Source organism: Nitratireductor mangrovi, assembly GCF_007922615.2.
Lineage (GTDB): Bacteria > Pseudomonadota > Alphaproteobacteria > Rhizobiales > Rhizobiaceae > Mangrovimarina > Mangrovimarina mangrovi.
Genome location: NZ_CP042301.2, coordinates 1,295,363 through 1,349,341, shown reverse-complemented (window position 1 = coordinate 1,349,341; position 53,979 = coordinate 1,295,363). Strand labels below are relative to the sequence as shown.

General features: G+C 65.9%; 60 protein-coding genes (2 of these 60 only partly in view). 33 read left to right on the top strand and 27 right to left on the bottom strand.

What is annotated here, in order from left to right; translation table 11 throughout:
• The 3 genes in view from FQ775_RS06595 to coaD are tightly spaced (at most 35 nt apart) and all read right to left on the bottom strand, a layout consistent with a single transcriptional unit that may run on beyond the window.
• Positions 1-371: the 5' portion of a peptidylprolyl isomerase gene (locus FQ775_RS06595; RefSeq protein ID WP_146301169.1), read on the bottom strand. The gene continues 142 nt to the left of window position 1, outside the view; only the first 371 of its 513 coding nucleotides appear in the window; the start codon lies at positions 369-371; the stop codon falls past the left edge of the window.
• 35 nt (positions 372-406) lie between these two features.
• Positions 407-994: a peptidylprolyl isomerase gene (locus FQ775_RS06590; RefSeq protein ID WP_146301170.1), complete on the bottom strand. Its 588-nt coding sequence runs from the start codon at positions 992-994 to the stop codon at positions 407-409.
• Entirely contained in the window at positions 991-1,506 is a 516-nt protein-coding gene (coaD, locus tag FQ775_RS06585; protein WP_146301171.1) for a pantetheine-phosphate adenylyltransferase, read from the bottom strand. Before coaD ends, FQ775_RS06590 begins: the two co-directional genes overlap by 4 nt.
• A gap of 299 nt (positions 1,507-1,805) precedes the next feature.
• On the opposite strand from coaD, the gene FQ775_RS06580 reads away from it, so the two are divergent.
• A complete protein-coding gene (locus tag FQ775_RS06580) occupies positions 1,806-1,946 on the top strand; it encodes a hypothetical protein (RefSeq protein WP_167812792.1) in 141 nt (46 codons plus the stop codon).
• 84 nt (positions 1,947-2,030) lie between these two features.
• Here the strand turns inward: FQ775_RS06580 and gyrA are convergent, their stop codons facing one another.
• Complete coding sequence (gene gyrA, locus FQ775_RS06575) at positions 2,031-4,823, bottom strand: DNA gyrase subunit A (RefSeq protein WP_167812791.1); 2,793 nt, start codon at positions 4,821-4,823, stop codon at positions 2,031-2,033.
• 220 nt (positions 4,824-5,043) lie between these two features.
• The gene (locus tag FQ775_RS06570) at positions 5,044-5,865 is read right to left on the bottom strand and encodes a helix-turn-helix transcriptional regulator (protein WP_146301172.1); all 822 of its coding nucleotides are present in this window, start codon (positions 5,863-5,865) and stop codon (positions 5,044-5,046) included.
• Positions 5,866-5,949: 84 nt separating this feature from the next.
• Between FQ775_RS06570 and FQ775_RS06565 the strand changes: the two genes are divergently transcribed.
• From FQ775_RS06565 to FQ775_RS06550, 4 genes are all read left to right on the top strand, one after another.
• The gene (locus FQ775_RS06565; protein ID WP_146301173.1) at positions 5,950-6,486 is read left to right on the top strand and encodes a hypothetical protein; all 537 of its coding nucleotides are present in this window, start codon (positions 5,950-5,952) and stop codon (positions 6,484-6,486) included.
• Positions 6,487-6,510: 24 nt separating this feature from the next.
• Positions 6,511-6,885: a VOC family protein gene (locus tag FQ775_RS06560; protein WP_146301174.1), complete on the top strand. Its 375-nt coding sequence runs from the start codon at positions 6,511-6,513 to the stop codon at positions 6,883-6,885.
• A gap of 103 nt (positions 6,886-6,988) precedes the next feature.
• Positions 6,989-7,618 (top strand): MarC family protein, encoded by a 630-nt coding sequence (locus FQ775_RS06555; protein WP_146301175.1) that lies wholly within the window; start codon positions 6,989-6,991, stop codon positions 7,616-7,618.
• A gap of 10 nt (positions 7,619-7,628) precedes the next feature.
• Positions 7,629-7,808, top strand: a complete 180-nt coding sequence (locus FQ775_RS06550; protein ID WP_146301176.1) for a hypothetical protein — start codon at positions 7,629-7,631, stop codon at positions 7,806-7,808.
• 60 nt (positions 7,809-7,868) lie between these two features.
• On the opposite strand, the gene FQ775_RS06545 is transcribed toward FQ775_RS06550, so the two are convergent.
• From FQ775_RS06545 to FQ775_RS06530, 4 genes are all read right to left on the bottom strand, one after another.
• On the bottom strand, positions 7,869-8,570 hold the full coding sequence (locus FQ775_RS06545; RefSeq protein WP_146301177.1) for a glutathione S-transferase family protein: 702 nt from the start codon (positions 8,568-8,570) through the stop codon (positions 7,869-7,871).
• Between the two features lie 123 nt (positions 8,571-8,693).
• Complete coding sequence (locus tag FQ775_RS06540) at positions 8,694-9,074, bottom strand: hypothetical protein (RefSeq protein ID WP_206064836.1); 381 nt, start codon at positions 9,072-9,074, stop codon at positions 8,694-8,696.
• A gap of 48 nt (positions 9,075-9,122) precedes the next feature.
• Positions 9,123-9,545 (bottom strand): VOC family protein, encoded by a 423-nt coding sequence (locus FQ775_RS06535; protein ID WP_146301178.1) that lies wholly within the window; start codon positions 9,543-9,545, stop codon positions 9,123-9,125.
• 7 nt (positions 9,546-9,552) lie between these two features.
• Complete coding sequence (locus FQ775_RS06530; protein ID WP_146301179.1) at positions 9,553-10,041, bottom strand: single-stranded DNA-binding protein; 489 nt, start codon at positions 10,039-10,041, stop codon at positions 9,553-9,555.
• Positions 10,042-10,282: 241 nt separating this feature from the next.
• Here FQ775_RS06530 and FQ775_RS06525 point away from each other — a divergent pair, with 241 nt between their 5' ends.
• The 6 genes from FQ775_RS06525 to FQ775_RS06500 all read left to right on the top strand — a co-directional run bounded on the left by FQ775_RS06525 (position 10,283) and on the right by FQ775_RS06500 (position 17,368).
• The gene (locus FQ775_RS06525) at positions 10,283-10,600 is read left to right on the top strand and encodes a hypothetical protein (protein ID WP_146301180.1); all 318 of its coding nucleotides are present in this window, start codon (positions 10,283-10,285) and stop codon (positions 10,598-10,600) included.
• Positions 10,601-11,356: 756 nt separating this feature from the next.
• Positions 11,357-14,281 carry an excinuclease ABC subunit UvrA gene (uvrA, locus tag FQ775_RS06520; RefSeq protein WP_146302075.1) on the top strand — a complete coding sequence of 975 codons (2,925 nt, stop codon included), beginning with the start codon at positions 11,357-11,359 and terminating at the stop codon, positions 14,279-14,281.
• A 107-nt stretch (positions 14,282-14,388) separates the two neighbouring features.
• Entirely contained in the window at positions 14,389-14,760 is a 372-nt protein-coding gene (locus tag FQ775_RS06515; RefSeq protein WP_146301181.1) for a hypothetical protein, read from the top strand.
• Positions 14,761-14,811: 51 nt separating this feature from the next.
• The gene (locus FQ775_RS06510; protein ID WP_167812790.1) at positions 14,812-16,089 is read left to right on the top strand and encodes a nucleoside 2-deoxyribosyltransferase; all 1,278 of its coding nucleotides are present in this window, start codon (positions 14,812-14,814) and stop codon (positions 16,087-16,089) included.
• Positions 16,086-16,712: a 7-cyano-7-deazaguanine synthase gene (locus tag FQ775_RS06505; protein ID WP_146301183.1), complete on the top strand. Its 627-nt coding sequence runs from the start codon at positions 16,086-16,088 to the stop codon at positions 16,710-16,712. The genes FQ775_RS06510 and FQ775_RS06505 overlap by 4 nt, the downstream gene beginning before the upstream one ends.
• Before the next feature lie 11 nt (positions 16,713-16,723).
• Positions 16,724-17,368 carry a hypothetical protein gene (locus FQ775_RS06500; RefSeq protein ID WP_206064833.1) on the top strand — a complete coding sequence of 215 codons (645 nt, stop codon included), beginning with the start codon at positions 16,724-16,726 and terminating at the stop codon, positions 17,366-17,368.
• Between the two features lie 251 nt (positions 17,369-17,619).
• Here FQ775_RS06500 and FQ775_RS06495 read toward each other — a convergent pair whose 3' ends face one another.
• A complete protein-coding gene (locus FQ775_RS06495; protein WP_146301185.1) occupies positions 17,620-18,054 on the bottom strand; it encodes a hypothetical protein in 435 nt (144 codons plus the stop codon).
• A gap of 338 nt (positions 18,055-18,392) precedes the next feature.
• On the bottom strand, positions 18,393-18,776 hold the full coding sequence (locus FQ775_RS06490) for a PRC-barrel domain-containing protein (RefSeq protein ID WP_146301186.1): 384 nt from the start codon (positions 18,774-18,776) through the stop codon (positions 18,393-18,395).
• A gap of 386 nt (positions 18,777-19,162) precedes the next feature.
• On the opposite strand from FQ775_RS06490, the gene FQ775_RS06485 reads away from it, so the two are divergent.
• The gene (locus FQ775_RS06485; RefSeq protein WP_146301187.1) at positions 19,163-19,972 is read left to right on the top strand and encodes a DUF72 domain-containing protein; all 810 of its coding nucleotides are present in this window, start codon (positions 19,163-19,165) and stop codon (positions 19,970-19,972) included.
• A 24-nt stretch (positions 19,973-19,996) separates the two neighbouring features.
• Here FQ775_RS06485 and FQ775_RS06480 read toward each other — a convergent pair whose 3' ends face one another.
• From FQ775_RS06480 to FQ775_RS06465, 4 genes are all read right to left on the bottom strand, one after another.
• Positions 19,997-20,134, bottom strand: a complete 138-nt coding sequence (locus FQ775_RS06480) for a hypothetical protein (RefSeq protein WP_167812789.1) — start codon at positions 20,132-20,134, stop codon at positions 19,997-19,999.
• Positions 20,135-20,373: 239 nt separating this feature from the next.
• Positions 20,374-20,709 carry a hypothetical protein gene (locus tag FQ775_RS06475; protein WP_146301188.1) on the bottom strand — a complete coding sequence of 112 codons (336 nt, stop codon included), beginning with the start codon at positions 20,707-20,709 and terminating at the stop codon, positions 20,374-20,376.
• A gap of 121 nt (positions 20,710-20,830) precedes the next feature.
• Positions 20,831-21,661, bottom strand: coding sequence for an aldo/keto reductase (locus tag FQ775_RS06470; protein ID WP_146302076.1), 831 nt, complete (start codon positions 21,659-21,661; stop codon positions 20,831-20,833).
• Between the two features lie 110 nt (positions 21,662-21,771).
• On the bottom strand, positions 21,772-22,722 hold the full coding sequence (locus FQ775_RS06465; protein ID WP_146301189.1) for an acyl-CoA desaturase: 951 nt from the start codon (positions 22,720-22,722) through the stop codon (positions 21,772-21,774).
• A gap of 129 nt (positions 22,723-22,851) precedes the next feature.
• Here FQ775_RS06465 and FQ775_RS06460 point away from each other — a divergent pair, with 129 nt between their 5' ends.
• Both FQ775_RS06460 and FQ775_RS06455 read left to right on the top strand, forming a co-directional pair.
• Complete coding sequence (locus FQ775_RS06460; protein ID WP_146301190.1) at positions 22,852-23,847, top strand: heparan-alpha-glucosaminide N-acetyltransferase; 996 nt, start codon at positions 22,852-22,854, stop codon at positions 23,845-23,847.
• Complete coding sequence (locus FQ775_RS06455; protein WP_146301191.1) at positions 23,844-24,320, top strand: methyltransferase family protein; 477 nt, start codon at positions 23,844-23,846, stop codon at positions 24,318-24,320. Before FQ775_RS06460 ends, FQ775_RS06455 begins: the two co-directional genes overlap by 4 nt.
• A 9-nt stretch (positions 24,321-24,329) precedes the next feature.
• Here the strand turns inward: FQ775_RS06455 and FQ775_RS06450 are convergent, their stop codons facing one another.
• From FQ775_RS06450 to hemP, 6 genes are all read right to left on the bottom strand, one after another.
• Positions 24,330-24,716, bottom strand: coding sequence for a MerR family transcriptional regulator (locus tag FQ775_RS06450; protein WP_146301192.1), 387 nt, complete (start codon positions 24,714-24,716; stop codon positions 24,330-24,332).
• 130 nt (positions 24,717-24,846) lie between these two features.
• Complete coding sequence (locus FQ775_RS06445; protein ID WP_146301193.1) at positions 24,847-25,635, bottom strand: heme ABC transporter ATP-binding protein; 789 nt, start codon at positions 25,633-25,635, stop codon at positions 24,847-24,849.
• A gap of 15 nt (positions 25,636-25,650) precedes the next feature.
• Positions 25,651-26,757 carry a FecCD family ABC transporter permease gene (locus FQ775_RS06440; protein ID WP_146301194.1) on the bottom strand — a complete coding sequence of 369 codons (1,107 nt, stop codon included), beginning with the start codon at positions 26,755-26,757 and terminating at the stop codon, positions 25,651-25,653.
• Between the two features lie 10 nt (positions 26,758-26,767).
• On the bottom strand, positions 26,768-27,691 hold the full coding sequence (locus tag FQ775_RS06435; RefSeq protein WP_146301195.1) for a heme/hemin ABC transporter substrate-binding protein: 924 nt from the start codon (positions 27,689-27,691) through the stop codon (positions 26,768-26,770).
• Positions 27,692-27,703: 12 nt separating this feature from the next.
• Positions 27,704-28,756 carry a hemin-degrading factor gene (locus FQ775_RS06430; protein ID WP_146301196.1) on the bottom strand — a complete coding sequence of 351 codons (1,053 nt, stop codon included), beginning with the start codon at positions 28,754-28,756 and terminating at the stop codon, positions 27,704-27,706.
• A gap of 16 nt (positions 28,757-28,772) precedes the next feature.
• Positions 28,773-28,982 carry a hemin uptake protein HemP gene (gene hemP, locus FQ775_RS06425; protein WP_246730283.1) on the bottom strand — a complete coding sequence of 70 codons (210 nt, stop codon included), beginning with the start codon at positions 28,980-28,982 and terminating at the stop codon, positions 28,773-28,775.
• A 206-nt stretch (positions 28,983-29,188) separates the two neighbouring features.
• On the opposite strand from hemP, the gene FQ775_RS06420 reads away from it, so the two are divergent.
• From FQ775_RS06420 to hmuQ, 8 genes are read left to right on the top strand one after another with little or no spacing between them, the layout of a single operon-like run.
• The gene (locus tag FQ775_RS06420; protein WP_146301198.1) at positions 29,189-31,345 is read left to right on the top strand and encodes a TonB-dependent hemoglobin/transferrin/lactoferrin family receptor; all 2,157 of its coding nucleotides are present in this window, start codon (positions 29,189-29,191) and stop codon (positions 31,343-31,345) included.
• Positions 31,345-31,794 (top strand): hypothetical protein, encoded by a 450-nt coding sequence (locus FQ775_RS06415; RefSeq protein ID WP_146301199.1) that lies wholly within the window; start codon positions 31,345-31,347, stop codon positions 31,792-31,794. Before FQ775_RS06420 ends, FQ775_RS06415 begins: the two co-directional genes overlap by 1 nt.
• A gap of 4 nt (positions 31,795-31,798) precedes the next feature.
• On the top strand, positions 31,799-32,512 hold the full coding sequence (locus FQ775_RS06410) for a MotA/TolQ/ExbB proton channel family protein (protein ID WP_146301200.1): 714 nt from the start codon (positions 31,799-31,801) through the stop codon (positions 32,510-32,512).
• Positions 32,502-32,885 (top strand): biopolymer transporter ExbD, encoded by a 384-nt coding sequence (locus FQ775_RS06405; RefSeq protein WP_146301201.1) that lies wholly within the window; start codon positions 32,502-32,504, stop codon positions 32,883-32,885. The genes FQ775_RS06410 and FQ775_RS06405 overlap by 11 nt, the downstream gene beginning before the upstream one ends.
• A gap of 4 nt (positions 32,886-32,889) precedes the next feature.
• Entirely contained in the window at positions 32,890-33,288 is a 399-nt protein-coding gene (locus FQ775_RS06400) for an ExbD/TolR family protein (RefSeq protein WP_146301202.1), read from the top strand.
• On the top strand, positions 33,285-34,526 hold the full coding sequence (locus FQ775_RS06395) for an energy transducer TonB (RefSeq protein ID WP_146301203.1): 1,242 nt from the start codon (positions 33,285-33,287) through the stop codon (positions 34,524-34,526). Before FQ775_RS06400 ends, FQ775_RS06395 begins: the two co-directional genes overlap by 4 nt.
• Positions 34,527-34,549: 23 nt before the next feature.
• Positions 34,550-34,819, top strand: a complete 270-nt coding sequence (locus FQ775_RS06390) for a hypothetical protein (RefSeq protein ID WP_146301204.1) — start codon at positions 34,550-34,552, stop codon at positions 34,817-34,819.
• Positions 34,820-34,833: 14 nt separating this feature from the next.
• Positions 34,834-35,148: a heme-degrading protein HmuQ gene (gene hmuQ / locus FQ775_RS06385; RefSeq protein ID WP_146301205.1), complete on the top strand. Its 315-nt coding sequence runs from the start codon at positions 34,834-34,836 to the stop codon at positions 35,146-35,148.
• A gap of 16 nt (positions 35,149-35,164) precedes the next feature.
• Here the strand turns inward: hmuQ and putA are convergent, their stop codons facing one another.
• A complete protein-coding gene (putA, locus tag FQ775_RS06380) occupies positions 35,165-38,776 on the bottom strand; it encodes a bifunctional proline dehydrogenase/L-glutamate gamma-semialdehyde dehydrogenase PutA (protein ID WP_146301206.1) in 3,612 nt (1,203 codons plus the stop codon).
• 174 nt (positions 38,777-38,950) lie between these two features.
• Between putA and FQ775_RS06375 the strand changes: the two genes are divergently transcribed.
• Positions 38,951-39,400: an Lrp/AsnC family transcriptional regulator gene (locus FQ775_RS06375; RefSeq protein ID WP_146301207.1), complete on the top strand. Its 450-nt coding sequence runs from the start codon at positions 38,951-38,953 to the stop codon at positions 39,398-39,400.
• 27 nt (positions 39,401-39,427) lie between these two features.
• Here FQ775_RS06375 and FQ775_RS06370 read toward each other — a convergent pair whose 3' ends face one another.
• The gene (locus FQ775_RS06370) at positions 39,428-39,838 is read right to left on the bottom strand and encodes a DUF6481 family protein (protein WP_167812788.1); all 411 of its coding nucleotides are present in this window, start codon (positions 39,836-39,838) and stop codon (positions 39,428-39,430) included.
• A gap of 176 nt (positions 39,839-40,014) precedes the next feature.
• Positions 40,015-40,236 carry a hypothetical protein gene (locus FQ775_RS06365; protein ID WP_146301208.1) on the bottom strand — a complete coding sequence of 74 codons (222 nt, stop codon included), beginning with the start codon at positions 40,234-40,236 and terminating at the stop codon, positions 40,015-40,017.
• Positions 40,237-40,526: 290 nt separating this feature from the next.
• On the opposite strand from FQ775_RS06365, the gene topA reads away from it, so the two are divergent.
• The 6 genes from topA to rpmG all read left to right on the top strand — a co-directional run bounded on the left by topA (position 40,527) and on the right by rpmG (position 48,136).
• Positions 40,527-43,136 (top strand): type I DNA topoisomerase, encoded by a 2,610-nt coding sequence (topA, locus tag FQ775_RS06360; protein ID WP_146301209.1) that lies wholly within the window; start codon positions 40,527-40,529, stop codon positions 43,134-43,136.
• Positions 43,133-45,418: a ribonuclease R gene (rnr, locus tag FQ775_RS06355; RefSeq protein ID WP_146301210.1), complete on the top strand. Its 2,286-nt coding sequence runs from the start codon at positions 43,133-43,135 to the stop codon at positions 45,416-45,418. The genes topA and rnr overlap by 4 nt, the downstream gene beginning before the upstream one ends.
• Positions 45,418-45,852 carry a DUF983 domain-containing protein gene (locus FQ775_RS06350; RefSeq protein ID WP_146301211.1) on the top strand — a complete coding sequence of 145 codons (435 nt, stop codon included), beginning with the start codon at positions 45,418-45,420 and terminating at the stop codon, positions 45,850-45,852. Before rnr ends, FQ775_RS06350 begins: the two co-directional genes overlap by 1 nt.
• A gap of 29 nt (positions 45,853-45,881) precedes the next feature.
• Positions 45,882-46,622 (top strand): NUDIX hydrolase, encoded by a 741-nt coding sequence (locus FQ775_RS06345; RefSeq protein WP_146302078.1) that lies wholly within the window; start codon positions 45,882-45,884, stop codon positions 46,620-46,622.
• Between the two features lie 21 nt (positions 46,623-46,643).
• Positions 46,644-47,834: an MFS transporter gene (locus FQ775_RS06340; RefSeq protein ID WP_146301212.1), complete on the top strand. Its 1,191-nt coding sequence runs from the start codon at positions 46,644-46,646 to the stop codon at positions 47,832-47,834.
• Between the two features lie 134 nt (positions 47,835-47,968).
• Complete coding sequence (rpmG, locus tag FQ775_RS06335) at positions 47,969-48,136, top strand: 50S ribosomal protein L33 (RefSeq protein WP_018428147.1); 168 nt, start codon at positions 47,969-47,971, stop codon at positions 48,134-48,136.
• Positions 48,137-48,511: 375 nt separating this feature from the next.
• Here rpmG and FQ775_RS06330 read toward each other — a convergent pair whose 3' ends face one another.
• Both FQ775_RS06330 and FQ775_RS06325 read right to left on the bottom strand, forming a co-directional pair.
• Positions 48,512-49,885, bottom strand: a complete 1,374-nt coding sequence (locus FQ775_RS06330; RefSeq protein ID WP_146301213.1) for a PleD family two-component system response regulator — start codon at positions 49,883-49,885, stop codon at positions 48,512-48,514.
• 36 nt (positions 49,886-49,921) lie between these two features.
• Positions 49,922-50,293: a response regulator gene (locus FQ775_RS06325; protein ID WP_146301214.1), complete on the bottom strand. Its 372-nt coding sequence runs from the start codon at positions 50,291-50,293 to the stop codon at positions 49,922-49,924.
• 188 nt (positions 50,294-50,481) lie between these two features.
• Here FQ775_RS06325 and FQ775_RS06320 point away from each other — a divergent pair, with 188 nt between their 5' ends.
• Together FQ775_RS06320 and FQ775_RS06315 are read left to right on the top strand one after the other, a co-directional pair.
• Complete coding sequence (locus FQ775_RS06320) at positions 50,482-50,784, top strand: DUF3572 domain-containing protein (protein WP_146301215.1); 303 nt, start codon at positions 50,482-50,484, stop codon at positions 50,782-50,784.
• Positions 50,781-51,434 carry a hypothetical protein gene (locus FQ775_RS06315; RefSeq protein ID WP_146301216.1) on the top strand — a complete coding sequence of 218 codons (654 nt, stop codon included), beginning with the start codon at positions 50,781-50,783 and terminating at the stop codon, positions 51,432-51,434. The genes FQ775_RS06320 and FQ775_RS06315 overlap by 4 nt, the downstream gene beginning before the upstream one ends.
• 40 nt (positions 51,435-51,474) lie before the next feature.
• Here the strand turns inward: FQ775_RS06315 and FQ775_RS06310 are convergent, their stop codons facing one another.
• On the bottom strand, positions 51,475-52,050 hold the full coding sequence (locus FQ775_RS06310; protein ID WP_146301217.1) for a GNAT family N-acetyltransferase: 576 nt from the start codon (positions 52,048-52,050) through the stop codon (positions 51,475-51,477).
• Positions 52,051-52,115: 65 nt separating this feature from the next.
• Between FQ775_RS06310 and FQ775_RS06305 the strand changes: the two genes are divergently transcribed.
• The gene (locus tag FQ775_RS06305) at positions 52,116-53,441 is read left to right on the top strand and encodes a DNA polymerase IV (protein ID WP_146301218.1); all 1,326 of its coding nucleotides are present in this window, start codon (positions 52,116-52,118) and stop codon (positions 53,439-53,441) included.
• 149 nt (positions 53,442-53,590) lie between these two features.
• On the top strand, positions 53,591-53,979 hold the 5' portion of the coding sequence (dnaE, locus tag FQ775_RS06300; protein WP_146301219.1) for a DNA polymerase III subunit alpha. The gene runs 3,139 nt beyond the window's last position; 389 of the gene's 3,528 nt are visible here — the first part of the coding sequence; the start codon lies at positions 53,591-53,593; its stop codon lies beyond the right edge, outside the window.

Below are 53,979 nucleotides of genomic sequence, written 5' to 3'. Positions count from 1 at the left end.
TCGTCGAAGCAGATGAAGAACTGCGAATTGGCCGAGTTCGGGTTCTGGGCCCGCGCCATCGAGCAGGTGCCGCGGCCGTGATTGGCGTTGGAGAACTCGGCCTTCAGGTCGGGCTTGTCGGAACCGCCCATGCCGGCGCGCGACGGGTCGAAGGCCTTCCCGTCCGACTTGCCGTAGCGCACGTCGCCGGTCTGGGCCATGAAGCCGTCGATGACGCGGTGGAAGACCACGCCGTCATAGGCGCCTTCGCGGGTCAGTTCCTTGATGCGGCCGACATGCCCGGGCGCCAGGTCCGGCAGGAGCTCGATTACCACCTTGCCCTTGGTGGTCTCCATGAGGAGGGTGTTTTCCGGATCCTTGATCTCGGCCATGAAAAGTCCTTTCGCTTGGTTGCCCGTCTCGCGGGTCAGTTGCCGTCGGCGGCGATCTTCACGTCGAGCATGCGGTCGGGATCGCTGACGACACCGTTCTGCGCCGGGTCGCCGCGCTTGATCCGGTCGACCAGTTCCATGCCGTCCTCGACCTCGCCAATGATCGTGTAGGCGCCGTCGAGATTGGGCGCCGGCGCGAACATGATGAAGAATTGCGAATTGGCCGAGTTCGGGTTCTGTGCCCGCGCCATGCCGACCGTGCCGCGCACGAAATGCTCGTCGGAAAACTCCGCCGGCAGGTTGCTGCGCGACGATCCGCCGGTGCCCACGCGCCGCGCGTTGAAACCGTCGGCCATATCGCCGAACTGGACGTCGCCGGTCTGCGCCATGAACCCTTCGATGACGCGGTGGAACGCGACATTGTCATAGGCGCCTTCGCGCACCAGCGCCTTGATCTGCTCGACATGTTGCGGTGCAAGGTCGGGCCTGAGCGCGATGGTCACGTCGCCGTCCTTGAGCGTGATCACCATGGTGTTTTCGGGCTCTGCGGCGATGGCGTTGCCGGTGAGCCCCGCGGCTACCACAAGGGCGGCGGTGAAATGATGCAAACGGTCGAAAATCATGAACCTGTCCTTCCGCGGGGAAACTTCCTGTCGAGGGCGGCCTTGACCACGTCGGGCACGAAAGCCCCGATCTCACCGCCCATCGCGGCTATCTGGCGCACGAGTGTGGCGGTAATGGTGCGGACTTGCGGGCTCGCCGGAATGAAGACGGTCTGCAGTTCCGGCGCCATGGTCTCGTTCATGCCGGCCATCTGCATCTCGTAGTCGAGGTCGGTGCCGTCCCGCAGGCCGCGGATCATGATGGTGGCGCCGTGCTTGCGTGCGGCATCGACCAGGAGCCCGTCGAAGGACACGACCTTGAGCCGGCTGCCCTGGCCGTCGAACTCGTTCGCGGCCACCGCCTCGATCAGCTTCAGCCGCTCCTCGAAGGAGAAGACCGGCGTCTTGCCGGGCTGGATGCCGATGGCGACGATTACCGTGTCGACGATGGCGAGCGCGCCCTTGAGAACATCGAGGTGGCCGTTGGTGAGCGGGTCGAACGACCCGGCATAGATGGCAACGTGCTGTTTCATGCCCTCGGCTTCTAGCCATGCTTGGGGTCAAACGCAATCGGCGGCAAACCGAGGGGCCGGACCGCGCTCTTAAGCAATTCCAGGAAAAGTGGAAACCGGTTTTCCGTCCGGAATTGCGCAGAAACAAGCGGTTGGAGCCAGTCGACGATTCTGTGAAACGATGAACGGTTCTGGCGAAGATGAACGGTGGATGAACGGGTCGATCAGCAGGCGTTCAAGGCGCGCAAAGTAAGACTTCTCACAGACGCATGAAACCAAACGCGCTTCAATGCGTTCTCGAAGCAAAGGAGACCAATGCCATGCTGATCACCTTGCTCGCCGCGGCCATGACCATCGCCATGCTGATTGCCACCGCGTTCGGTTTCTATGAAGAGGCGCAGCGCCAGAAGCTTGAGGTGCGCGCCACGCGCGGCCGCCGCTTCGGTCCGCCGCACCGCTGATTTCTGACCATCCTCCCAGGGCTTGCGGTTGTTCCGGAAGCCTGAAACTTGGGGCCGCCCGCCGGGCGGCCCTTTTTCTTTGGCTTATTGCGATGTGTCGGGTGCGGCGGGCGGAGCCTCACCGCCGGCCTCGGCTTCCGCCGCGCCGGGATCGGCCTCGGCCTCCTCTTCCTCCTGCGCCTCGGAAATGCGCTCCACCGACACCACGCGCTCGCCCTCGGCGGTGTTGAAGATCGTCACCCCTTTGGTGGCGCGGCTGGCGATGCGGATGCCGGTCACCGGCACGCGGATCACCTGGCCGCCATTGGAGACCAGCATGATCTGGTCGTCGGGATCGACCGGGAAGGTCGCCACCAGCCGGCCGATCTCGGCCACCTTGGAAACGTCGGTGGCGCGGATGCCCTTGCCGCCGCGGCCGGTCAGCCTGAAATCGTAGGATGACGAGCGCTTGCCGTAGCCGAATTCGGTAACCGTCAGAACGAACTGCTCGTGTTCCTTCATGAACTCGTAGAACTCGTCCGTCAGCTCCTCGACCTCGCTGACCTCCTCGTTGGTGAGCACGATCTCCTCGTCCTCGCCCGTCGCCAGCCGCCTTTCGGCGGTGGCGCGGCGCAGATAGGCAGCGCGTTGTGCGGGATTGGCGTCGACATGCTCGAGGATGGTCATCGAGATGGCCCGTTCGCTGTCGGCCATGGCGATGCCGCGCACGCCGACCGAGTTGCGGCCGACGAAGACACGCACGTCGGTGACCGGGAAGCGGATGCACTGGCCGCTGTCGGCGGTCAGGAGCACGTCGTCGTTCTCGGTGCAGGTCGCGACATTGAGGATGGCGTCGTCGGCATCGAGCTTCATCGCGATCTTGCCGTTGCGGTTCACTTGCACGAAATCCGACAGCTTGTTGCGCCGCACCGTACCGCGCGTGGTCGCGAACATGACGTCGAGTTCGCCCCAGCGCGTTTCGTCTTCCGGCAGCGGCATGATCGCGGTGATGCGGTCGCCTTCCTCCAGCGGCAGCATGTTGCGCAGGAACTTGCCGCGCGATTGCGGCGTGCCGACCGGCAGGCGCCAGACCTTCTCCTTGTAGACGATGCCGCGCGAGGAGAAGAACAGGATCGGCGTGTGGGTCGAGGCGACGAACAGCCGGGTGACGAAGTCGTCGTCCTTGGTCGACATGCCGGAGCGGCCCTTGCCGCCGCGCGCCTGGGCCCGGTAGATCGAGAGCGGCACCCGCTTGATGTAGCCCTCATGGGTGACGGTGACGACCATCTCCTCGCGCTGGATAAGGTCCTCGTCCTCCATGTCGGGACCGCCCTCGGCGATCTCGGTGCGCCGCGGCGTGCCGAACTCGTCGCGCACCGCGGCCAGTTCGTCCTTGACGATCTGCTGGATGCGGGCGCGCGAACCCAGGATTTCGAGATAGTCCTTGATCTCCTCGCCGATCGTGTTGAGCTCGTCGCCGATCTCGTCGCGGCCGAGCGCCGTCAGGCGCTGCAGGCGCAGGTCGAGGATGGCGCGTGCCTGCTCCTCGGAGAGGAAATAGGTGCCATCCTCGTTGATGCGGTGGCGCGGATCGTCGATCAGCCGGATCAGTGCCTCGACCTGCTCGGCCGGCCAGCGCCGTTCCATCAATTGGCTGCGCGCCGTCTGCGGGTCGGGCGCATGCCTGATCAGCTTGATCACCTCGTCGATATTGGCAACCGCGATCGCCAGTCCGACCAGCACGTGGGCGCGGTCGCGCGCCTTCCTGAGCAGGTATTTGGTGCGCCGGCTGACGACATCCTCGCGGAAGAAGACAAATGCCTTCAGGATGTCGTGCAGGTTCATCAGTTCCGGCTTGCCGCCGTTGAGCGCCACGAGGTTGGCGCCGAACGAGGTCTGCAGCGGCGTGTAGCGGTAGAGCTGGTTGAGAACCACGTCGGCGACGGCGTCGCGCTTCAGCTCGATCACCACCCGGTAGCCCTGGCGGTCGCTCTCGTCGCGGATGTCGGAGATGCCCTCGATGCGCTTGTCGCGCACCAGTTCGGCCATCTTCTCGATCATGCTGGCCTTGTTGACCTGAAACGGCACCTCGGTGACGATGATCGCCTCGCGGTCGTTGCGGATCTCCTCGAAATGCACCTTGCCGCGCATCTGGATCGAGCCGCGGCCTGAATCATAGGCCGAATAGATGCCGCCGCGGCCGAGGATGATGCCGCCGGTCGGGAAGTCCGGCCCGGGGATGATCTCCATCAGCGAGGGCAGGTCGATCGCCGGATTGTCGATGACGGCGATCGCCGCGTCGCAGACCTCGGACAGATTGTGCGGCGGCACGTTGGTCGCCATGCCGACGGCGATACCGCCCGAGCCGTTGACAAGCAGGTTCGGAAACCGCGCCGGCAGCACCTTGGGCTCGCTCGACGAGCCGTCGTAATTGTCCTGGAAGTCGACCGTGTCCTTGTCGATGTCTTCCAGCAGTTCGTGCGCGGCCTTGGTCAGCCGCGCCTCGGTGTAACGCATCGCCGCCGGCGGATCGCCGTCGATGGAGCCGAAATTGCCCTGCCCGTCGATCAGCGGCAGCCGCATCGACCAGTCCTGCGCCATGCGCACCAGAGCATCGTAGATCGAGGCGTCGCCGTGCGGGTGGTATTTGCCCATCACGTCGGCGACGGGGCGCGCCGACTTCACATATTTGCGGTTCCAGTGATAGCCGTTCTCGTGCGAGGCGTAGAGGATGCGCCGGTGCACCGGCTTCAGCCCGTCGCGCACGTCCGGCAGCGCCCGGCTGACGATCACGCTCATCGCGTAATCGAGATAGGAACGCTGCATCTCCTCGATGATGGAAACCGGCTCGATGCCGTCGGGCTCGTCCGGCGGACGCGTTGTCGTCTTGTCGGTCAAATCAGGTCACGATCGAAATGAGGAATCATCGGCCTCCTTATATAGGATGCCGGCGAAATTCTCCAACCTCGACGCCTGATTTTCGGCGCTCAAAAGTGCTTTGAAAACAACGCATTACGCGCGCATTCTTTTTCAGTTCCGATTGCCTTCCGGGGAGTGCCGGAAAACTGCCCGAATCGGTCGCCGTGCGCCACGGGGAACCTGCGTCGCCAGCGTCCGGTCAGGCGGCCGGCTTCGCGCGTCGCAACGTGCTCGGCGACACGCCGAAGACACGGCGGAACCGGCGGTTGAAGGTCGACAGGTCGCCAAAACCGGCGTCGTAGGCGATCGCCGCGACACCGTCGCGTCCGTGGCGCAGCGCGGCGGCGGCGCGGTGCAGGCGCCGCAACAGCAGGTACTGGTAAGGAGTCGTCCCGGTCACCTGGCGAAATACGCGCAAGAAGTGGAACCGGCTCAGCCTTGCCTCCTCGGCCAAAGCGGCCAGCGACACCTCCATCGCGACATCGGCCTCGATCCTTTGCAACGCCGCACTCACCGCGCGTTCCTCGCGTGCCGTCGGTGCCTTCATCCTGTCCGCCGCCGCACCGGCGAGCGCGGCCGACGCCACGCGCAGCGCGAGTTCGGCGAAGGCCGGCCGGTCATCGTCTTCCGCGGCCACCGCGAGATCGCTGGCCAGTCGCGCCGTTGCGGTGCCGGGCGGCAATGCGGCGCGGGCGAAACCGCTGCCGCGTGCGCCGGCTACCTCGCGTGCCGTTTCCTCGATGTAATCGCCGGAAAAGTGGAAGGAGATGCAGCGGTCGCCCACCGAGTGATCATGCCCGCATTCGAAGCAGGCGCCCTGCCGGCCGAACAACATCGCGCCGGGCGCCAGCAGCGCCTCGCCGGTCGAGGAGCGGTAGCGGAAGCTGCCGCCGCTCACCAAGGCGACGCAGAAATTCGCGTGCTGCTCCTCGAACGGCCGGTCGTTCGGCCCGGGATCGCAGACGATGTCCTTCACGTACCAGCCGTCGCCGGTCGCCAGTTCGCGCCCGAGGATTCCCATGCATGCAGAATAGCAATTTCTCCCAAGCCGGACCATCGGCCGCGCGGCTAACAGGGCGATCATCATGACAGAAAGGTCAGGAGCATGAACACGATCGCAACCCGCAGCCTGCCCCGCTTGCTGCATGCCGACGGGCCGGCCGCGGAGATCGCCGCCAAGGCGGAACTCTATGGCTGGCTGGTCGGCGACTGGGAGATGGACGTCGTCCGGCACCTGCCCGACGGCACGACCGCAACTGGCCACGGCAGCGCCCATTTCGGCTGGGTGCTGCAAGGCCGCGTAATGCAGGACATCTGGCGCATCCCCGGTTTCCGCGACCCCGGCGCCGACGATCCCGCCGCGGCCCTGATGCATGGCACCACGCTGCGCATCTTCGATCCGAAGCTCGACGCCTGGCGCATCATCTATGCCGATCCGGTCCGCCACGTCTATTCGCGCCAGATCGGCCGTGCGGCGGGAAAGGACATCGTCCAGGAAGGCGTCGACGAGGACGGCGTGCAAAACCGCTGGCGCTTCACCGAAATCACTGCGGACAGTTTTCACTGGATCGGTGAGGTCCGCGACGCGGAAGGCGGCGACTGGCGCCGCATCGTCGAATTCTTCGCCCGCCGCGTCGCCTGAGCTTCAAAAAAGGAGAAACGAACGATGTTCGATCATGTCTCGATCGGCGTGGCCGATCTCGCCCGCAGCCGCAAATTTTATGATACGGCGCTCGCCGCGCTCGGTCTGTCTCTGCTGCATCAGGACCAAACCTCGCTCGGCTACGGCACGGATCGCATCGGCCTGTGGGTGCTGGCCGCGAAGACACCTGTCGTCGCCGATCCGGGCTCCGGCCTGCACCTCTGCCTGACCGCCCCGGATCGGGGCGCCGTCGACCGCTTTCACGCCGCCGCGCTTGCCGGCGGCGGTTCCGACAACGGTCGGCCGGGGCTACGCGCCGACTATGGCAACGGCTATTACGCCGCCTTCGTCGTCGATCCCGACGGCTACCGGCTGGAGGCTTACCGGCAGGAGAGTTGAGCACGCGACGGTCGGCCGCCCGTCGGCCCCTCCCCCGCCGCTGCGACCGGCTGGCCAAGCGGCGCTGCCGGCGGTACATCTGGCCGGACGCGGGGGGAACTTGATGCCGAGCCTCGACCAGATCTTCAACGCATTCGTTACCATCCTGGTGACGATCGACCCGCCCGGGCTGGCGCCGCTGTTCCTGGCGCTGACCCGCGGCATGAACCGGGCCGAGCGCCAGCAGGTCGCACTGCGCGCCTCGGTCATCGGCTTCCTGCTGCTTGCCCTGTTCGCGCTCGCCGGCGCCGCGATCCTGTCGGTCTTCGGCATCACCTTGCCCGCCTTCCGGGTCGCCGGCGGCCTGCTCCTGTTCTTCATCGCCTTCGAGATGGTTTTCGAGCGCCGTCAGGAGCGCAAGGAAAAGAGCGCCGACGTCGCCATCACCAAGGACATGATCCACAACATCGCCGCCTTCCCGCTCGCGATCCCGCTGATTGCCGGCCCCGGTGCGATCTCGGCCACGGTGCTGCTGTCAGGCTCGTTCGAAGGCGCCGTCGGCCAGGCCGCCCTGGTGGCGGTCATCCTCGCCGGCATTTTGCTCACCTATCTGGTGTTCCTGCTCGCCGAACGGGTCGATGGTTTTCTTGGCCAGACCGGGCGCTCGATCCTCACCCGCCTGCTCGGCGTCATCCTTGCCGCCCTCGCCGTCCAGTTCGTCGCCGACGGCATCAAGGCGCTGATGGCGGCGTGAGGCCGCCGGCATGGTCTCGGAACTCACCGCCCACCGGCGCGCCTTCTGGGCCTTCTTCGCCGACGAATTGCCGGACCTTGCCGTGCGCACCGTGCCGCGCAGAACGCGCGGCAACGAGACGACTCAGTCCGCCTGTCGTTCGCGGCTGGCTGAGCGGGCGCCGGCGATAATCACGGTTATTGCGGTTTGACCCCCAGCTTCGCGTCGCCGTATCCGCACTGATGCAGTGACTACGCGACCCCGTTTTTGTTTATCTCGAGCCGGCATCCTTCTTGTAGATCGGGGTGCCATCCGGCTCATACGCCACTACCCCCGGCTCCCACCACCAGATCGGGTTCGCCTTGAAGCTCTCCCGCTCGTCAAGTCGCTCAAGCAACGTCGAAACCCTGGCAAAGCTCTCGAGACCAAGCTCGATGCCGAGGGGACGCGCCTGCACGAAACGGACGTGTGATGCCAGAAAGATATCCTGCATAGACACGTAGCCTGGCACGAAACCGTCGCCATCACCTAGCTGACCCTCAAGCCAGTTCAAGATGCGAAACAGCTTCTCTGCCGATCTCTGCAGATGTGCGTTCTGCTGTAGGGCAATTCCCGACCATCTCATCTGAGAAATGGTCGTTGCCGCATTTCCGAACGTCTGGATCGTCGCGAATACCAACTTGTCATGCCATTCGAACTCCGGCCGGAAGGCGTGGGTTGCCAGTGGCAATCCAGCTGCTCCGTTCTGCCGATAGGTCGACAGCAGGTACTCAACGATCAAGCCACTTTCCCAAAGTGTCAGGTCTCCGTCCCAGAAAGTAGGTACCTGCAGAGTTGGTGTCGCTGCGACTCGTTCTTCGACGCTCGGCGTTGTGATCTCCTCACGCCTCTCATAGTCGAGCGCGAGTTCGTCGAGAACAATACGGACGGCTCTCGCAAATGGCGAGCCAGTAGTGAACAAGAGTGCGCGCATAGTCCGACCACCTCCATTTCACAGGCAGGCATCAGGAACCGGCCAACAATCCGCGGCACAAATGTGGGCAGACATCTACCGTTGGGCCCGCCAATGGGAATAGAACATTCTCGCAATGGCTTGTCACCGCCCAGGCAAGGCCACCGTCATCTCGCGCCCGCCGAAGCCGTGCACCTTGTCATTCGCGCGGATGGTCACCTCACGCACATCATCGGGAATTGCGATGCCGCTCTGGCTTCGCGTGAAGGGCTGCTCGTCGACATGCGGATGCAACAGCACGCGCTCGCCCAGCACCTTGCCGTCCGGTCCGAGCACCTCCCAGCGGTCGGCGTAATGGTCCCAGCCCTCGTCGGCGTGACGCACGGTGACATCGAAGCGATAGGTGCCGTCCTGCGCCCGCTCGGCGCGCGCATCCACGACATCGGCGTCGCCGGCATGGGCCGCGCCTCCGGCCGCCAGCAAGGCAACGCAGAACGCGGCGGTTAAATGTCTGATCAGAGCCATGCCTGCCGTTCTGCGGCAGGACGCGCTCAAGCGCCAATCACGAACCCGTCAGGGTTTTGCCGCGAACGCGAGCGGATGGCCGGCAGCGAATTCGATCAGGTCCCACTGGTTGCCGTAGAGGTCCCGGAACACGGCGACCGTGCCGTAATCCATGACCTTCGGGTCACGCACGAACTCGACGCCTTCGCCAAGATAGCGCTTGTGGTCGCGCTCGAAATCGTCGGTCTGCAGGAACAGGAAGACGCGGCCGCCGGTCTGGTTGCCGACCGCCGCCGCCTGCCCGTCGTCCGATGCCCGGCCGAGCACCAGCGAGGTGCCGCCACCCGGTGGCGCGACGACCACCCAGCGCTTGTCCTGTTCGGGCTGGTAGCTGTCTTCCAGCAGTTCGAAGCCGAGCTTGCCGCAATAAAACGCGATGGCCTCGTCATAGTCGCGCACCACGACCATGACGTGCGCGATGCGCTGCATCACTGACCGCTCAGAACGGGATTTCGTCGTCGAGGTCGCGCGAGAAACCGCCGCCCCCGCCGCCACGCTGGGCATCGCCGGGGCCGGAGGAACCGAAATCCGAACCGCGATTGGCCGGCGCGCTGTACTGGCCGCCCTCGCCCTGGTTGCGCGAATCCAGCATCTGCAGCTCGCCGCGGAATTTCTGCAGCACGACCTCGGTGGTGTAGCGGTCCTGGCCCTGCTGGTCCTGCCATTTGCGGGTCTGCAACTGGCCCTCGATATAAACCTTGGCGCCCTTCTTCAGATATTGCTCGGCCACCTTGGCGAGATTGTCGTTGAAGATCACGACATTGTGCCATTCGGTGCGCTCGCGCCGTTCGCCGGACTGGCGGTCGCGCCACGTCTCGGAGGTCGCGATCCGCATGTTGACGACCGGGTCGCCGGAATTGAGGCGGCGAATTTCCGGGTCCGCGCCCAGATTGCCCACCAGAATGACCTTGTTCACGCTACCCGCCATCACTCGCCTCCACGCTCGTCCGAAACGGAAAATTGCTGATCGGCGCGCATCCTATCCGATCGCCGCCGCCGCCGCGCGGTGCTTCCGCGTTATCGCGGCTCTGTCCACAAGCAGTTTGTTCTTTTTTTGTTCTATATGGGCCGGGCCACGATTGCAAGCGCTGCGCGGATCGTGATCGCGCCCCGATTGGCAAACGGCGCGGTTGATATTATCTCTACGCCTCGATCCCCGGAGCCCGGTCATGCCCAGATTTTTCGCAACCGCCATCGTCGTCGCCGCCGCGTCGCTTGCCGCCATGCCGCTGGCCTCGGCCGATGACAGCCTGCCGGGCGTGAAGCACGGCGCCGGCACGGTCACGACCGACATCCTGATCGGCGAGCCCGAGGACGGCGTGCCGGTCGGCTCGACGCCGGGCTCGTACAAGGTCGGCAATTGGGACGTGACCATTTCGGGCAGCGTCTCCTACCAGATCGGCTTCGGCGGCTATCGCCATGACGGCCGCTCGAGCCCGGTCGTGAACCCGCAACAGCCCGGTCCCAACGCCTCCATCTCCCGATAGGGACGTCCCGCTCCGTCTGAAGCACGGCCCCAGGCGGCACGCGAAGACTATCGCTCGCCGCGCGGCTGCTCGACGGCTGACGCATGACGGCTGGAAGTCGCCCACGCGAAACATCGCGCCCAGACGACATAGCCCCCGAAAAAAGTGAGGCCTCGCCGCTGCCTGTTCCGAGCGCGCGAGGCCTTCCTGGGTTTTTCCCGATCTCCGGGTGTATCAGGTGATCTTCCCGGAGGAGCCGGTCAGGGTCTCGCTCCGGTGCATTCTTCAACGATGTGGTTTGATTTCGACGTGCGGCCCCGTCGGGCGCTCAGGCGTCCGTCAGGTCCGACGTGGTCCCGCCGTGAAACGGGACCTGCAGGGACTGTCCGGCGGATTCATGCCTCTCTCCTCTGCTGTTGGTACCGACACCGTTCCGCGCTCATTCCTCGCACCCGCGTCGTCTCACGGGCGGTCCCGGCTTGCGGTTGACCCGAGGCGGCTGCGGAACTTCCGGGACTCTGCGCCCTCGCCGGCCGGCCTGTCAACAAAAGCGCGCCCGGGCGGGGCAAAATGTGATCGCACGCGGCGGTCAATTGTCCACAAGCGGGTTGTCAGGAGCCCGTTCGGCCTTTGTTCTTTTGACTTGCCCTGCCCGCTCAAAGGAGTCTAACTCGGCTGGCGGGAAGCCCTCGACGCGACGGCGGGGCGACCTATGTAAAGGCGGGCCTGGTCGCGCAGCGCCCATCCCAACCGACACCCGACATGGCATCAGGCGGCATGGCCGAGCACAAGTTCATCTCCATTCGCGGCGCACGCGAGCACAATCTCAAGAATGTCGATCTCGACATTCCCCGCAACAGCCTCACCGTGATGACCGGGCTCTCCGGCTCCGGCAAGTCGTCGCTCGCCTTCGACACCATCTATGCCGAGGGCCAGCGCCGCTATGTCGAGAGCCTGTCGGCCTATGCGCGCCAGTTCCTGGAGATGATGCAGAAGCCCGACGTCGACCAGATCGACGGGCTCTCGCCGGCGATCTCGATCGAGCAGAAGACGACGTCGAAGAACCCGCGCTCCACCGTGGGCACGGTGACCGAGATCTACGACTATATGCGGCTGCTCTTTGCTCGCGTCGGCGTGCCCTATTCGCCGGCCACCGGCCTGCCGATCGAGAGCCAGACCGTCTCCCAGATGGTCGACCGGGTGCTGGCGCTCGAGGAAGGCACGCGGCTTTACGTGCTGGCGCCGATCGTGCGCGGCCGCAAGGGCGAATACCGCAAGGAACTCGCCGAACTTCAGAAGAAGGGCTTTCAGCGCGTCAAGATCGACGGCCAGTTCCACGAGATCGGCGACGCGCCGGCGCTCGACAAGAAATTCAAGCACGACATCGACGTCGTCGTCGACCGCGTCGTGGTGCGCGAGGACCTCGGCGCGCGGCTCGCCGACAGCATCGAGACCTGCCTGAAGCTCGCCGACGGGCTCGCCGTGGCCGAATTCGCCGACCGCCCGCTGCCGCCGGAAGCGCTGTCGGGCGAGGCCGCCAACAAGTCGAAGAACGACACCCACGAGCGGCTGCTGTTTTCCGAAAAGTTCGCCTGCCCGGTGTCGGGCTTCACCATTCCCGAGATCGAGCCGCGTCTTTTTTCCTTCAACAACCCGTTCGGCGCCTGCCCGTCCTGCGACGGTCTCGGCAGCCAGCGCACCATCGACGCCGAGTTGGTCGTGCCCGACGAGGCGCTGTCGCTCCGCGACGGTGCCGTGGCGCCGTGGTCGCGATCGACCTCGCCCTATTACACCCAGACGCTGGAGGCGCTCGGCAAGGCCTACGGCTTCAAGCTCGGCGACCGCTGGCGCGACCTGCCCGACGAGGCCCGCAACGCCATCCTCCACGGCACCGGCGAGCGCCAGATCACCTTTTCCTATGATGACGGCCTGCGCTCCTACCAGACCAGGAAGACCTTCGAGGGCGTGGTGCCCAATCTCGAACGGCGCTGGAAGGAGACCGAATCGGCCTGGAGCCGCGAGGAGATCGAGCGTTACATGTCCTCGGTCCCCTGCCCGGCCTGCGCCGGCTACCGGCTCAAGCCCGAGGCGCTCGCCGTCAAGATCGACGGCCTGCATATCGGCGAGGTCACGGCGAAATCGATCCGCAAGGCCGGCCAATGGTTCGAGGCCCTGCCCGAGCGGCTGACCGCCAAGCAGAACGAGATCGCGGTGCGCATCCTCAAGGAGATCCGCGAGCGCCTCACCTTCCTGAACGATGTCGGCCTCGACTATCTCACCCTGTCGCGCAATTCCGGCACGCTGTCGGGCGGCGAAAGCCAGCGCATCCGCCTCGCCTCGCAGATCGGCTCCGGGCTGACCGGCGTGCTCTACGTGCTCGACGAACCCTCGATCGGCCTCCACCAGCGCGACAATGCGCGCCTGCTCGACACGCTCAAGCATCTGCGCGACCTCGACAACACCGTCATCGTCGTCGAGCATGACGAGGACGCGGTGCTTTCGGCCGACCATGTCGTCGACATCGGCCCCGCCGCCGGCATCCATGGCGGCCGCATCGTGGCGGAAGGCACCCCGGCCGAGATCATGGCCAATCCCAATTCGCTCACCGGGCAATATCTCTCCGGCGCGCTGTCGATCCCGCTGCCCGAGGCGCCGCGGCCGCTGAAGAAGAACCGCCGCATCCGCGTCGTCGGCGCGCGCGGCAACAATCTGCAGAACGTCACCGCCGACATCCCGCTCGGCACGTTCACCTGCGTCACCGGCGTGTCGGGCGGCGGCAAGTCGACCTTCCTGATCGAGACGCTCTACAAGGCCGCCTCGCGCCGCATCATGGGCTCGCGCGAGCACCCGGCCGAGCATGACCGCATCGAGGGGCTGGAATTCCTCGACAAGGTCATCGACATCGACCAGTCGCCCATCGGCCGCACCCCGCGCTCCAATCCTGCCACCTATACCGGCGCCTTCACGCCGATCCGCGACTGGTTCGCCGGCCTGCCCGAGGCCAAGGCGCGCGGCTACCAGCCGGGCCGCTTTTCCTTCAACGTCAAGGGCGGGCGCTGCGAGGCCTGCCAGGGCGACGGCGTCATCAAGATCGAGATGCATTTTTTGCCCGACGTCTACGTCACCTGCGATGTCTGCGCCGGCAAGCGCTACAACCGCGAGACGCTCGAGGTCACCTTCAAGGGCAAGTCGATCGCCGACGTGCTCGACATGACGGTCGAGGAAGGTGCGGTCTTTTTCCAGGCGGTGCCGGCGGTGCGCGACAAGCTCGTCACCCTGGCCAAGGTCGGGCTCGGCTACATCCATGTCGGACAGCAGGCGACGACGCTGTCGGGCGGCGAGGCGCAGCGCATCAAGCTCGCCAAGGAGCTGTCGCGCAAGGCCACCGGCAAGACGCTCTATATCCTCGACGAGCCGACCACCGGGCTCCACTATCACGACGTCGCCAAGCTCTTGGAGGTACTGCACGAGCTCGTCGACCAGGGCAACACCGTGGTCGTCATCGAGCACAATCTGGAGGTCATCAAGACCGCCGACTGGGTGCTCGACCTCGGTCCCGAAGGCGGCGACGGCGGCGGCGAACTGGTCGTCGCCGGCCGCACCACCGACGTCATGGCCGAGCCGCGCAGCTACACCGGGCAGTTTCTGAAGGAGCTGCTGGAGAGAAGGCCGGGGGGAAGAAAGGCAGAGGCGGCGGAGTAGACCTTCGCTCGGATTGGCGGAGCAGCTGGTTGTGCATTGAGTAAATCAATACTTGATAAGGTGAAACTGCCATAGGTAATATTGCGCTCGACTTACGGGAGAGAGCAATGGGTAGCGGCGGCTCGGGACGTTTTAGCGACTATTCTGGCAATAAGAAAACCGGATCAGGTAGTGGAGCGGCCGGTGGCTCAAGCGGCTCCGATAAGTGCCGTGAAGCGTTTTCCGCTAGTCTTGAGGACGTAGCTAGCCACGACTACTACAAGAACCATAAATCCAGTCCTGCGGTTGGTGCTAAGCTATCTGTTCAGGTCAAGGGGCGGGTTGTTGCAGTCATAGGATCGGAGTCGGTTGGATCTCTGCCGACACGCCTCAACTATCTTGCCGGCTGCTTGGAGGATGGGTTCACCTATACGGGAATCGTGACTGCATCCTCGAACGGTAGTAATCCTCAGGTCCAGGCCGATTTTGTTGCTGACTAGATGCCAGGTTCAGTTCCGATACTGATTGGTGAAGTCACGGTCGACTTCACGATGCCGACACGCAGCACGGAAGCAAAGGTAAGACTTGGCGGCGTGGTGCATGCTGCTCGGGGCCTGTGGGCTTCTGGGCAGAACTACGCTGTCGGGGTATTTTGCCCAGCGTACCTGATCGAGCAAGCGCAGGATTATCTGACTAAGCACGGCTGTAGAGACTTTATCCTCCTAGGGGAGGTAACAGGTGCGCCCAACGTCATCGCAATTGCCGACGTGAAAGAGGTTGGACATCAAGGCTACGAAGACCTCCTGCGTGACGAGAGAAAAGTTGTTCCAAATCGCGAGCACGCGGATTTGGGTCGATTTCATTCTGTCGTAATCTTCCCGGGTCGCTATGATTTAGCCGACGTGGTTCGTCAGCTCGACCCCGATGCTCTAGTCACAATCGATATCGCCTACGACGTGGATGACGCTGAATTCCTTCGTTCGCTTTCCGGTCGAATCGACTCGGTGGCAATCTCGACTTCGTCTGAATTGTTCTCCAGCATTGCATCGAGCGACGTTGCCCCAATGCTGGAATTGGCGAAGGACATCGGCGCGAGGCACCTACTGCTGAAAGAGAACCGCGGCGGCAGTAGGCTATTCGATCTCGGTACTGGCGACATCGAATATGTTCCAGCCAGACTAGACGTCACTACAAACTCGGTGGGCGTGGGGGACGTCTTCACAGCCGTGTTTGGCACACTCGACAGCAGCATCCGAGATGCTGCTTGGCGAGGTATGCAAGCCGCAACGATCTATTCACAAACTACGTGGCCGGATGATCTTAAACGGGGCATTGAACGAGAACTACGGTTGCCTATCGACGTCGTCCGCGGTTTGGGCGGCGTCACACTGCCTTGGCATGCGCGCCGGGGTCTGCAAATTTATTTAGCGGCGCCAGACTTCTCGTATGCAGATCATGCTGAAATTCGCGCAGCTGTTGAAGCGTTGGAGTACCACAACTTCTGTGTCAGAAGGCCGGTAAAGGAAAATGGCGAGGCTGATCGAGACTCTCCAGTTGCGTCTCTCACTGCCTACTACATCAGCGACGTGCGGTTGCTAGGGGAATGTGCAGCAGTTTTCGCGATTCCGATTGAACGCGATCCCGGAACGCTGGTTGAGATTGGTCTTGCGATTGAGATGGGAAAGCCGGTTGTCACCTTTGATCCTCGTAATGAGAACCGGAACACAATGGTGGTCAAAGGAAGTTCCACATATTCGCCCGACCTCGACCTTTGTTTGAATGGAATGTTTGACGCCCTATCGAAGCTCCATAGGGACGCTTCAACATGACTCAAGGCGTGATGCTTCTTGCATCTGGTGGCTTGGACTCGACGACCGTCGCATTCGGGCTGCACGCAGAGGGGAAGGACGTAACCCCACTTTTTTTTGACTATGGTCAACACTGCGTCGAGACCGAATGGGACCGAGTCAATGAAGTGTTGCCGAAGGGTATGAGACGCCCCGAGCGTGTTGATCTCTCCGATCTCTTTCGGGATTCAAAATCGAGATTGATCGTTGAAGCCAACCTCTGGACGGACGATGTACGTGACGATGATTTGTACATCCCTTACCGAACACTTCTGTTCTATGCAGCAGCAGCCGCTAGGGCGCAGACCTTAGGTATATTCGAGGTCTATACAGGTTTCATTAATAGCAACCATGCTAAGGAAATTGACTGCACTGCCGAGTTTATGAACAAACTTGACGGGCTGACTGACGCTATCGGACCAGTTCGGTTTATGTCGCCCTATCGATACTCATCGAAGACAGAGGTCACTCAAGAGGCCATACGGCTCGGCGTCCCCATCGGTAGGACGTTCTCCTGCCAAGCGTCTAGCAATCTTCCTTGTGGAGCTTGCCCAAACTGCGTTGAGCGCCTAGGAGCGCTTCGGCAAACCGGCCTGCTGCGATGACCGGAGCTAAGATGGACCGAGTTGAACTACTGAGGGCCGCACGTCGAGTGGCAGACTTTGCGTCCACGCAGGGTGTCCCGTCGACATATTCCGTGCGCCGTTCAACATATGACCACGCCGGAGCACTACTTGCGGATGCGGTGCTCCAAGCGGGGCTTAGCTACCGTACAGTGGTCTGGCCGCGTGTGGGCCGCATCCTAAAGGAGTTTCCCCAAGCGGATCGCGTCAGTGCTCTTATCTGTGTCATCCGGAACGGTCGAACCGAGGCTCTGCTCGATTGGCAGCACCCCACCAAAGTTGCGCGTTTTGAGAGCCTGGTCGACTTCCTGCATGCGTCAGAAGTGGATACGATTGAAGATATACGGCGAGTTCTCAAGACTGATACGTTCTGCGCCGATCTTCTGCTATTGAAGGGTGTAGGTCTGAAGACGATCGATTACATGTCTTGCTTGGTAGGAATCGAGTCGATTGCCGTAGATCGGCATATCAGGACGTTTGCGGCGAAGGCGGGTGTCGACAGAGACGAGTACAGCTTCCTAAAGAACGCGTTCTGCTTTGCAGCCGATCTACTCTCCATCTCACGGCGGGAATTTGATGCGTGGGTGTGGTCTCGTGAAGCGAACAAACAATCAGCACAACTGAATCTCGCCTTCTAGGATGACGTTCTGCTAACAATGGCTCCAACTCTTATCGCCACCCCTCCAGCCTCCCCTACAATCCCGTCGCCCTCAAACGGAAGGGCGCCGCCCTGACAGCCTGCGATCGGGCGTCACCGCACCGCGCCGCAGCGCGTGCTGGCCGCGCTCTCAGCCGCCCCGCCGGTACGGACAGCAAAGGCGCGCAGAACGACCAATTGCCGCCTGCGCGCCCTTAGCCGAAAATTCGGGATCTTGCGACGCGGGCCGGCCTAGTTGCAGACCATCACTTCCCGGCACGCGTACGGGTCGACGATCGAGTAGCCGCAGTCCTGATACCAGTTGCAGTAGCGCGCGCCGCGTTCCGTCTCGGCCGGAACCGCGGCGATCTCGTCCAGCAGATACTGGTTGTCGCCGGCCAGCCCCTTGGCCTCGTCAAGGACCGTCGCGATGTCGAGCGCACTGCTTGCCTCGCCCTCGCTGCTCACGGCGCCGAGTCCGGAAAGGATCTTGGCGCCGACGATCAGCATCATCGGGTCCTTGTTGGACCGGCCGAGCGTGATGACGCCGGTCGCGACCTGGAGCATGGCCCGGGTCTTTGCGGCCTCCGCGGCGGTGAGCTGGCTGCCGTCCTGGGCAAGTCCCGCGCCACCGAGGGAGACAAGAGCGAAAGCTCCGGCAGCAAGCGAAAGTACGCGTTTCTTCATATGAAAGTTCCTTCTCAAGCTTTTTTCACAAACGATCCAGGCTGACCCTGCGGCAGCCGGATGTCATCAACCACGAAGTGCTGGGCGCAATTGTGACCATCACATTGCGTTGTTGGTCGGGGCGAGGCCTTTCGACTTGTCCCCGCCTCTCCACCGTCCCTTGAAATCCCGCCGGATTTGAACGGGTCCCGCAGACGGCGATGGACTTGCCGGCTGCCATCGAACAGCACGCGAGGCGCCGAAGCGCGTCCCGGCCAGCACGCTTGACGGCGCACTCACAAAACGAAACGCCCGGCGCGTGTGCGCCGGGCGTTATCGGGCCGGGCCTGCGTTGCAGCCTACATCCAGTAGGGCGCGATCCCGTAATAATCGTGGATCGCGCGGCCGTTGTCCCGGTTCCAGTCGTAGTCGCGGTCGCGCTCATATTTCGGCGCGCCTTCGACCTGCTCCTTGGTCACGTCGACCTGGAACCCGTCCAGCTCCTCGTTGTAGTCGAGCTTGGCCCACGGCAGCGGGTAGTGGTCGTGCCCGATCCCCAGGAACCCGCCGAAGCTGAGCACCGCGTAGGCGACGCGGCCGCCGCGCTTTTCAAGGATGAGGCGCTCCACCGAGCCGATATGGTCGCCCTTGGGATCGTACACATTGGTTCCCACGACCTTGTCGCTGGCGATCAGGTCGTGGCTTTCATGTAGGTCGGCTTTCTGCTGTGTCTGCATGGTCATGGTCCTCGTTGTTGTCGCGCCCGCGACGAAAACGGGCAGACACCGCGCCGGTTCCCTCGCCCGCTGGCAATTTGTTCCCGCCCCTCCGAACCTAGCTTGGACTCCCGCCGTTCCTGAACGGGTCCGGAGGACGTCATGGATCGGCAGGCTGCGCCCTGTCAGCAGTCGCCCGCCGCCGGATGGACAAGCGCCGGCCGAAGCCGCATTTTCCGCCGGCAAAACCTCAGGAACGGGATGATGCACGCCGTCACCGCTACTCGCTCCCGCTCCGGTCGCGCAGCGACCGCAAGGCCGACCGGCCGCCGCGCCTCGTGGCGCGGAAAGCCAGGGGCGCGGATGCGCCCGCCGGCGTTTGAGGACAGACAAGAGAACGGGAACCACGCGCGATGACCTCAGGCACATCAAAAATCCGCGCCGGCATGGGCGGCTGGACCTTCGAGCCCTGGGAAGGCAGCTTCTACCCGGAAAAGCTTGCAAAAAAACGCCAGCTCGAGCACGCCTCGCGCCAGGTGCCGACCATCGAGGTCAACGGCACCTATTATTCCGGCTTCAAGGAGCCGACCTTCCTGAAATGGGCGAGCGAATCGCCGGACGGTTTCGTGTTTGCGCTCAAGGGCAACCGCTTCGTCACCAACCGGCGCGTGCTGGCCGAGGCTGGCGAGTCGGTCGAGCGTTTCGTCGGCCAGGGCATCACCGCGCTCGGCGACAAGCTCGGGCCGATCCTGTGGCAGTTCGCGCCGACCAAGAAGTTCGACACCGAGGATTTCGGCGCGTTCCTGGCGCTTTTGCCCGAAAGCCGCGACGGCCTGAAGCTGCGGCACGCGGTCGAGGTCCGCAACGCCAGCTTCGCCGTGCCGGAATTCGTCGCCCTGGCGCGCCGCCACGGTGTCGCGATCGTTTATGCCGAGCACGCCAAATATCCGGCGATCGCCGATCTCAGCGGCGATTTCGTCTATGCGCGGCTGCAGACCGGCTCCGACGACAACGAGAATTGTTACAACGAGCACGATCTCGACCGCTGGGCCGAGCGCGCGAAGCTCTGGGCCGAAGGCGGCGCGCCCGACGATCTCGCCTATGCCGATCCCGGCGCGCCGGCCGAAAGGAAGCCGCGCGACGTGTTCGTCTATTTCATCACCGAGGGAAAGACCCGCGCGCCGTTCGGCGCGATGGCGCTGATGCAGCGGGTGGGAGGCTGATCGCCGGCCGGCCTCCGGCCTTGCTCACATGAGCGCGATCATGAGGGCGACAATGCCCAGCAGCACGGCTCCGACGGCGGCTTCGCCGGGGCGCACGGCCCGGCCCGGGATTTCGCGATTGGCGACCCGCTCGTCGCGGGCGGCAAGGGTCGAACAGGACACGGTCTGGCTCCATCTCAGGGGCTCGCAAGCCCGGCGCCCGTCCCTGTCGACGCATCGGACCGGCGATCGCTCGCGCGCGCCGTCCGACTGGCTTGCCGGCCTCTCCCGCCGGCCCCTTCGAGATGTGTATCGCCGGCCCGCCGTTCAAGAGCCGGCGCGACCGCGGCTGGCACACATCTCCTCAAGCACGGGTGAGCTGCGCGTGAGCGGCCGGGCCCCGCCCTGCCGCCTCGTCGGCCTCAGAACGCCCGCGGCGGCACGAACAGGCAGATGGTCTTGCCGTCGTTCTTGCCGGCCACCGAGCACCAGTGGAAATCGCCGTCGGGCGAATTGCGCACCCGCTTGTCGGCATAACCGACGATCTCGCCGGTGCTGGCGATCACATAACCTTCCGGGCGCTCGCTCACCTGCCTGGTCGGCACCATGCGGCAGTCGTAGCCCGAGCAGCAGGCGAAGGGATAGGTCCAGCCCTGCGGCTGCGCCGCCGTCGGCAGCGCGTCGTGGGCAAGGGCGCCGGCGGCACCGGCAAGGAACAGCATTGATGCGATCGCGGAGGATTTGCCAGCCAGGAACATGTCGTTCTCCCCGGTTACCTCCCGGGTGAAATGTTCGGGCCGATTTGGTTAATGAAGGCTTAAAGCGACGCTCATCCAATCGTTGGCTGGCCAAGGATTTTGCGCCTGCGTGGCAGCGCGGTCACGCCGCGTCCCATTCGGGCGAGAAGGCGAAGTCGCAGATGCGGCTTTGCGCCGAAGACAGCGCCGAGATCGCCGCCATCTCGTCCTCCGTCAGCGTAAAATCGAAGATCGCTGCGTTTTCGGCCAGCCTTTCCTTGCGCGTGGTGCGCGGGATTGCCACCACGCCGTCCTGCTGGACGTGCCAGCGCAGCACGATCTGCGCCGGCGTGCGTCCGGTGCGGCGCGCCGCCTCGGCGATCGCCGGCTCGGCAAACAGCGCCCCGCCGCGGTAAAGCGGGCAGTAGGAGACCATCGCCATCCCCGCGGCCCGGCAGGCGGCCAGCACCTTCGCCTGCGAGAGCCTGGGATGATACTCGACCTGATTGGCGACCAGCGGATGCTCGCTCGCCGCAATGGCCTCGGCCAGCAGCCCGGTGGTGAAGTTCGACACGCCGATATGGCGCGTCAGCCCCGCCGCGCGCACCGCGTTGAGCGCGCCGATCGAGTCGGCCACCGGGATCGCCGGGTTCGGCCAGTGGATCAGAAGCAGGTCGACATGATCGAGCCCGAGCCGCCTAAGGCTCTCCCTGGCCGAGCGTTCGAGGTCGCCGGGCGCAATGTCGGTGTACCAGACCTTGGTCGTCACGAAGACGTCGTCGCGCTTCAGCCCGCTGGCGCGCAGCCCCTCGCCCACTGCTTCCTCGTTGTCGTACATGGCGGCGGTATCGAGATGGCGGTAGCCGAGCGACAGCGCATGCGCAACGAGGTCGGCGCAGTGCCTGCCCTTCAGCGTCCAGGTTCCGAGCCCGAGTGCGGGGATCGACGCGCCATTGGCTTCGACATGCTCCATCATCATCGTACCACTCCAATAGCTGCGCGTTCCATCTCACGGCCTAAGCCGTCGCGGCGCGCCGATCAATCATCCAGGTGGGCAGATTCGGTCGTGCGCGCCCGCGCGCCTCAGCTCTCGCCGGCTGCGCGCAGTGGGCGCGGCGTCATCGTCGGGTTCGGACGGACATTCGGCTCGGCGATTCGCCATGCCAGCCCGAGCGCGCCGAGCAGCCGGATGATCCAGTAGGTGCCGTCGAGTTCCCACCAGCGATGGCCATGGCGCGCCGAGCGCGGATCGGCGTGATGGTTGTTGTGCCAGCCCTCGCCAAGCGCGATCAGCCCGAACAGCACATTGTTGCGGCTGTGCTCGCCGGTCTCGTAGTTGCGATAGCCCCACAGATGGGTGATGGAGTTGATCGCCCAGGAATTGTGCCAGTAGAGCACGATGCGTACGAACACACCCCACACCAGCAGGCTGAGGCCGAAGCGAAGTGCCTCAGGCCAGGCGGCTCCGCCGAGCAGTTCGACCGAGATGCCCGCCAGCAGGAAGACCACCATCTGCCCCCCGACGATGCCCAGATACCATTTCCGGCTTTCGAGGCGGCGATAGAACGGGTCGCGCAGCACGTCCTTGGCGTAACGCGCATAAATTTCATAGCGCGAGGTCTCCGGGGTCTTGACCAGCAGCCAGCCGATATGCGCCCACAGAAAGCTGCGGATCGGCGAATGCGGGTCTGGCTCGTCATCGGCATGTTCGTGGTGTTTGCGATGCACCGCCACCCAATGCGCCGGTGTGTCCTGGAACGAGCAGACCGCGAGGATGGCGAAACACCGCGCGAGCCATTTCGGGCACTGGAAGCCCTTGTGCGTGAGGCAACGGTGATAGAAGAGCTGGATGCCAAGCGTGCCGAAAACGACCGTGCCGGCCACGCAGATGATGACCGAACGCCAGTCGAAGAAGTAGGGAACGAAGGCGAGCAGGGCGACGAGATGAAAGACGGAAATGCTGACGATGTTGACCCAGTGGAGCTCGTACGGCGCCTGGACCTTGTTTCCGTCCCGCGGCAAGCCTGCATCCATGACAACAGCGTCCTTCCCGCCGCGACACCAATCTAGACTTCAGCGCCGCCCGCTGGATGTCAACCTCGGCAAGCGGCAGGAATCGGGAAAACCACTCATAATGCCGGCCGAAACGACCGAACTTGCCGTATGGCGGCTGCGAACCTGATGACGCGCGCCGTAACTAGCACCCGCATCGCCTCGCTCGACGTCGCCCGTGGCGCCGCGCTCCTTGCCATGGCGGTCTACCACTTCACCTGGGACCTTGAATTTTTCGGCTATGCCGAACCGGGGCTGACGGCCGCCGGCGGCTGGAAATATTTCGCCCGCGCCATCGCCTCTTCCTTCCTGGGGCTCGCCGGCGTCAGCCTTTTCCTGGCCCATGCGCGCGGCGTGCGCTGGTCGGCCTTCGGGCGCCGGCTGGCGATGATCGTCGCTGCCGCGGCGGCGATCACCCTGGCGACCTATTTCGCCATGCCCGATGCCTTCATCTTCTTCGGTATCCTGCACCAGATCGCGCTGGCGAGCCTGCTTGGCCTCTTCTTCCTGCGCTTGCCATGGTGGGCGACCGCCGTGGCGGCGGCGGCTTTCATCACCGCCGCGTTTGTCTTGCGCACGCCGCTGCTCGACCATCCCGCCTGGTGGTGGACAGGCCTGTCGCAGGCCCTGCCGCGTTCCAACGACTACGTGCCGGTGTTTCCCTGGTTCGGCGCCGTGCTCGCCGGCATCGCGCTGGCGCAACTGGCGGCGAGGGCCGGCGCCCTTAAATGGCTCGCCGAGCGCACGATGCCGCGATGGACCGATCCGCTCGCCCTTGCCGGGCGCCACAGCCTCGCCGTCTATCTTGTTCACCAGCCGGTGCTGATCGCCAGCGTGTTCCTCTTTTCGCAGGTCTTTCCGGCCCAGACCGAGACACCGCAGGTGCAGGTACGGCTTGCCTGCGAGGATCGTTGCCGGCAGGATCGCGGCGAGGAATTCTGCGCGTTCTACTGCGTTTGCGTGCTCGACAGGATCGAGGCCGAGGGACTGCTCGGCAGCGTGCTCGCGGGACGGCAGGACGGCGGGACCAGCGAGAAGCTCGCCGGATTCGCACGGGTTTGCACGGCCGACACCGAGCGGCTGTTGCGGGACGGAGAGGACGAATGAGCGAACTGGAGGCACGGCCCAACCGTTTTCCATGGCCGCCGGTGATCTACGTGGCGGCCATCGCCCTGGCGATCGTGCTGGCATGGCTGGTGCCGCTGCCCTGGATCGGCCGTCCGCTCTCCGACCTCTTGTTCGCGGTCGGCATCATCACGCTGGTCGGCGTCGTGCTGATCGACCTTTCCGCGATGCGCGCGCTGTCGCGTGCCAGGACGACGATCATGCCGCATCGGGCCTCCGAGCATCTGGTGACCGGCGGCCCTTATGCCTTCACGCGCAACCCGATCTACCTCGCCAACACACTGCTGATGATCGGCGTCGGGCTGATGTCGGGCATCATCTGGTTCCTGGTGCTGGCCGTCGTCGCAGCCTTCCTCACCCAGAAGGCCGCGATCGAGCGCGAGGAAAAGCACCTCGAACTGCGCTTCGGCAAGAAATATCGTGATTACGCGAAAAAGGTGCGGCGCTGGATCTGACGGTCCGGCTCAGGTGGTGACGCCAAGCTCGGCAAGCCGCTCGACGCACGACTCCTCGGCCTGGTCGAGTTCCGCCAGCGTTTCTTCAAGGTCGCGCCGCTTCTGCCGCAAATCGCCGCGTTTTTCCTCGATGCGCGTGATCATCAGCTTGAGCTGCCCGACCTCGCCGGGCGGCTCCTTGTACATCTGGATGATCTCGCGGATCTCGTTGATGGAAAAGCCGAGGCGCTTGCCGCGCATGATCTGCTTGACGAGGTGACGGTCCGACGGGCGGAAGAGCCGCGTGCGCCCGCGGCGCAACGGATGGATCAGCCCTTCATCCTCGTAGAAGCGTAACGTCCGGGTCGAAATGCCGAACTCACGGGTGAGTTCCGTAATCGAATAATATTCCCGCATCAAAAGGTCCCGGCACGCGATTCAACCGATAAGGATTTGACACGGCGTTTACGTAAAAGTCAATTAAGGGCCGTTCGGCGACGACCTCCCTGTCCCTTCTTAACGTGCGGCCGCCCGTAGGCCTTTGCTCCTAGCTCGCCGTCTGCGGCAGCACGAACGGCGTGCCCGTTGGCGGCGGCAGACCGACCCGCATGTCGCATTCGAACACGCGCGACAGGAGCCGGTCGCTGACCACCTCCTGCGGTACGCCGGCGGCGGCGACGCGGCCGCGATGCATGACCACCATGCGGTCGGCGAACATCGCCGCCAGATTGAGGTCGTGCAGGATGGCGACGACGCCCCCTCCCCGCGCCGCGTATTCGCGCGCGATGCGCATGATCACCAGCTGGTGCTTGATGTCGAGGCTGGAGATCGGCTCGTCGAGGAAGAGGTAGCGCGGCTGGCCTTCGAGCACCGGCGACCAGACCTGGCAGAGGACGCGCGCCAGCTGCACCCGCTGCTGCTCGCCGCCGGAGAGTTCCTGGTAGAAGCGGCCGGCGAAGCCTTCGAGATCGACCTTGGCGAGCGCGCGCTCCGGCAGCCGTTCCTGCTCGCCCGCCAGCGCGCCCGAGCGCCCGCCGACGAGGCCGAGCTTGACCACTTCACGCACGGTGAAGGGAAAGGAAAGGACCGTCGACTGCGGCAGCACGGCACGCATCGCCGCCAGTTGCCACGGCTTCGCATTCCGCAGATCGTGGCCATTGATGGAGATGGCGCCGGCAAACGGCAAATCGCCGGTGAGCGCCCGCATGAAGGTGGTCTTGCCGGAACCGTTCGGCCCGACGATCGCCACCAGCGATCCCGGCGGCGCCTCGAAATCGGCGTCGGCAACGATCGTCTTGCGGCCGATGGAAACTGTAACGTTGCGGGCTTCGATCATGCGGGCACCGGAATTCTAGAGGTCGAGGATGCCGCGGCGGCGCAGCAGTATCCACAGGAAGAAGGGCGCGCCGACCACCGCCGTGACGATGCCGATCGGCAGTTCGGCCGGGGCCACGATGGTGCGGCTCACCGCGTCGGCCAGAAGCAGCAGGCTGGCGCCCAGCAGCGCCGAGGCCGGTAGCAGATAGCGGTTGTCCGGCCCGATCAGCAGCCTGAGCAGGTGCGGCACCACGATGCCGACGAAGCCGATGCCGCCGGAAACGGCGACCGCGGCGCCGACGGCTGCCGCGACCGCGACGATCGCCACGCCCTTCAGCCGCTGCACCGGGATGCCGAGATGGTGCGCGGTGGCCTCGCCGAGGCTGAGCGCGTTGAGCCCGCGTGCGATGAACGGCGCGACGGCGAGCGCCGCCACGATCACCGAGCCTGCGGCGCCGATCTTGGGCCAGGTCGCGCCGGCCAGCGAGCCGAGCGTCCAGAAGGTCAGGTCGCGCAGCTGGCGGTCGTCGGCCATGAAGACCAGTACGCCGGTAAAGGCCATGGCCAGCGCACCGAGCGCGATGCCGGCCAGCAGCATTGTCGCAACCGAGGTGCGGCCGCTGCGCGTCGAGACGCGATAAAGCACCAGCGTGATCGCCAGCCCGCCGACGAAGGCCGCCACCGGCAGCGCGAAGACGCCGAAGATCGCCGTGAAGGGAGCCAGGGCGGTACCGCCGAGCACGATCACCGAAACCGCGCCGAGGCTTGCGCCGCTGGAGACGCCGATGATGCCCGGATCGGCGAGCGGGTTGCGGAACAGGCCCTGCATGACCGCGCCCGAGACCGCGAGCGCGGCGCCGATCAGGATGCCCAGGATGGTACGCGGCATGCGGATGTCGTAGACGATGACCCGGTCGCGCAGCGACATGGTGCTTTCCTCGCCCGCTCCGCGCGCCAGGAGGTCGCCGACCACGCCCCAGACCGAGGCATCGGAGGCGCCGTGGCCGAGGCTGATGACGGCAGTGATCGCCAGCAGCGCGGCAAGGATGACTATCGCCGCGCGAGCGCGGCCCGAGCGGTCGCCCTCGGCGGGCCGCGCACGGCTCCACGCCGCCGGCACGGCGGCAGCATTGTCGGTCATGCCGGCGCCGTCAGTTGGAGATCTTGTCGCCATAAAGGCGCACGGCGAGATCGCGAGCCGCCGAGGCGGTGCGCGGTCCGAAGCCCAGCAGGTAGAGGCCGTTCATGCGCACGAGTTCCCGGTTGGCGGCGGCCGGCGTCGGCGCGATCGCCGGATGGCCGAAGAGCTCGTCCTCGGAAATCTCGAGCCCGTCGCTGCGCGCCATCATCAGAACGACGTCGGGCCTGGCCTCGATCACCGCCTCGTCGGTCAGTTGCTTGTAACCCTCGAAGCCGGTGATGGCATTGACGCCGCCGGCAAGCTTGATGATGCCGTCGGCGGCCGAGTTGGAGCCCGACGCCATGATCTTGCCGCCCTGCAGGCTGAGCACGAACAGGATGCGCTTGCGTTCGCTCAAGCCCTCGGTCAGCGCCTGCGCGGCGTCGAGTTCGGCGCCGACTTCGCTGGCGAGGCCGGCGGCCTTGTCCTCGACCCCGAGCGCCTCGCCGACGGCGCGGACCTTGTCGACGATGCCGTCGCGATCGAAGCGTTCGGGCACCATCACCATCGGCACGCTGGCCTTTGCCAGGACGTCGATCGCTTCCGGCGGGCCACTGCCCTCAAGCGCGATGATGGCGTCGGGATCGACCGACAGCACACCTTCCGGCGACAGGCGTCGCATGTAGCCGACATCGGGAAGCTTCATGGCCGCGTCCGGGTACTGGCCGGTGGAATCGCGCGCCACCAGGCGCCCCTCCTCGCCGAGCGCGTAGATGATCTCGGTCAGCGAACCGCCGATCGACACCAGCCGTTTCGCGTCGGCGATCGGCCTGGCGTCGGAGGCAAACGCACTGCCGGCAGGCGGTGGGGCGATCATCGGCGCCAGCGTGAGGGCGATCGTCAGCGCGACCGAGCCGGCGCGCAACAGTCCGCGGCGTGAAATCGGCAGGTTCATGATGGGCACTCCTCAGGCAGCGGATGACTGGGCAAGACTGGGCAGGCCGGCGACGAGCGAGCGCCATTCGGCGCGTTCGTCGGTCCCTTCCTGGCGCTCACCGAAGAACTGGATGATGAGGTTGCCGTCGGCGTCATAGGCCTCGATCGAGGTGACGTGGCCGTCGGAGTTGGGTTTCTTCACCGCCCAGACATCGCTGATGTGGTCGGTGCGCAGGTGCAGGTGGAAGGTCGGATCGAGCACGTTGATCCACAGCCCCATCGGTTTCACCGACGTGATCGGCCCGGAGTGTATCTGGATGCAGCCGCGGCTGCCGACAAAACACATGATCGGCAGTTCGGTCTCGGCCACCCGGTGCAACATGTCCGTCACCGCGTCATTGCCGAGGCGCCGGGCGAAATCCTGCCCGACGAGTTCGACCGCGCGCCGACGCGTCAGTCTGAGATCGCGCAGAATGCCGACGAACTGGTGCACGTCGGTCATCTTCTCCCAGCGGCCGCGCAGTTCTGAAATGTCGGCGACCTCGCCGGCTTGTTCGGCCGCTTCGATGCCCGCGATGTCGATGCCCGGCTCCTGGTCGTCGGCGAGCATGCCGGCCACCAGCGCCTCATAGGCGTTGACGTCCGATGCCGGGCGCAGATGGACCTTGTGCACGGCATCGCCCGCGGCGTCGAAGACCTGCAGGCTGCGCCTGACCTCGTCGCCGTCGCGTTTTTCAACCGCGAAGCCGTGGACGAAATGCTTCGGAAACAGCCGCAGATCGATCTCGGCCCCGAGCATCATCGAGGCGTGCTTGCCGATGACCGGCTTGTCGTAGACGCCGATCTTTTCGTGCACCGCACTTTCGTTGCGGGTCAGCGCCATCACCTCGCCGACCGCTTCCAGCCCCGGAAGCAGCCGTTCGAGGTCGACATTGACCCGTCGCACGCCATGGCCGCAATGGGCCGCGACGAGCTCCGCCTCGGTAATGCCCAGCTGGCTGGCGAGATCACGCTCGCGCATCTTCGGATTTTCCTGACGCGCATGACGGATGTCGGCGGCGGAGGGCTTGGCTTTCTCGGTCATCGATACACCCGACTGCTTATTTGTTGAGGATCAGCTTGCCCTGACGGGTGATCTTCAGCCGGTAGAGCGCGCCGGCATGCTTGATCCCGATTTCGTGCTCACCGTCGAAAAGCGACTCGCTGCTCAGCGTGCGCAGGCTTTCCGGATCGTGGTGGACGGCGCGCGCGGACGCGCCGTCGCGGCGGTCGTTTCTGTAGGAGGTGAAGGAGAATCGGTCGGTGTTCACGTCACTTTGCCTCTGGTCGCGCCGGGCTTGCCGTCTGGCTGGCTTGGCGTCGTGAATCGTCGATTGATTTCTTGACATGTTTTATCATGTTTATTACGGGGCGCAATACCGGAGTAACAGAGTCATGTTTTCCTCTGCCGGCAAGGATATGAAAATGCGAGCAAGCCCCCGGGCCAGCCAGCACCATTTGAATCAGGAGTTGGGTGATGGGGCTTCACGCTCGGAACGTAATCGGCCTTTTCGGAAGTGTCGCAATCGGCACCATGCTGGCCTCCATGGCTGCGCAGGCGCAGGACGGCGCGCAGACCAATGAATCGGAAAAGAAGGGACGGGTGACGCTGCTCGACCGCCTGGTGCTGGGCGCCGGCGTCGAGAAGGTCGCGATCGACACGCCGCAATCGGTGACCGTGGTCGAGCAGGAAGACATCGACCAGGAGCAGGCGACGACCGTGGGCGACGTGCTCAAACGCATTCCCGGCGTCAACACCTCGGGTTCGGATCGCGTCTTCGGGCAGACTTTCAACATCCGCGGCATCGGCGCGCCGGAATCGGCCAACGAGGAAGGCCGCATCATCGTCACCGTCGACGGCGCGACCAAGTTCTACGAGCAGTACCGCATGGGCGGCTTCTTCTCCGACCCGGAACTCTACAAGAAGGTCGAGGTGCTGCGCGGACCGGCGTCGTCGACGCTCTACGGTTCGGGCGCGCTCGGCGGCGTCATCAACTTCGTCACCAAGGACGCCTCTGACTTCATCGCCGAGGGCGACAGCGGCGCGCTGCGCCTGAAGGGCGGCTTCAACTCCAACCGCAACGGCTATCTCGGCTCGGTGATCTTTGCCCAGCGCTTCGGCGAAGACGCCGAGTTCCTCCTCGCCGGCAATTATCGCACGGCCGACGCCTACAAGACCGGCAACGGCTCGGTGGTCCGCAGTTCCGATTTCCAGAGCTGGTCGGGTCTTGCCAAGGCGACGTTCAATGTCGGCGAGGAAGGCAAGCTGCGTCTCTCATACCAGCAATGGGATTCCGACGCCGACGATCAGGACTACGCGCAGGTCGGCACGCAGCCGATCTTCGGCACCGTCGACCGCCACGTGATCGACCGCACGGCCGTCATTTCCTACGAGAACCCGTTCACAGACAATGACTGGCTCGACCTGAAGGTGTCGGCCTCCTTCTCCGACACCAATGTCGACCAGACGGACGCCTCGGGTGCGCCCATGTTCGGCCTCACCTGCGCGACCAGCCTGCTCTTCTGCGACACCGAATACGGCTACCAGACCTGGCAGTTCAACGTGCAGAACACGTCGGAATGGAGCGGCGACAACTGGGAGAACTTCCTGACCTATGGCTGGCAGACTTCCTACCAGATCCGCACCGCCGAATCGGTCACGCTGGGTGGCACGCCGGCAGGCATCAACTTCCATCCCGAAGGTACCGATCTCAAGACCGGCGTCTTCGTGCAGAACGAGTTCGTCTGGGACGAGCGCCTGACCATCATCCCCGGTGTCCGCCTCGACTGGCATGAACTGACGCCCGACGGTTCGACCGGTGTCACCGGTTCGATGACGGATACCGCGGTGTCACCCAAGATCGCTGCGCACTATCGCTTCAATGATTACGTCGCGGTATTCGGTTCGATCGCCCATACCGAGCGGTTCCCGACCATCGACGAGGTGTTTTCGACCGGCGGGTCCAGCAACAGCTTCCTGCCGAGCCTGGGACTGGAAAAGGAAAAGTCGAACAACTTCGAAATCGGCTTCGCGCTCTCCGGCTACGACATCTTCCAGGAGGGCGACGGCGTCCAGTTGAAGACGACCGGCTTCTACAACGACATCACCGACCTGATCAGCCTCAACCCGGCGCTGGTTGCCGGCCCGAACTTCATTCCGGGCTATGTCAACATCGACGAGGCCCGCATCTACGGCGTTGAGGTCGAACTGGCCTACGATTCCGACTACGTCTTCGCCAGCGCCGGCTATTCGCACGTCATCGGCAAGGACGAGACGACGGGCATGTACCTGACCACCGTCGCTCCGCACGAACTGGCGCTGACCATCGGCGGCAAGATGCCCGAAAAGGATTTGAAGTTCGGTTGGAAGGCCCGCTTCGTCGCCGGCCCGCAGGATCCGGCGCGCGACAGCGCAACGCCGCCGCCCTCGGGTTCGACGCGCTTTGCCGAATCCTTCAACGTCCACGACGTGTTCCTGACCTGGACGCCACAGCAAGGCCAGTTCGCCGGCTGGGAAGCGAATGTCGGCGTCGAGAACATCTTCAACGAGCAATACAAGGAATTCCTCCACAACGACGCCTCCAGGGGACGGACGTTGAAGGTTTCCCTTTCCAAGCAGTTCGGGTGGCAATGATGAAAAAACTGGCGATGTCTGCAAGCCGTCTTCTGGCCGCGACCCTTGCGGCATCGCCCGTGGCGAGCGGGCCGGCCTTCGGTGGGGAAGCCGAGCCGGTCCCCTCGCTTTCCCTCGAACTGAACGGCCTCGACGCGACCGACGCCGGCTGCCGCTTCACCTTCGTGATCGCCAACGGCCTCGGCGCACCGCTCGACAAGGCAGGTTTCGAGATCGTGCTGTTCGACAAGGCCGGCCTGGTCAGCCGACTGGTCACCCTGGACTTCAAGGAACTGCCCGACGGCAAGACCAAGGTGCGCCAGTTCGACCTTCCGGGCGTCGACTGCGCAGGCCTCGTCCGGGTGCTGGTCAACGACGCCACCGAATGCAGCGGAGCCGGCATCGATGCCGGCGCCTGCATCGGCATGCTGAAGGCCTCGACCAGGACCGTCGTCGAATTCGGAAGCTGATCTCATGGACATGACCATTCTCGACAGCATGCGGTCCTTCATTGCGCTCGGCGGGCCGGTGGTGGCGATCCTGCTGGTGCTTTCCGTCTTCGCGCTGGCGCTGATCCTCATCAAGCTGGTGCAGTTCTGGCGCGAGCGCGTGGGCTTTCACGGGCCCGCCAATCGGGCACTGCACCAGTGGATTCACGGCAGCCATGGCGACGCGCGCCACACCGCCGAAGCCGATCCCTCGCCGGTCGGCGCCGCACTTGCCACCGCCATGCGCCTGTCTGTCGCGCGCGGGGGCGCCAAGGAGGTGGTCGAGGACGAGGTCGGCCGGGTGGCCGTCGGGCGCCTGCACGATCTGCAGCGCGGCTTCCGGGCCCTCGACGCCATCGCCCAGATCGCGCCGCTGCTCGGACTGTTCGGCACCGTGCTCGGCATGATCGAGGCGTTCCAGAAGCTTCAGGACGCCGGCAGCGCGGTCGACCCGTCGATCCTTGCCGGCGGCATCTGGGTCGCGCTCCTGACAACAGCGGCTGGGCTTGCTGTCGCCATGCCGGTTTCGCTGGTGCTGACCTGGTTCGAGACCCGGGTCGAGAACGAGCGCGTCGCGATAGAGACTGTCACCACCTCCTTCCTCTCGCAGCAGGCGCTGGGAGCGGCGCGCGCCGGTCTGCCTGCCGGGGAGCACGATGTCGGCGTCACCTTTACCGGGGAACGGAGCCATGCGCATTGAAGCGGTCGCACGCCGCCGGCGGCCGGTCTCCGTCACCTCGCTGATCGACGTCATTTTCCTGCTTTTGCTGTTCTTCATGCTGTCGTCTACCTTTACCCGGTTCTCCGAGGTCGAGATCACCGGCGGCCGGGCCGGCGCCGATGCGGCCGGCCCGGCGCCAGACGTGATCATCCGGCTTGCCGGCGAGGACTGGCTTATCAACGGCGCCGGCTTTGCCGCGACGGACGCAACGGCGGAACTTACGCGTCTGGAGACGGCCGGCGCCAGGACCGCCGTGATCCTGGTGCGTGGCGAAATCACCTCGCAGGACCTGGTCTCGGCGATCGAGGCCATCCGGCGCGACACCGCGCTTTCCCTCTCGGTGGCGAGGTAACGCGATGAGACTGCCGCGTCCGCTCGCCCGCACCCGCCAGGAATCGACCATCACGCTGATCAACATCGTCTTTCTGATGCTGATCTTCTTCCTGATCGCCGGCACGCTGACGCCGCCGATGGAGCGCGACGTGGCGCTGATCACCACCGCCGAGTCCGACCGCGCCGAGCCGCCGCATGCATTGTTCGTCACCAGCGACGGGGCGCTGAAGGCGGCCGGCGTCGAGACCACGGCGGCGGCCTATGTCGACGGCCTTGCCGCAAGCGACAATGGCGCCGAGCGCGTCGTCAAGCTCGCCGCCGACCGCGACTTGCCGGCCCTGCAGCTGGTCGAGATCGTGGCCGCGTTGCGCGATGCCGGCGCGACCCGCATCGCTGTCGTGACCGAACGCGAGGCGCCATGAGACCGGGCGGCAAATGGGCGCTCGCCATCCTCGCCTCCGGCATCTTCCATGCCGGTGCGGCGGGCTATCTCCTGCGCAACCCGGACGAAGACATCCAGATGACGGGCTCGGCCGCGATGGAGGTCGCCCTGCTCGGCTCGTTCGAGGAAACCTTTGCCGCCGGCGAACCGGTCGAGCGGGCCGAGGTCATCGAGCCCGAGCGGACACCACCCGAGAAGGTGGAGCCTGACACGGCCGAAACGATGCAGCCGGTCGAGGAGATCGCCGAACCGGTCGAGACGCCCGAGCCGACCACTGCGCAGGCGGTGGAGACCCCCCAGGCCGAAATCGCCGGGCCCGCGACCGCCGCGCCGGCCCCCGCGCCCGCAGACGCACCGCCCGCATTGGCAGCCGAGGTCGGGGAACCGCTCGAAGCCGCGCCCGCGGCGCCGGCCCAGGTGTTGATACCGGCGCCAGCCGAACCGCAGCAAGCCGAACCGGTCAAACCCGAAGCCGCTACGGCGAACGTCGAGACCGAGCCCGCCGAAGTCGTTGAAAATCCGAATGCGGCGACGGCGGATCCCGAAGCCGCGAAGCCGGTCGAGACGGCGCGCGCGGTGATCTCGCCGGTCGTCGAGGCCGTTGAAGCGATCGAGGCGACGCCAGCGATCGAACCGGTGGACGAAATCCCCATTCCCGAGGACGTGCCGGTCCCGACCGCGCGGCCCGAACCGCCCGAGGTGCGCGAGGCGATCGTGCGGCCCGAACCGGTCCGGCCGAAAAAGACCGAACGCAGCGCGCCGCGCCGCGAAAAGGCGGAAAAGCCGCGAGAGCGGGCGCGCCAGAAGCAGTCGGCGGGACAGGGCGGCAAGAGCCGCAACAGCACGCGCCGCGGCCAGGCCGACGGCAGCGAGCGCGGCCGCGCTGCGGCCCAGGGCAGCGGCAGCCGCAAGAGCGGCACGGCGGGCAATGCCGACGTCTCCAACTATCCCGGCAAGGTGGCGCGCAAGCTGCGGCGCGCGCTGCGCGGCGTGTCGCGCTCCGCGCGGCGCGGCGCCAAGCGCGACGTCCACGTCCGCTTCGTGGTCACCAGCAGCGGCGGTCTCGGCTCGGTTCGCATCATCCAGAGCTCCGGCTCGGCCGAACTCGACAAGGCCGCGCTCGCCTCGGTGCGCCGTGCCGCCCCCTTCCCTCCCATCCCGGCCGGCGCCGGCCGCTCGTCGTGGAACTTTTCGGTTCCGCTCGGCCTCGCCCGCTGACCGCCCAGCAAAGGACGATTTTCATGATCGGCATGATGGCACTTGACCGCCTTGCGGCGGACCGGACCGGCGAAGGGCTGCATCCGCGCCTGCGCGAACTGCTGGCCGAGCGCCTCGAGGCGCAGCGCGCCGGCGTCATCGACATGGCGGCCTTTGCCGGCGACCATGCCGTCCAGGCCGGCCCCAACCCGCTCGGCACGTGCCCGGGGGAACTGCCCGAGGGCGTCGTCGCCTTCAAGGGGCCCTCTTCCGTTCCCGCTCCTCAATCTTCAAGATCGCGCGCAACGCGCTGAAAGGATCAAGGACCATGTATATCGCCATGAACCGCTTCAAGGTGAAAACCGGCTCGGAACAGGCCTTCGAGGAAGTCTGGAAAGGCCGCGATTCCAGCCTCGCCGAGATGAAGGGTTTTGAAACCTTTCATCTCCTGCGCGGACCGGCCAACGAGGAAGAAGGTTACACGCTCTACGCCTCGCATACCGTGTGGGCGAACCACGAGGATTTCGTCGCCTGGACAAGGTCGGAACAGTTCCGCGCCGCGCACAGGAACGCCGGCAGCAACAAGCCGCTCTATCTCGGCCATCCCCATTTCGAGGGCTTTTCGGCGGTCGAGGGAGCTTAGAGATCCGGACTAGCCCTTACGCCGCCGCCAGCAGGCTGGCATTGCCGCCGGCCGCCGTGGTGTCGACGCAGACCGCACGCTCATGCGCGTAGGCCGCCGGATAGATCACCTCCGAAACGATCGGCACGATCGGTCCGCTGCGCTTTGCCAGCGCCTGGCGCTGGCGGCGCAGTTCGCCGTCGGCGGCCGCCGATGCGACGACGTCGACCGCGATCTGGGACAGGACCTCCGGATCGACCCCTCCGTCGATGGCGTTGACCGGCATGCCCTTGGCGAGCAGCGGCTGCAATGCCGCGGGCGCGCCCGGTGCTACCGCCAGCACCGCGTTGCCTGCGGCGAGCGCCTGCACGGCCTGCGCCAAAAGCGTGTCGGCGTCCGGGCCAAGGCAGAGCACGCGGCCGCGCGCCGGCAGCATCAGCGTGTTGGCCTCGCCGGTCGGGCCTGAGAGGTCGTAGGGGCCGAGGTCGAGGCTCGCGGCCGCCGCCATGGCGGCCGGCGCCTTGCCGCGCAGGTGCTTGCGCAGCACCGCGATGCGGTCGCCGCGCGCCGCCCAGCCGGAGCGCTGGTTGTCCGGAAAATGCTCGGCGATCGTGGTCGGGATCACCGGTTCGCCGGCCGGCATCTCCGGACGCGGCGCATCCGCCTTGCGGAACCGCCTCAGATAATGCGGGCCGCCGGCCTTGGGTCCGGTGCCCGAAAGCCCCTCGCCGCCGAAGGGCTGCGCGCCGACCACGGCGCCGACCTGGTTGCGGTTGACGTAGAGATTGCCGGCATGGATGCCGTCGACGAAGCGCTGCACGCGCTCCTCGATCCGCGTGTGCAGCCCGAAGGTCAGGCCATAGCCCTTCATGTTGACGGCGGCGATGACGCGGTCGATCTCGTCGGCCTCGAAGCTGGCGACGTGCAGCACCGGGCCGAACACCTCCCTTTCGAGGTCGCCTATGCCCGACACCTTGAAGATGTGCGGCGCCACGAACCGCCCCTCGTCCGGCGCCGCCAGCCTTGCGACGAGCCGGCCCTTGGCGTCCATGTCCGCGCAATAGGCGGAAATCGCCTCCTGGGCCTCGGCGTCGATCAGCGGTCCGACATCGGAGGCGATGTCGCGCGGGTCGCCGACCACCATCGCCTCCATCGCGCCGCGCAGCATCTCCATCACCTTGCGCTCGACATCCTTCTGCACATAGAGGCAGCGCAGCGCCGAGCAGCGCTGGCCGGCGCTCTGAAAGGCCGAGGCGAGGATGTCGCGCACCGCCTGCTCCGGCAGCGCCGTTGAATCGACCACCATGGCGTTGAGCCCGCCGGTCTCCGCGATCAGCATCGCGTCGGGCGCGGCGGTCTCGGCAAGCTGGCGCTCGATGATGCGCGCCACCTCGGTCGAGCCGGTGAAGCAGACGCCGGCGATGTCTGGATGGGCGACCAGCGGCGCGCCGACCGACGGCCCGTCGCCGGGCAGCAGTTGCAGGATGTCGGCCGGCACGCCGGCCTCGTGCAGCAGCGCTACCGCGCGCGCCGCGATCAGCGGCGTCTGCTCGGCCGGCTTGGCGATGACGGCGTTGCCGGTCACAAGCCCCGCCGCCACCTGGCCGGTGAAGATCGCCAGCGGAAAATTCCAGGGCGAGATGCAGGCGATCACGCCGCGCGCCTCGGTGCCGGCCTCCGCCGACGCGGCCTCGCGCGCATAATAGCGCAGGAAATCGACGGCCTCGCGCAATTCGGCCACACCGTCGGCGAGCGTCTTGCCGGCCTCGCGGGTGCAGAGCGCGAAGAGTTCGACGGCATTTTCCTCGTAGAGCTCCGCCGCCCTCACCAGGATCGCCGCGCGCTCGGCCACCGGGCGTGCGGCCCATGCCGGCTGCGCGCTTGCGGCGGCCGGCACCGCGCCGGCGACGAACTCGGCATTGGCCTCGACCACCGTGCCGACGCGCTCGTCCGGACGCGCCGGGTTGGTGACGGCGCGTGCCGTGCCGTTGCCGGTCGCCGGCGTCAGCGGCTTTGCGGTCCAGATCTCGCCCTCTTCGAAAGCGGCGCGCTGGCGCTCGATCGCCGCGAAAGTCTCCGGGTCGGTCAGGTCCCAGCCCTTCGCGTTCAGCCTGTCGCGGCCATAGATCGCGGCAGGCATCGGAATGGCCGGATTGTGCGCCGGCCCCTGCCGCGCCACGGTTTCGAACGGGTCGCGGGCGATCTCCTGCGGGCTCACATCCTCGTCGACGATCTGGTGCACGAAGGAGGAGTTGGCGCCGTTCTCGAGCAGCCGCCGCACCAGATAGGCGAGCAGGTCGGAATGCGCCCCGACCGGCGCGTAGATGCGGCAGCGTGTGCCCTCGCGCTTGCGCACCGCCTCATGCAACGCATCGCCCATGCCGTGCAAGCGCTGGAATTCAAACGCTTCCCTGTCGTCGGCCATGGCCAGGATCGCCGCCACCGTATGCGCATTGTGGGTGGCGAATTGCGGATAGATGCGGTCGGTCATGGCGAGCAGCTTGCGCGCGCAGGCGATGTAGGAAATGTCGGTGTTGGCCTTGCGGGTGAAGACCGGATAGCCGGAAAGCCCCATCACCTGGGCGCGCTTGATCTCGGTGTCCCAATAGGCGCCCTTGACCAGCCGCACCATGATCTTGCGATCGAGGCGCTCGGCGAGCGCATGCAGCCAGTCGAGCACGAAGGCCGCGCGCGGCCCGTAGGCCTGGACGACGACGCCAAAGCCGTCCCAGCCGGCCAGTTGGGGATCGGCAAGCACCTTTTCGATGACGTCGAGCGACAGGTCGAGCCGGTCGGCTTCCTCGGCGTCGATGTTGAGGCCCATCCGCGCCTCCCGTGCCGCGACCGCAAGCGACAGCAGCCGCTCCGCCATCACCGGCAGCATCGTCTCGCGCTGCGCGAATTCGTACCGCGGGTGCAGCGCCGACAGCTTGACCGAGATGCCGGGATTGCGGCGGATGTCGTCGCCCGCCGAGCCGCCGGCAAGGGCGGCGATGGCGTCGGCATAGGCCCGGTGATAGCGCTTGGCGTCGGCCTCGGTTCGGGCCGCCTCGCCCAGCATGTCGTAGGAATAGAGATAGCCTTTCTGGCTGTAGCCGCGTCCGCGCTTGACGGCTTCGGCAATGGTGCGGCCGAGCACGAACTGCTCGCCCATTTCGCGCATCGCCGCCGAGACGGCGGTGCGGATCACCGGCTCTCCGAGGCGACGCACCATGCCGCGCAGCGTCCGCTCGATGCCACCCTCGCCCTCGTCGAGCACGCGGCCGGTCAGCATCAGCGCCCAGGTCGAGGCGTTGACGAAGATCGAGCTCGATTCGCCCGAATGCGCCGACCAGTCATGCGGCGCGATCTTGTCGCGGATCAGGTCGTCGACCGTTTCGGCGTCCGGCACCCGCAAAAGCGCCTCCGCCAGGCACATCAGCGCTACCCCCTCCTGCGTCGACAGCCCGTATTCGGAAAGAAAAACCTCCATCAGATGAAGATCGGCCGCGCCGCGCACCGCACGCACCAGTTCGGCAGCGTCGTTGGAGATGGCGGCGCGCTCGGCTTCGGAAAGGTCGGCCTCGCCGACCAGGCGGTCGACGGTCTTGGCCTCGTCAGGAAGATAGTTGGCGCGAATGGTCTGGCGCAGCGTATCGAGTGCGGACATGGTCGGGCCTCCTGAGCGAGAATAGGCTGCCGTCCCCGCAGCGGGTCAAGGGCGTTAGCCGGCCCGATTCATAGCATCGGGTCGCACCGCAAACGGACCAAAGACCTGGCGATTGCAGTCCGCTTGATCTAAAGATGAGGGCATACTTCGAACAAAGAACGCATGATTTGATCCATGGCAGATCAATTAGATCGCATTGACCGCAACATCGTTGCCGCGCTGTCGCGGCAGGGCCGCCTGTCGATGGCCGAACTGGCCGAAAAGGTCGGTCTGTCCAAGACGCCGGTGCAGGCACGGGTCCGGCGGCTGGAGGCGGACGGCTACATCCGCGGCTATGGCGCCATTGTCGATAGGGAGCGCATGGGCGAAGGCCATGTCGCCTTCGTCCAGGTCAAGCTGTCGGACACGCGCTCGGCCGCGCTCGACGCGTTCAACCGCGCCGTCGTTGCCGTGCCCGAGATCGAGCAGTGCCACATGATCGCGGCGAGCTTCGACTATCTTTTGAAGGTGCGCACGAGGGACATCGCCGCCTACCGCCGTGTTCTCGGCGAAAAGCTGTCCGCGCTCCCCCATGTCGCGCAGACGTCGACCTTCGTGGCCATGGAGACGGTCAAGGACCGCTAGTCCGACCAACGCCGGACCGCTGGTCCTTTAGCCGATCTTGCGTACCCGCGCCTTGCGGGCCGCATAGCGGGCGTCACGCGCAGCCTTGCGGGCCGCGTCGTCGGCCAGGCGGTCGGCACGCCGCGCGAGCTCTTCGGCCTGGCGGCGAGCAGCCTCGCGGCGTTCCTCTTCCTCGCGCGCCCGGCGTTCGGATTCGATCGCGGCCTCGCGCTCGGCCTTCAGCCGCGCCTCTTCGGCGAGCTTGGCCTGCCGGCGCGCTTCCTTTTCCTTCTGGCGCTGTTCGCGCGCCTCGGCGATCGCCTTGCGTTCGGCGATTCGCGCCTGCACTTCGGGATCGTTCTCGTCCGGCCGGTTCTTGAACCGCTCAAGCAACGCCAGCTTGGCCGACATTGCATCCTTGCGTCTTTCGACGAAGTCCTGTTCCTTGGTCTTCCTCAATGCTAACCCGTAAATTTCTGCTGGTGATTTGCGGGCGCATACATGATGCGCCCGCTCGGCAGGATCAAGCCCCCCACGAAAATTTTTGACTGGCACAGCGCCTTTGCACGCTTTCGCCTGCGCGGTCGCGCCGTTTGCGGCGACCGATTGCGCGCCTCGCCGGCTCGAAAATGCCGTCAGGCGCCGTAGCGCCGATTGCGCGCGGGATCCTGCAATGCCGAGCCTTGCCTGAGCGGGCGGTCGCCGCGGATGATATCGCCCGCCTCCACATAGGCCATTTCGATCAGGTAGGAGAGCATATCGAGCCGTTCCGCCTCGGCCATGGTACGCAACTGGCCCAGCATCGACTGTATGAAATCGAGTGTCTCGGTGCGGTTGTAGCTGCGATCCTGTGACATTCCCGCTCGTCTGGCCTGATTCGTGGGTGGACGCGCCGGCGATGCGCCGCCTCTTCGCCCCCGGACCTTGCCAGCGGGCCGGTGCAAAAGGCACACCTTTCCTTACCATTGGTTGTATATATATGTCTATACAACCCGTCGTGAGGCGAGCTGCTCGGGCGCGCCTTTGCCGGCCGAGGGCTTGACCGCGCCCCAAACGCCAGCCATTTGACGCAGTGTTTTGGGTCGAAGGCGGCGTGTCGCGCATGGGTTGCGGCGTTCCGGCGCCGCGCAGGATCACCACGGGAATCATGGACGTCGTCATCGTCGAGTCGCCAGCCAAGGCGAAAACCATCAACAAATATCTGGGCCGCGACTATACCGTCCTGGCGTCGTTCGGCCACGTGCGCGATCTGCCGGCCAAGGACGGTTCGGTACGCCCGGACGAGGATTTTTCGATGTCCTGGGAGGTCGACGGCAAGTCGTCGAAGCGCCTCACCGACATCGCCCGCGCCGTCAAGGACGCCGACGGGCTGGTCCTTGCCACCGACCCCGACCGCGAGGGCGAGGCGATCTCCTGGCATGTGCTGGAAGTGCTGCGCCAGAAGAAGGCGCTCAAGGACAAGCCGGTGCGCCGCGTGGTCTTCAACGCCATCACTAAGAAGGCCGTGCTCGACGCCATGGCCCAGCCGCGCGACATCGACGTGCCGCTGGTCGATGCCTATCTCGCCCGTCGGGCGCTCGATTATCTGGTCGGCTTCACCCTGTCGCCGGTGCTGTGGCGCAAGCTGCCGGGCGCCCGTTCGGCCGGCCGCGTGCAGTCGGTGGCGCTGCGGCTGGTCTGCGACCGCGAGGCCGAGATCGAGCGCTTCGTGCGCGAGGATTACTGGCTGGTCGCCGCCACGCTCGGCACGCCGCGCAAGGAAAGCTTCGAGGCACGGCTGACCGCTTTCGAGGGCCGCAAGCTCCAGAAGCTCGACATCAAGAGCCAGGAGGAGGCCGACGCGATCAAGGAGATGCTGGACGGGGCCGAGTTCGGCGCCGCCTCGGTCGAGGCGAAGCCGACAAAGCGCAATCCGGTGCCGCCCTTCACCACCTCGACCCTCCAGCAGGCTGCCTCCTCGCGGCTCGGTTTCTCCGCCTCGCGCACCATGCAGGTGGCGCAGCGGCTCTACGAGGGCGTCGAAATCGGCGGCGAGACCGCCGGCCTCATCACCTATATGCGCACCGACGGCGTTCAGATCGCGCCCGAGGCCATCGACGGCGCCCGCGAGACCATTGCCAGCGCCTTTGGCGCACGCTACCTCCCCGAAAAGCCCCGCTTCTATTCGACCAAGGCCAAGAACGCCCAGGAGGCGCACGAGGCGATCCGCCCGACCGATTTCTCGCGCACGCCCGACAGCGTGCGCCAATATCTGGAGGCCGACCAGGCCAGGCTCTACGACCTGATCTGGAAGCGCGCCATTTCCAGCCAGATGGTTTCGGCCGAAATCGAGCGCACGACGGTCGAGATCGACGCCCGCAATGGCGCCCGCTCGGCGTCGCTGCGCGCGGTCGGCTCGGTCATCAAGTTCGACGGCTTCCTGGCCGCCTATGCCGACCGCAAGGACGAGGACGCCGAGGACGAGGAAAGCCGGCGCCTGCCGGAGATCAATTCCGGGGAGCGGCTGGCACGCGAGGCGATCGACGTCACCCAGCACACCACAGAGCCGCCGCCGCGCTATTCGGAAGCCTCGCTGATCAAGAAGATGGAGGAGCTCGGCATCGGCCGTCCCTCCACCTATGCAGCGACGCTGAAGACGCTCGAGGATCGCGGCTACGTCCAGATCGACAAGCGCAGGCTGGTGCCGGAGGCCAAGGGCCGGCTGGTGACAACCTTCCTGGAAAGCTTCTTCGACCGCTATGTCGAATACGACTTCACCGCCGCGCTGGAGGAAAAGCTCGACCAGATCTCGGACGGCAAGCTTGCCTGGAAGGACGTGCTGCGCGATTTCTGGCGCGAATTCTCCGGCGCCGTCGACGGCATCAAGGAATTGCGCGTTTCGGAAGTGCTGGACGCGCTCAACGAGGAACTGGCGCCGCTGGTCTTTCCGGCGCGCGAGGATGGCGGCGACCCGCGCCTTTGCCCCAAATGCGGCGCCGGCCAGCTGTCGCTCAAGCTCGGCCGCTACGGCGCCTTTATCGGCTGCTCCAACTATCCCGAATGCGGCTACACCCGCCAGCTTGGCGCCGACAACGGCAATGGCGAGGCCGTCGGCGAGACCGGCGACCGCGAGCTCGGCACCGACCCTTATACCGGCGAGGCGATCGTCCTTAAGAGCGGCCGTTTCGGGCCCTATGTCCAGCGCGGCGAGGGCAAGGAGGCCAAGCGCTCCAGCCTGCCCAAGGGCTGGACGCCCGACTCCATCGACCATGAGCGCGCGCTGGCGCTGCTGTCGCTGCCGCGCAATGTCGGCCCGCATCCCGAGACCGGCAAGATGATCTCGGCCGGGCTCGGACGCTACGGCCCGTTCCTTCTGCATGACGGGGCCTACGCCAATCTCGACTCCATCGAGGATGTGTTTTCCGTCGGCATCAACCGCGCGGTGTCGCTGATCGCCGAAAAGCAGGCCAAGGGCGTCCGCGGCCGCGGTGGCAAGCCGGCAGCGCTCAAGGAACTCGGCGATCATCCCGACGGCGGCGCGATCACCGTGCGCGACGGCCGCTACGGTCCCTATGTCAATCACGGCAAGGTCAACGCGACCCTGCCCAAGGGCAAGGACCCGATGGCGGTGACGATGGAAGAGGCGCTGGCTCTGATCGCGGAGAAGGCCGGCAAGTCGGGCGGCGCGAAACGCGGCAAGTCGGCGAAGACCGGCGGAAAGGCCCCAAAAACCGGGAAAAAATCCGCCGATAAAAGCGGACAAGCGGCCGGTTCGTGACGAAGAAGCCGAAGAGGACGGACAGGAACGGCGGCGGCGAACGCCCCACCCGCGACGATGTGCTGCGCTTCATCGCCGACAATCCCGACCGCGCCACCAAACGCGACATCGCCAAGGCGTTTTCGCTCAAGGGCGACGACCGCATCTGGCTGAAGCAGCTTCTGCGCGACTTCGAGGGTGAGGGCCTGCTCGCCCGCCAGGGCAAGCGGCTGCGCCGGCCCGGCGCGCTGCCGCCGGTCGCCGTCCTCGACGTCTTCGGCCGCGATGCCGACGGCGGCCTGCTCGCCCGGCCTTCGGAGACCGACGAGGAGGCCGAGCCGGTGGTGATCGCGCTCGGCCAGGCGCGCGGCGGCAAGGCGGCCACTGCCGGCGTCGGCGACCGGGTGCTGGCGCGCATCTTCGCCCGCGATGCTGCCGACGGTCCCGCCTACACGGCGCGCGTCATGAAGGTGTTCGACAAGCGCCGCGACGCCATCCTCGGCGTCATCGCCAGGCGTCAGGACGGCAGCTTCGTCGCCGAGCCGGTCGAGCGGCGCCAGCCGGAAGTGACCATCCCGACGGAAGCACTCAATGGCGCCGAAACCGGCGACCTTGTCGAACTGGAGACGCGGCGCCCGAACCGCTACGGAGCGCCGCATGGCAAGGTGCTCAACGTCATCGGCTCGCTGACCAGCGAGAAGGCGGTCTCGATGATCGCCATCCACGCCCATGACATCCCGCACATCTTCCCGCCCGAGGTGCTGGGCGAGGCCGAGGCCGCCAGGCCGGCCACCCTATCGGGCCGCGAGGACTGGCGCGAGCTGCCGCTCGTCACCATCGACCCGGCCGATGCCAAGGACCACGACGATGCCGTCCACGGCCAGCCGGACGAGGACCCCGCCAATCCCGGCGGCATCATCGTCACCGTCGCCATCGCCGACGTCGCGGCCTATGTCCGACCGGGCTCGGCGCTCGATCGCGAGGCGCTGAAGCGCGGCAATTCGGTCTATTTCCCTGACCGCGTGGTGCCGATGCTGCCGGAACGCATCTCCAACGACCTTTGCTCGCTGCGCGAGGCGGAGGACCGCCCTGCCCTTGCCGTGCGCATGGTGTTCGCCGCCGACGGCCGCAAAGTCCGGCATTCCTTCCACCGGATCATGATGCGCTCCGCCGCAAGGCTCTCCTACCCGCAGGCGCAGGCCGCGATCGACGGCGCGCCGGACGACAAGACCGGGCCGCTGCTGGACGAGGTCCTGAAGCCGCTCTGGGCCGCGTATGAGGTGCTTGGGCGCGGTCGCGACAGCCGCAAGCCGCTGGAACTGGACCTGCCCGAGCGCAAGATCCTGCTCGACGCCGAGGGCAAGGTCGACCGCGTGGTGGTGCCCGAACGGCTCGCCGCTCACCGGCTGATCGAGGAATTCATGATCCAGGCCAATGTCGCGGCCGCCGAGACGCTGGAAGGCAAACGCCAGGCGCTGGTCTACCGCATCCACGACGCGCCGTCGCTTGCCAAGCAGGAATCGCTGCGCGAGTTCCTCAAGACGATCGGCATGTCGCTGGCGCGCGGCGCGCAACTGCGCCCGGCGCAGTTCAACACCATCCTCGGCAAGGTGAAGGGCGAGGACCACGAGGTGCTGGTCAACGAGGTTGTGCTGCGCTCGCAGAGCCAGGCCGAATATTCGCCCGACAATATCGGCCATTTCGGCCTCAACCTCAGGCGCTACGCGCATTTCACCTCGCCGATCCGTCGCTATGCCGACCTGATCGTCCACCGGGCGCTGATCGGCGCGCTGGGGCTCGGCAAGGACGGGCTGACGCCGGCCGAGGAAGAGCGTCTGGACGACACCGCCGCGCTGATCTCGGCCGCCGAGCGCCGGGCGATGGCGGCCGAGCGCGACACCGTCGACCGGCTGATCGCCGGGCATCTCGCCACCCGCCGCGGCGAGAGCTTCGACGGGCGCATATCGGGCGTCACCAAGGCGGGACTTTTTGTCCAATTGCCGGCTTACGGCGCCGATGGCTTCATACCGGTGTCATCTCTGGGTGACGATTACTACGTTTACGACGAATCGGCCCATTCGCTCGTCGGCAACAAGAGTTCGAAAGGCTTCAGGCTGGGCGACCGGGTCGAGGTCCGGCTGGTCGAGGTCGCGCCGCTGGCGGGCGCCCTGCGCTTCGAGATGCTGAGCGAGCCCAGGCCGCTGGCGGCGCCGACACGCTCTTTCCACAAGGCAAAGAGGATGTCACGGTCGCGGACGGGCGCATCGCGGCAGCGCGCGACGGGCCGCGCAAGGAGACGATGATGACGGTCGAGAGTTTTGGCGGCGACGCCGCATCCACGAGGCCGGTCCGCCCGGTCTGGCAGGCGATGAAGCGCGGCTTTTTCGGGCGCTGCCCGCATTGCGGAGAGGGGCGGCTGTTTGCCGGCTTCGTAAAGACGGCCGAACATTGCGAAGCCTGCGGGGAAGAATTTCACCATCACCGCGCCGACGATTTGCCGGCCTATCTCGTCGTGGTCATCGTCGGCCACATCGTGGTCGGCGCCTTCATGGGCGTCGAAGCCACGACCTCGCTGTCCACCTGGCAGCATCTCGCCATCTGGGTGCCGATCACCATCCTGTCGTCGCTGGCGCTGCTGCGCCCGGTCAAGGGCTCCGTGGTCGGTCTGCAATGGGCGCTCTTCATGCACGGCTTCGGCGGGCAGAGCGACGCGCCGGAGACCCATCCCGAACTATGAGCGGCGCGAAAAAGGGCGGAGGAAACGTGATGGACGGCATGAGCCGCGCCGAGGTCGACCGCGTCGAATCGAAGGATTTCGCGCTTGGCGGCAAGCCGATGCGGCCGCGCGACGCGGCAACGCTGATCCTGCTCGACCGCGACCGCGGCCAAACCCGCGTCCTGCTCGGGCGGCGCCACCGCGCCCATGCCTTCATGCCCGGCAAGTTCGTTTTTCCGGGCGGGCGCACCGACCCGGCCGACAGCCGCATCGTCACCGCCGCGCCGCTGCACCCCGACGAGGAGCGCCGGATCGCGGGCGACGGCGCCCGTGCCACGCCGGCGCGTGCCCGCGCCATCGCGCTGTCGGCAATCCGCGAGGCCTATGAGGAAGCCGGGCTGATGATCGGCCGCCGCGAGGCGTTTGCGACCCGCAATCCCGGCTGGGAGGCATTTGCCGAGCACGGCATCCAGCCGACGCTCGACCGGTTGCGTTTTGTCGCCCGCGCCATCACCCCGCCCGGCCGCGTGCGCCGCTTCGACACGCGCTTCCTGTCGGCATGGCGCAGCGACGTGGCGCTGGAACTGCCCGACGGCGGACCGACCAACGAACTCGAAGAACTCGTCTGGCTGCCGCTCCCGGAAGCGCTCGAAGCCGAAATCCCGGCGATCACGCGCACCGTGCTTGGCGAGTTGCAGGCGCGGCTGAAGGACGACCCGGAGCTTTCGCCGGGCGGCGAAGCGCCCTTCTACCGCATGCTCCACAACCGCTTCGTGCGCGTTCTGGTCTGATCATCCGGCACGGACAGGGCGATGGCGGGGATCTCGACCAGCGAAGCGGGATCGACCGAGGAACCGGTCCGCTGGCTGGCGCTCGGCGCGGCCATTGCCTCGATCAGCGCCGTCGGCATCGCCATCGGCCTCGGCATCCCGCTGCTGAGCGTGATCCTCGAGGCGCGCGGCTTCTCGGCCACGATGATCGGGCTCAACACGGCGGTCGCCGGCGCCGCTTCAATCGCCATGGCGCCGCTGGCCATTCCGCTCGCCGTCCGGCTCGGGGTGGTGCGCACCATGCTGTTCGCGATCGTCGCCGGCGCCGTCTCCTTCGTCAGCTTCTATTTCGCCAGCTCGTTCTGGATGTGGTTCCCGCTGCGCATCGTGCTCCACGCCGCGATCACGACGCTGTTCATCCTGTCCGAATTCTGGATCAGCGCGTCGGCGCCGCCGAGCAAGCGCGGCCTGGCGCTCGGCATCTACGCCACCGTTCTTTCGCTCGGCTTCGCCTTCGGGCCGTGGCTGTTCTCGCGCCTCGGCAGCGACGGCATCCTGCCATTCGCGGTCGGCTTCGCGATCACGCTCGCCTCCGCGATCCCCGTGCTGGCGGCCTGGAAGGAAAGCCCGGCGATCGCCGGGCCGACGCGCCGGGGCAGCTTCGCCGGCTACATCTTCCTGGTGCCGACGGCGACGGCGGCAGTGCTGGTCTTCGGCGCGGTTGAGACGGGCGGCTTCGCGCTGTTTCCGGTCTACGGCAACCGCATCGGCTACAGCGAGGCCGACGCAGCGCTGCTTCTCACCATGATCGGGCTCGGCAACGTGCTCCTGCAGATTCCGATCGGCATGATCAGCGACCGCGTCGGCGACCGCCGCACCCTGCTCGCGCTCTGCGCCTTGATCGGTCTTGCCGGCATGATCGTGCTGCCGGCGATCGTCACCGACTGGTATCTGGCCGCCGGGGTGCTCTTCGTCTGGGGCGGCGTCGTCGCCGGCCTCTACACGATCGGGCTTGCCCATCTCGGCTCGCGGCTGACCGGGCACGACCTTGCCTCGGCCAACGCCGCCTTCGTCTTCTGCTACGGTCTCGGCATGCTGGTCGGCCCGCAGGCGATCGGTATCGGCATGGACCTGCTTGGCGCTGACGGCTTTGCCTGGACGCTGGCGGTTTTCTTCGCCGCCTATCTCGTCCTTGTCGCCAGCCGCGTCGTCGTGCGCGGTCCGGCTCCGTAGCCCCGAAGCCTTGACATTCGGGGGCGCTCGTATATGTGTCCGGCAACTCTGCGCGCCCTGTCAGAAGCTACCAGCGTCCCGAGGACCGGTTCGAAGGCGGCGGACTCTCGAAAAAACCATTACGGACGAATGACATGGCCAAAGCCGCGAACATCAAGATCAAGCTGCTCTCGACCGCCGACACCGGCTTCTTCTACGTCACCAGCAAGAACAGCCGCACCAAGACGGAAAAGATGTCGTTCCGCAAGTACGACCCGGTGGCCAAGAAGCACGTCGAGTTCAAGGAAACCAAGATCAAGTAGGCCCGCCTGCCGGGAACGGAACACGCGCCGCCTCCGGGCGGCGTTTTTTGTTGCGCCCGCGCGGCCTGCTCACATCGGATTGTCGGGAAGAAAGGGGGCCGGCCGGCATTCTGACAGCGGTACGAGGAGGCCACTGAGAGTCAGCGCCGACCGGCCAACCCCACGGAACCCAGGAGATGCGGCGGACCTGAGCATCATGGGGTATTGCTGGGGTTCCAACGCAACAATGATGTTGCATCGCACTCCCCATTTCTCGGGATTTCTCGCGCAATGCAGCGCAGAAATCAATAGTTTATTAAGGATGTGCGGCGACTCGCTTACGTTAACGTAAACAAGGCGGTGGGTCCGCCCTTTCGCCGGCTATGTTGCGGGCGCTCACGCGGCTCTGGCAACGACCCGGTTGCGGCCGCCATCCTTGGCCTCGTAGAGCGCCATGTCGGCCCGCTTCATCAGCTTATCCGCGCTGTCGCCAGCCCCGCCGAGCGCGGCCAGTCCGATGCTGACGGTCAGCTTTACCGGCACCTGGTCGGCGCCGATCGCGAAGGCGGCCTCCTCGATGCCTTCACGCACCCGCTCGGCGATCAGCGCGGCCGTCTCGCCGTCGGTGTCGGGCATCACGACGACGAATTCCTCGCCGCCGAAGCGGCAGGCCAGGTCGATGCCACGCACGTTCTTGCGCAGCCGGTCGGCGAAGTCGCGCAGCACATCGTCGCCGCCATCATGGCCATAGGTATCGTTGACGGCCTTGAAGCGGTCGAGGTCGGTGATCATCACCGAAAGCGGCCGCCCGCGCGACTGGGCGCGCTTGACCAGCGTGTCGAGATGGCTGTCGAGGTAACGCCGGTTGTGCAGGCCGGTCAGCCCGTCAGTGACCGCCATCTCGATGGTCTGGGTGACGCTCGCCCTGAGCTGGTCGTTGTAGCGCTTGCGGCGGATCTGGGTCCTGAGCCGGGCAATCAGTTCCTGCCGGTCCAGCGGGCGGATGAGGTAGTCGTTGACGCCAAGCTCGAGGGCGCGGGTGATGCGCTCGTCCTCTCCCTTCTCCGCGATCAGGACGATCGGCAGGAAGCGCGTGCGATCCAGCGAGCGAAGCTGCGAGCAGAGCCGCAAGGGATCGAAGTCGCGCAGGCCGGTCGAAACGATCGCGCAGTCATAGCCGCCTTCGGCGATGCGGAAGAAGGCGGCCTGTGGATCGGTCTCCACAACGGGTACGCAAAACCCGTCCATGCTCTCCAGCACGATTTTCGAACTGGCTTCGTTGTCATCGACCAGAACGACGGCGGGGCTGTCCTCGCTGGTCACGATGCGGCCGGCAAGCAGCGTCTCGATGCCGATGTTACGGGTGGTCGCGGCGCGCAGTCGCAGTTCGTCCGACAGCATCTTGAGCCGCACAAGGCTCTTGACCCGGGTGAGCAGCTGAAGATCGTTCACCGGCTTGGTGAGGAAGTCATCGGCGCCGGCCTCGAGCCCGCGAATGCGGTCGGTGACCTGGTCGAGCGCAGTGACCATCACCACCGGAATATGCGCGGTCTGCGGGTTCTCCTTCAGCCGCCGGCAGACCTCGAAGCCGTCCATCTCCGGCATCATGATGTCGAGCAGCACCACGTCGACGCGGCCGTTTTCGCAGACCTCCACCGCCTCGGCGCCGGCGGTCGCGGTGACCACCTCGAAATATTCGGCTTCCAGCCGCGCCTGCAGCAGCTTCAGGCTGGCCGGAATGTCGTCGACGACGAGGATGCGTGCGGTCATGTGCCGGTTCCGTTCAAGGGGATGAAAAGCCCGCCATCAGGCGTCGCCCAGGTAGGACTTGATGGTCTCGATGAACTTTGCGACGGAGATCGGCTTGGAGATGTAGGCCTCGCAGCCGCCCTGGCGGATGCGTTCCTCGTCGCCCTTCATGGCAAAGGCGGTCACGGCGATGACCGGAATGGAATGGAGATCGTCGTCTTCCTTGAGCCATTTGGTCACTTCGAGCCCGGAGACCTCGGGCAACTGGATGTCCATCAGGATCAGGTCCGGCCGGTGCTCGCGCGCCAGGTCGAGCGCTTCGAGGCCGTTTCGCGTGCGCACCGTCCGGTAGCCGCTCGCCTCGATCAGGTCGCGGAAGAGCTTCATGTTGAGCTCGTTGTCTTCCACGATCATCACTGTCTTCGGCATCGTTGCCCCACCCCGGCATGCTAACGGGCCGTGTTCCGCCATCGCGGCGAAAAACGTGATTCTCCCATCGCCCACGCTAGCGCGATTTCATTGACGAATGGCAAACCCGCGCGCCGAAATTGTCGGCGCGGCCGCGGCTTGCGCGATCGCGACGGGGCGACTAAGGCCTTTCGGCAGGAGATGATGGCATGGGCGGACAATCGGGCAAGGGCAGCGAACAGGCCGAGACGCTGGCGATCCGCGCGCTCGGATTCGTCGCCGCCGACCCGGTGCTGTTGCCGCGTTTCCTCGCCATCACCGGCATCGAGGCGAGCGACATCCGCCAGGCCGCCGCCGAACCGGGGTTCCTTGCCGGCGTGCTCGACTTCATCCTGGCGCACGAACCGACGCTCGAGGCCTTTTGCGCCGAAACCGGCATAGAACCGGCCGCCGTCGGCCGGGCCAAGCAGCACCTGCCCGGCGGCGACGGCCGCTACGAGCGCTCGACATGAGCGACGATCCCGAGACCGCGCGCCAGATCGCGGAGCTGGCGCGCGATACGCGGCCTTTGCTGGTGCTCGACGTCGACGACGTCATCCTGGAATTCATCCGCCCATTCCCGAAATTCCTGCAGTCGCAAGGATATTCGCTGCGGCTCGATTCCTTCCGGCTGACCGGCAATGTGACCGAGATCGGCAGCGGCAGCATCGCCGAGAAAGAGACCGTGTCGGCCCTGCTCGCCGCCTTTTTTGCCGCCCAGGCCGAATGGCAGACGGTCACGGCGGGCGCGGCGGAGGCGCTGGAGACCTTCGCGCCCGACGCGGAGATCGTGCTTCTTACCGCCATGCCGCACCGGCACCGCGACGCGCGACGCGCCCATCTCGACCGGCTGGGTCTGCATTACCCCCTGCTCACCACCGAGATGGCCAAGGGGCCGGCGATCAAGGTGCTGCGCGGGGCAACCGAACGCCCGGTCGCCTTCGTCGACGACATGCCGCACAATCTCGCCTCGGCGCGCCAGAGCGTGGCCGACGCGCATCTTTTCCACCTGATGGCCGACAATTCGCTGCGCCGGCTGCTGCCGCCGCCCGATGACGGCGTCTTCGTGGTCGAGGACTGGCCCGACGCCACCCCGCGGATCGCCGAAGCCTTGCGGCTTTGAGCCCGCGCCCCGCGCGGCGATAGTGCCGTGCCCTGCCCTTTCACAACGCCAGCCGCATCAGCGGCCGGCCCGGCTTGCGTTCCGCCACCGCCTCGAACCCCGCCTTTTCGAACACCCGGGTCGAGCCGACGAACAGGCCGATCGAGCGGGCGCTTTTGGATTCCGTCATCGGACAGGCGTCGAGGAGGCGCGCGCCGTTTTCGCGCGCATGCGCGATCCCGGCGGCCAGCAGCCGGTGGGTCAAGCCGGCGCCGCGCGCCTTGCTGCGGATGAAGAAGCACGACACCGCCCAGACGGCGCCGTCGTCGCGCTCCGCGTCGTCGAGCGGCGCCGAGACGCGGCCGGCATTGTTCCATTCGGGTACATCGGCACGCGGCCCGACCTGCATCCAGCCGATGCCGACCCCGCCATCGAGCGCCATCAGCCCCGGCGGCGGGCCGTCCTCGACCCGTTTCATGAAATGTGCCTTGTTGCTTTCGCGGTTGTTTTCGCGCCGCGCGGCCGGCGGCAGCCGGAAATGTGTGCACCAGCACCCGTAGCAGGCCCCCTGCTTCCCGAAGAGGTCCTCGAGCACCGGCCAAAGATCGAATGTAAGCGGCCTGATATCCACAACCATAGCGTCCCCTCCCGGGCGCCTTGTGTTGCGGCCCCGCCTCGACTACCATGCAATTTGTTCTCTTTATGTTCGCAGCGATGAGACAAGCTGTCAACGATCCGCAAGCCGGTTTCTGCCGCGACTGCCTTACCCCGCAGCAGCGTGCGGCGGCGCGGCGCTGCGAGCATTGCGGCAGCCCGCGCCTCCTGCGGCACAGCGAGCTCTACCGGCTCGCGATCGCCCATATCGACTGCGACGCCTTTTATGCCGCGGTCGAAAAGCGTGACCGGCCGGAACTGCGCGACAAGCCGCTGATCATCGGCGGCGGCAAGCGCGGCGTGGTGTCGACCGCCTGCTATATCGCCCGAATCAACGGCGTGCGCTCGGCGATGCCGATGTTCAAGGCGCTGGAAGCCTGTCCCCACGCCGTGGTGCTGCCGCCCGACATGGAAAAATACGCCCGCGTCGGCCGCGAGGTCCGCGACAGGATGACGGCGCTCACGCCGCTGGTCGAGCCGATCTCGATCGACGAGGCCTTCCTCGATCTCGCCGGCACCGAGAAGCTGCATGGCATGCCGCCGGCGCTGGTGCTGGCGCGGTTCGCGCGCGCCGTCGAGGACGAGATCGGCATCACCGTCTCCGTCGGGCTTTCCTATTGCAAGTTCCTCGCCAAGGTCGCCTCCGATTTCAACAAGCCGCGCGGCTTTGCCGTCATCGGCGAAGCCGAGGCGCTCGGATTCCTGGCCGAGCAGCCGGTGACCCTGATCTGGGGCGTCGGCAAGGCCTTCGCGGCGACGCTGGAGCGCGACGGCATCCGCCGCATCGCGCAGTTGCAGGCGATGGAGCGCGGCGAACTGATGAAGCGCTACGGCTCGATGGGTGACCGGCTCTACCACCTGTCGCGCGGCCTCGACGAACGCCGCGTCCATGCCGACCACGACGCCAAGAGTGTTTCGGCCGAAACCACCTTCGACACCGACCTCGCCTCGCCCGAGGATCTGGTGCCGGTGCTGCGCGCCTTGTCGGAAAAGGTCTCGGCGCGGCTGAAGAAGGCCGGCATTGCCGGGCGCACCGTGGTGCTGAAGCTGAAGACGCGCGACTTCAGGCTGCGCACCCGCAACCGGCGGCTGGCCGATCCGACGCGGCTTGCCGACCGCATCTTTTCAACCGGTCACGAGCTGTTGCGCAAGGAGACCGACGGCACGCGCTACCGGCTGATCGGCATCGGTGTGTCGGACCTTTCGCCGGACGACAAGGCCGATCCCTCCGACCTCGTCGACGTCGCCGCCCACAAGCGGGCGCTGGCCGAAGGCGCCATCGACCGCCTGCGCGAAAAATACGGCACCAAGGCCGTGGAGACCGGCTACACCTTCGGCAAGGGCAGCCGCGGCCGCCCGCAGCGCGAGGGCTGACTGCCGTCCGCAACCTCCCGGCGCCCTGTCCTTGCCCGGCCTGCCGCCGAAACCGCCTGTGGCAAACGCGACATCGGCCTTGGCCGCCGCCCTGCGATCGGAAACAATGCCGGCTTCGACCTTGAGTCCCGGCATGAGCGAAACGACCCATGGCCTCCGAACGACTTCCCCGCGATCCGCTGTTGCGCGAGGCCATGCAGGCGGCGGCCGCGCCGGCGGCCCCTGCCCGGCCCTTCATCCATCTGCGCGTCCATTCGGCTTATTCGCTGCTCGAAGGCGCGCTGCCGCTGGCGAAGATCGTCGGTCACGCGGTCAGGGACACGGCACCGGCGATCGCCGTCGCCGACACCAACAACCTGTTCGGGGCGCTGGAATTTGCCCAGAAGGCGGTCAAGGACGGTGTCCAGCCGATCATCGCCTGCCAGCTCGACACGCTGTTCGAGGGTGAGGAGGCGACCGGCTCGCGTTCTTCGCGCGACAACCGCCCCGACCTCGCCGCTCTTGTGCTGATCGCCGCCGACGAGCAGGGCTACGCCAA

Excerpts from the sequence above, each read along its gene's own strand:
- FQ775_RS06590 (WP_146301170.1), bottom strand. The coding sequence starts at position 994 with ATGATTTTCGACCGTTTGCATCATTTCACCGCCGCCCTTGTGGTAGCC.
- coaD (WP_146301171.1), bottom strand. The coding sequence starts at position 1,506 with ATGAAACAGCACGTTGCCATCTATGCCGGGTCGTTCGACCCGCTCACC.
- FQ775_RS06580 (WP_167812792.1), top strand. The coding sequence starts at position 1,806 with ATGCTGATCACCTTGCTCGCCGCGGCCATGACCATCGCCATGCTGATT.
- FQ775_RS06570 (WP_146301172.1), bottom strand. The coding sequence starts at position 5,865 with ATGGGAATCCTCGGGCGCGAACTGGCGACCGGCGACGGCTGGTACGTG.
- FQ775_RS06565 (WP_146301173.1), top strand. The coding sequence starts at position 5,950 with ATGAACACGATCGCAACCCGCAGCCTGCCCCGCTTGCTGCATGCCGAC.
- FQ775_RS06560 (WP_146301174.1), top strand. The coding sequence starts at position 6,511 with ATGTTCGATCATGTCTCGATCGGCGTGGCCGATCTCGCCCGCAGCCGC.
- FQ775_RS06555 (WP_146301175.1), top strand. The coding sequence starts at position 6,989 with ATGCCGAGCCTCGACCAGATCTTCAACGCATTCGTTACCATCCTGGTG.
- FQ775_RS06550 (WP_146301176.1), top strand. The coding sequence starts at position 7,629 with ATGGTCTCGGAACTCACCGCCCACCGGCGCGCCTTCTGGGCCTTCTTC.
- FQ775_RS06545 (WP_146301177.1), bottom strand. The coding sequence starts at position 8,570 with ATGCGCGCACTCTTGTTCACTACTGGCTCGCCATTTGCGAGAGCCGTC.
- FQ775_RS06540 (WP_206064836.1), bottom strand. The coding sequence starts at position 9,074 with ATGGCTCTGATCAGACATTTAACCGCCGCGTTCTGCGTTGCCTTGCTG.
- FQ775_RS06530 (WP_146301179.1), bottom strand. The coding sequence starts at position 10,041 with ATGGCGGGTAGCGTGAACAAGGTCATTCTGGTGGGCAATCTGGGCGCG.
- FQ775_RS06525 (WP_146301180.1), top strand. The coding sequence starts at position 10,283 with ATGCCCAGATTTTTCGCAACCGCCATCGTCGTCGCCGCCGCGTCGCTT.
- uvrA (WP_146302075.1), top strand. The coding sequence starts at position 11,357 with ATGGCCGAGCACAAGTTCATCTCCATTCGCGGCGCACGCGAGCACAAT.
- FQ775_RS06515 (WP_146301181.1), top strand. The coding sequence starts at position 14,389 with ATGGGTAGCGGCGGCTCGGGACGTTTTAGCGACTATTCTGGCAATAAG.
- FQ775_RS06510 (WP_167812790.1), top strand. The coding sequence starts at position 14,812 with ATGCCGACACGCAGCACGGAAGCAAAGGTAAGACTTGGCGGCGTGGTG.
- FQ775_RS06505 (WP_146301183.1), top strand. The coding sequence starts at position 16,086 with ATGACTCAAGGCGTGATGCTTCTTGCATCTGGTGGCTTGGACTCGACG.
- FQ775_RS06500 (WP_206064833.1), top strand. The coding sequence starts at position 16,724 with ATGGACCGAGTTGAACTACTGAGGGCCGCACGTCGAGTGGCAGACTTT.
- FQ775_RS06495 (WP_146301185.1), bottom strand. The coding sequence starts at position 18,054 with ATGAAGAAACGCGTACTTTCGCTTGCTGCCGGAGCTTTCGCTCTTGTC.
- FQ775_RS06490 (WP_146301186.1), bottom strand. The coding sequence starts at position 18,776 with ATGACCATGCAGACACAGCAGAAAGCCGACCTACATGAAAGCCACGAC.
- FQ775_RS06485 (WP_146301187.1), top strand. The coding sequence starts at position 19,163 with ATGACCTCAGGCACATCAAAAATCCGCGCCGGCATGGGCGGCTGGACC.
- FQ775_RS06475 (WP_146301188.1), bottom strand. The coding sequence starts at position 20,709 with ATGTTCCTGGCTGGCAAATCCTCCGCGATCGCATCAATGCTGTTCCTT.
- FQ775_RS06470 (WP_146302076.1), bottom strand. The coding sequence starts at position 21,661 with ATGGAGCATGTCGAAGCCAATGGCGCGTCGATCCCCGCACTCGGGCTC.
- FQ775_RS06465 (WP_146301189.1), bottom strand. The coding sequence starts at position 22,722 with ATGGATGCAGGCTTGCCGCGGGACGGAAACAAGGTCCAGGCGCCGTAC.
- FQ775_RS06460 (WP_146301190.1), top strand. The coding sequence starts at position 22,852 with ATGGCGGCTGCGAACCTGATGACGCGCGCCGTAACTAGCACCCGCATC.
- FQ775_RS06455 (WP_146301191.1), top strand. The coding sequence starts at position 23,844 with ATGAGCGAACTGGAGGCACGGCCCAACCGTTTTCCATGGCCGCCGGTG.
- FQ775_RS06450 (WP_146301192.1), bottom strand. The coding sequence starts at position 24,716 with ATGCGGGAATATTATTCGATTACGGAACTCACCCGTGAGTTCGGCATT.
- FQ775_RS06445 (WP_146301193.1), bottom strand. The coding sequence starts at position 25,635 with ATGATCGAAGCCCGCAACGTTACAGTTTCCATCGGCCGCAAGACGATC.
- FQ775_RS06440 (WP_146301194.1), bottom strand. The coding sequence starts at position 26,757 with ATGACCGACAATGCTGCCGCCGTGCCGGCGGCGTGGAGCCGTGCGCGG.
- FQ775_RS06435 (WP_146301195.1), bottom strand. The coding sequence starts at position 27,691 with ATGAACCTGCCGATTTCACGCCGCGGACTGTTGCGCGCCGGCTCGGTC.
- FQ775_RS06430 (WP_146301196.1), bottom strand. The coding sequence starts at position 28,756 with ATGACCGAGAAAGCCAAGCCCTCCGCCGCCGACATCCGTCATGCGCGT.
- FQ775_RS06420 (WP_146301198.1), top strand. The coding sequence starts at position 29,189 with ATGGGGCTTCACGCTCGGAACGTAATCGGCCTTTTCGGAAGTGTCGCA.
- FQ775_RS06415 (WP_146301199.1), top strand. The coding sequence starts at position 31,345 with ATGAAAAAACTGGCGATGTCTGCAAGCCGTCTTCTGGCCGCGACCCTT.
- FQ775_RS06410 (WP_146301200.1), top strand. The coding sequence starts at position 31,799 with ATGGACATGACCATTCTCGACAGCATGCGGTCCTTCATTGCGCTCGGC.
- FQ775_RS06405 (WP_146301201.1), top strand. The coding sequence starts at position 32,502 with ATGCGCATTGAAGCGGTCGCACGCCGCCGGCGGCCGGTCTCCGTCACC.
- FQ775_RS06400 (WP_146301202.1), top strand. The coding sequence starts at position 32,890 with ATGAGACTGCCGCGTCCGCTCGCCCGCACCCGCCAGGAATCGACCATC.
- FQ775_RS06395 (WP_146301203.1), top strand. The coding sequence starts at position 33,285 with ATGAGACCGGGCGGCAAATGGGCGCTCGCCATCCTCGCCTCCGGCATC.
- FQ775_RS06390 (WP_146301204.1), top strand. The coding sequence starts at position 34,550 with ATGATCGGCATGATGGCACTTGACCGCCTTGCGGCGGACCGGACCGGC.
- hmuQ (WP_146301205.1), top strand. The coding sequence starts at position 34,834 with ATGTATATCGCCATGAACCGCTTCAAGGTGAAAACCGGCTCGGAACAG.
- putA (WP_146301206.1), bottom strand. The coding sequence starts at position 38,776 with ATGTCCGCACTCGATACGCTGCGCCAGACCATTCGCGCCAACTATCTT.
- FQ775_RS06375 (WP_146301207.1), top strand. The coding sequence starts at position 38,951 with ATGGCAGATCAATTAGATCGCATTGACCGCAACATCGTTGCCGCGCTG.
- FQ775_RS06365 (WP_146301208.1), bottom strand. The coding sequence starts at position 40,236 with ATGTCACAGGATCGCAGCTACAACCGCACCGAGACACTCGATTTCATA.
- topA (WP_146301209.1), top strand. The coding sequence starts at position 40,527 with ATGGACGTCGTCATCGTCGAGTCGCCAGCCAAGGCGAAAACCATCAAC.
- FQ775_RS06350 (WP_146301211.1), top strand. The coding sequence starts at position 45,418 with ATGACGGTCGAGAGTTTTGGCGGCGACGCCGCATCCACGAGGCCGGTC.
- FQ775_RS06345 (WP_146302078.1), top strand. The coding sequence starts at position 45,882 with ATGGACGGCATGAGCCGCGCCGAGGTCGACCGCGTCGAATCGAAGGAT.
- FQ775_RS06340 (WP_146301212.1), top strand. The coding sequence starts at position 46,644 with ATGGCGGGGATCTCGACCAGCGAAGCGGGATCGACCGAGGAACCGGTC.
- rpmG (WP_018428147.1), top strand. The coding sequence starts at position 47,969 with ATGGCCAAAGCCGCGAACATCAAGATCAAGCTGCTCTCGACCGCCGAC.
- FQ775_RS06330 (WP_146301213.1), bottom strand. The coding sequence starts at position 49,885 with ATGACCGCACGCATCCTCGTCGTCGACGACATTCCGGCCAGCCTGAAG.
- FQ775_RS06325 (WP_146301214.1), bottom strand. The coding sequence starts at position 50,293 with ATGCCGAAGACAGTGATGATCGTGGAAGACAACGAGCTCAACATGAAG.
- FQ775_RS06320 (WP_146301215.1), top strand. The coding sequence starts at position 50,482 with ATGGGCGGACAATCGGGCAAGGGCAGCGAACAGGCCGAGACGCTGGCG.
- FQ775_RS06315 (WP_146301216.1), top strand. The coding sequence starts at position 50,781 with ATGAGCGACGATCCCGAGACCGCGCGCCAGATCGCGGAGCTGGCGCGC.
- FQ775_RS06310 (WP_146301217.1), bottom strand. The coding sequence starts at position 52,050 with ATGGTTGTGGATATCAGGCCGCTTACATTCGATCTTTGGCCGGTGCTC.
- FQ775_RS06305 (WP_146301218.1), top strand. The coding sequence starts at position 52,116 with ATGTTCGCAGCGATGAGACAAGCTGTCAACGATCCGCAAGCCGGTTTC.